Annotated in this window: 42 protein-coding genes and 1 tRNA gene (2 of these 43 cut by a window edge); 34 read left to right on the plus strand and 9 right to left on the minus strand. The window is 44.9% G+C overall.

The genetic code is table 11. The features are described 5' to 3' along the window. Positions 1-253 carry the final stretch of an acetolactate decarboxylase gene (gene budA / locus IDJ77_RS11725; RefSeq protein WP_191189140.1) on the plus strand. It extends 527 nt beyond the left edge of the window, so 253 of the gene's 780 nt are visible here — the last part of the coding sequence; the start codon falls outside the window, past its left edge; it ends in the stop codon at positions 251-253. Between the two features lie 50 nt (positions 254-303). On the opposite strand, the gene IDJ77_RS11730 is transcribed toward budA, so the two are convergent. The 4 genes from IDJ77_RS11730 to IDJ77_RS11745 form a co-directional block, all read right to left on the minus strand. Next, complete coding sequence (locus tag IDJ77_RS11730) at positions 304-1,227, minus strand: bestrophin family protein (RefSeq protein WP_191189141.1); 924 nt, start codon at positions 1,225-1,227, stop codon at positions 304-306. Positions 1,228-1,265: 38 nt separating this feature from the next. Beyond that, positions 1,266-1,766, minus strand: coding sequence for a hypothetical protein (locus IDJ77_RS11735; RefSeq protein WP_191189142.1), 501 nt, complete (start codon positions 1,764-1,766; stop codon positions 1,266-1,268). A 257-nt stretch (positions 1,767-2,023) separates the two neighbouring features. Beyond that, on the minus strand, positions 2,024-3,385 hold the full coding sequence (locus tag IDJ77_RS11740) for a HAMP domain-containing sensor histidine kinase (RefSeq protein ID WP_191189143.1): 1,362 nt from the start codon (positions 3,383-3,385) through the stop codon (positions 2,024-2,026). A 6-nt stretch (positions 3,386-3,391) separates the two neighbouring features. Next, positions 3,392-4,063 (minus strand): response regulator transcription factor, encoded by a 672-nt coding sequence (locus IDJ77_RS11745; RefSeq protein WP_191189144.1) that lies wholly within the window; start codon positions 4,061-4,063, stop codon positions 3,392-3,394. Positions 4,064-4,572: 509 nt separating this feature from the next. Here IDJ77_RS11745 and IDJ77_RS11750 point away from each other — a divergent pair. The 7 genes from IDJ77_RS11750 (at position 4,573) to IDJ77_RS11780 (ending at position 16,433) form a co-directional block, all read left to right on the plus strand. After that, the gene (locus IDJ77_RS11750) at positions 4,573-5,961 is read left to right on the plus strand and encodes a serine/threonine protein kinase (RefSeq protein WP_191189145.1); all 1,389 of its coding nucleotides are present in this window, start codon (positions 4,573-4,575) and stop codon (positions 5,959-5,961) included. A gap of 170 nt (positions 5,962-6,131) precedes the next feature. Next, entirely contained in the window at positions 6,132-7,538 is a 1,407-nt protein-coding gene (locus IDJ77_RS11755; RefSeq protein WP_191189146.1) for a serine/threonine protein kinase, read from the plus strand. An 85-nt stretch (positions 7,539-7,623) separates the two neighbouring features. Further along, positions 7,624-8,586: a hypothetical protein gene (locus tag IDJ77_RS11760; protein ID WP_191189147.1), complete on the plus strand. Its 963-nt coding sequence runs from the start codon at positions 7,624-7,626 to the stop codon at positions 8,584-8,586. Between the two features lie 95 nt (positions 8,587-8,681). Then, positions 8,682-10,148 (plus strand): PP2C family protein-serine/threonine phosphatase, encoded by a 1,467-nt coding sequence (locus IDJ77_RS11765; RefSeq protein ID WP_191189148.1) that lies wholly within the window; start codon positions 8,682-8,684, stop codon positions 10,146-10,148. Further along, positions 10,135-14,211, plus strand: a complete 4,077-nt coding sequence (locus IDJ77_RS11770; RefSeq protein ID WP_191189149.1) for an FtsW/RodA/SpoVE family cell cycle protein — start codon at positions 10,135-10,137, stop codon at positions 14,209-14,211. The genes IDJ77_RS11765 and IDJ77_RS11770 overlap by 14 nt, the downstream gene beginning before the upstream one ends. A gap of 59 nt (positions 14,212-14,270) precedes the next feature. After that, on the plus strand, positions 14,271-15,059 hold the full coding sequence (locus IDJ77_RS11775; RefSeq protein ID WP_191189150.1) for an FHA domain-containing protein: 789 nt from the start codon (positions 14,271-14,273) through the stop codon (positions 15,057-15,059). Continuing rightward, a complete protein-coding gene (locus IDJ77_RS11780; RefSeq protein ID WP_191189151.1) occupies positions 15,060-16,433 on the plus strand; it encodes a serine/threonine protein kinase in 1,374 nt (457 codons plus the stop codon). Positions 16,434-16,473: 40 nt separating this feature from the next. Here the strand turns inward: IDJ77_RS11780 and IDJ77_RS11785 are convergent, their stop codons facing one another. Further along, complete coding sequence (locus IDJ77_RS11785; protein ID WP_191189152.1) at positions 16,474-16,896, minus strand: hypothetical protein; 423 nt, start codon at positions 16,894-16,896, stop codon at positions 16,474-16,476. A gap of 115 nt (positions 16,897-17,011) precedes the next feature. Here IDJ77_RS11785 and IDJ77_RS11790 point away from each other — a divergent pair, with 115 nt between their 5' ends. Genes IDJ77_RS11790 through IDJ77_RS11805 form a run of 4 tightly spaced genes read left to right on the plus strand, consistent with a single transcriptional unit; the run spans position 17,012 to position 20,234 of the window. Beyond that, positions 17,012-17,701, plus strand: coding sequence for an aspartate/glutamate racemase family protein (locus IDJ77_RS11790; RefSeq protein ID WP_191189153.1), 690 nt, complete (start codon positions 17,012-17,014; stop codon positions 17,699-17,701). Between the two features lie 52 nt (positions 17,702-17,753). Then, positions 17,754-19,073, plus strand: coding sequence for an MFS transporter (locus tag IDJ77_RS11795; RefSeq protein ID WP_191189154.1), 1,320 nt, complete (start codon positions 17,754-17,756; stop codon positions 19,071-19,073). Between the two features lie 10 nt (positions 19,074-19,083). Continuing rightward, positions 19,084-19,812, plus strand: a complete 729-nt coding sequence (locus IDJ77_RS11800; RefSeq protein WP_191189155.1) for a (Fe-S)-binding protein — start codon at positions 19,084-19,086, stop codon at positions 19,810-19,812. Then, a complete protein-coding gene (locus tag IDJ77_RS11805) occupies positions 19,812-20,234 on the plus strand; it encodes a hypothetical protein (protein WP_191189156.1) in 423 nt (140 codons plus the stop codon). Before IDJ77_RS11800 ends, IDJ77_RS11805 begins: the two co-directional genes overlap by 1 nt. 90 nt (positions 20,235-20,324) lie before the next feature. Here the strand turns inward: IDJ77_RS11805 and IDJ77_RS11810 are convergent, their stop codons facing one another. Beyond that, positions 20,325-21,674 (minus strand): Gfo/Idh/MocA family protein, encoded by a 1,350-nt coding sequence (locus tag IDJ77_RS11810; RefSeq protein ID WP_191189157.1) that lies wholly within the window; start codon positions 21,672-21,674, stop codon positions 20,325-20,327. A gap of 323 nt (positions 21,675-21,997) precedes the next feature. Here IDJ77_RS11810 and IDJ77_RS11815 point away from each other — a divergent pair, with 323 nt between their 5' ends. The 15 genes from IDJ77_RS11815 (at position 21,998) to IDJ77_RS11885 (ending at position 44,940) form a co-directional block, all read left to right on the plus strand. Continuing rightward, complete coding sequence (locus IDJ77_RS11815) at positions 21,998-23,092, plus strand: substrate-binding domain-containing protein (RefSeq protein ID WP_191189158.1); 1,095 nt, start codon at positions 21,998-22,000, stop codon at positions 23,090-23,092. Between the two features lie 77 nt (positions 23,093-23,169). Beyond that, entirely contained in the window at positions 23,170-23,814 is a 645-nt protein-coding gene (locus IDJ77_RS11820; protein WP_191189159.1) for a carbohydrate-binding family 9-like protein, read from the plus strand. A gap of 185 nt (positions 23,815-23,999) precedes the next feature. Then, complete coding sequence (galE, locus tag IDJ77_RS11825) at positions 24,000-25,040, plus strand: UDP-glucose 4-epimerase GalE (protein WP_191189160.1); 1,041 nt, start codon at positions 24,000-24,002, stop codon at positions 25,038-25,040. A gap of 2 nt (positions 25,041-25,042) precedes the next feature. Next, complete coding sequence (locus IDJ77_RS11830) at positions 25,043-27,040, plus strand: enterotoxin (protein ID WP_191189161.1); 1,998 nt, start codon at positions 25,043-25,045, stop codon at positions 27,038-27,040. Between the two features lie 69 nt (positions 27,041-27,109). Then, a complete protein-coding gene (locus IDJ77_RS11835; RefSeq protein WP_191189162.1) occupies positions 27,110-28,270 on the plus strand; it encodes a phosphotransferase enzyme family protein in 1,161 nt (386 codons plus the stop codon). 23 nt (positions 28,271-28,293) lie between these two features. Beyond that, entirely contained in the window at positions 28,294-30,213 is a 1,920-nt protein-coding gene (gene nagB / locus IDJ77_RS11840) for a glucosamine-6-phosphate deaminase (protein WP_191189163.1), read from the plus strand. 362 nt (positions 30,214-30,575) lie between these two features. Beyond that, positions 30,576-31,961, plus strand: a complete 1,386-nt coding sequence (gene glmM / locus IDJ77_RS11845; protein WP_191189164.1) for a phosphoglucosamine mutase — start codon at positions 30,576-30,578, stop codon at positions 31,959-31,961. Between the two features lie 337 nt (positions 31,962-32,298). Continuing rightward, on the plus strand, positions 32,299-33,447 hold the full coding sequence (locus IDJ77_RS11850; protein ID WP_191189165.1) for a phosphotransferase enzyme family protein: 1,149 nt from the start codon (positions 32,299-32,301) through the stop codon (positions 33,445-33,447). 68 nt (positions 33,448-33,515) lie between these two features. Further along, a complete protein-coding gene (locus IDJ77_RS11855; protein ID WP_224751063.1) occupies positions 33,516-36,716 on the plus strand; it encodes a SusC/RagA family TonB-linked outer membrane protein in 3,201 nt (1,066 codons plus the stop codon). A 22-nt stretch (positions 36,717-36,738) separates the two neighbouring features. After that, complete coding sequence (locus IDJ77_RS11860) at positions 36,739-38,202, plus strand: RagB/SusD family nutrient uptake outer membrane protein (RefSeq protein WP_191189166.1); 1,464 nt, start codon at positions 36,739-36,741, stop codon at positions 38,200-38,202. A 40-nt stretch (positions 38,203-38,242) separates the two neighbouring features. Next, on the plus strand, positions 38,243-39,646 hold the full coding sequence (locus IDJ77_RS11865; protein ID WP_191189167.1) for a DUF4832 domain-containing protein: 1,404 nt from the start codon (positions 38,243-38,245) through the stop codon (positions 39,644-39,646). A gap of 20 nt (positions 39,647-39,666) precedes the next feature. Further along, positions 39,667-40,524, plus strand: coding sequence for a PKD domain-containing protein (locus IDJ77_RS11870; RefSeq protein ID WP_191189168.1), 858 nt, complete (start codon positions 39,667-39,669; stop codon positions 40,522-40,524). A 126-nt stretch (positions 40,525-40,650) separates the two neighbouring features. Next, positions 40,651-41,937 (plus strand): sugar MFS transporter, encoded by a 1,287-nt coding sequence (locus IDJ77_RS11875; RefSeq protein ID WP_191189169.1) that lies wholly within the window; start codon positions 40,651-40,653, stop codon positions 41,935-41,937. 249 nt (positions 41,938-42,186) lie between these two features. Next, positions 42,187-44,382, plus strand: coding sequence for an outer membrane protein assembly factor BamB family protein (locus tag IDJ77_RS11880; RefSeq protein WP_191189170.1), 2,196 nt, complete (start codon positions 42,187-42,189; stop codon positions 44,380-44,382). Between the two features lie 15 nt (positions 44,383-44,397). Next, positions 44,398-44,940, plus strand: coding sequence for an RDD family protein (locus IDJ77_RS11885; RefSeq protein WP_191189171.1), 543 nt, complete (start codon positions 44,398-44,400; stop codon positions 44,938-44,940). Between the two features lie 28 nt (positions 44,941-44,968). On the opposite strand, the gene IDJ77_RS11890 is transcribed toward IDJ77_RS11885, so the two are convergent. Continuing rightward, positions 44,969-49,183 carry a hybrid sensor histidine kinase/response regulator gene (locus IDJ77_RS11890; protein WP_191189172.1) on the minus strand — a complete coding sequence of 1,405 codons (4,215 nt, stop codon included), beginning with the start codon at positions 49,181-49,183 and terminating at the stop codon, positions 44,969-44,971. Between the two features lie 561 nt (positions 49,184-49,744). On the opposite strand from IDJ77_RS11890, the gene IDJ77_RS11895 reads away from it, so the two are divergent. The 5 genes from IDJ77_RS11895 to IDJ77_RS11915 all read left to right on the plus strand — a co-directional run bounded on the left by IDJ77_RS11895 (position 49,745) and on the right by IDJ77_RS11915 (position 52,749). Beyond that, positions 49,745-49,818: transfer RNA gene (locus IDJ77_RS11895), tRNA-Pro, on the plus strand. A 287-nt stretch (positions 49,819-50,105) separates the two neighbouring features. Next, positions 50,106-51,335 carry a site-specific integrase gene (locus tag IDJ77_RS11900; RefSeq protein ID WP_191189173.1) on the plus strand — a complete coding sequence of 410 codons (1,230 nt, stop codon included), beginning with the start codon at positions 50,106-50,108 and terminating at the stop codon, positions 51,333-51,335. A 72-nt stretch (positions 51,336-51,407) separates the two neighbouring features. Beyond that, positions 51,408-51,758, plus strand: a complete 351-nt coding sequence (locus IDJ77_RS11905; RefSeq protein WP_191189174.1) for a type II toxin-antitoxin system RelE/ParE family toxin — start codon at positions 51,408-51,410, stop codon at positions 51,756-51,758. Then, positions 51,742-52,044, plus strand: a complete 303-nt coding sequence (locus IDJ77_RS11910) for a helix-turn-helix domain-containing protein (protein ID WP_191189175.1) — start codon at positions 51,742-51,744, stop codon at positions 52,042-52,044. Before IDJ77_RS11905 ends, IDJ77_RS11910 begins: the two co-directional genes overlap by 17 nt. Before the next feature lie 465 nt (positions 52,045-52,509). Continuing rightward, entirely contained in the window at positions 52,510-52,749 is a 240-nt protein-coding gene (locus IDJ77_RS11915; RefSeq protein ID WP_191189176.1) for a hypothetical protein, read from the plus strand. 175 nt (positions 52,750-52,924) lie between these two features. On the opposite strand, the gene IDJ77_RS11920 is transcribed toward IDJ77_RS11915, so the two are convergent. Further along, a complete protein-coding gene (locus tag IDJ77_RS11920; RefSeq protein ID WP_191189177.1) occupies positions 52,925-55,306 on the minus strand; it encodes a TonB-dependent receptor in 2,382 nt (793 codons plus the stop codon). Positions 55,307-55,649: 343 nt separating this feature from the next. Next, on the minus strand, positions 55,650-56,045 hold the full coding sequence (locus IDJ77_RS11925; RefSeq protein WP_191189178.1) for a response regulator: 396 nt from the start codon (positions 56,043-56,045) through the stop codon (positions 55,650-55,652). A 550-nt stretch (positions 56,046-56,595) separates the two neighbouring features. Here IDJ77_RS11925 and IDJ77_RS11930 point away from each other — a divergent pair. After that, a complete protein-coding gene (locus IDJ77_RS11930) occupies positions 56,596-57,360 on the plus strand; it encodes a hypothetical protein (RefSeq protein ID WP_191189179.1) in 765 nt (254 codons plus the stop codon). A gap of 160 nt (positions 57,361-57,520) precedes the next feature. Continuing rightward, a protein-coding gene (locus IDJ77_RS11935) for a helix-turn-helix transcriptional regulator (RefSeq protein WP_191189180.1) crosses the window boundary here: on the plus strand, positions 57,521-57,671 show its 5' portion. Its footprint extends 122 nt past the window's final position; the window shows 151 of its 273 coding nt (coding positions 1-151); its start codon is at positions 57,521-57,523; its stop codon lies off the right edge, out of view.

Consider the following 57,671-nt stretch of genomic DNA (forward strand, 5'->3'; position numbering starts at 1 on the left):
TACGCTGATGGGTTTTAAACTCCCCGCATATTTAAGCAGCGTTACCATTGCCGATTACCATTTCCACTTCCTGAGTGCCGATAAAAGAAAAGGAGGGCATATTACCGACATGAAGGTTACCAAAGTAAAGGTGGAGATAGCCGTGCTGCAGGGCATGGATATCCAAATACCGCAAGACAGTAATTTTATGAACTTCGACTTTAAAACCGTTAAAAAAGGCGACGCGCTGAAAGCCGAAACCGGCATAAAATAAACAAAGCCCCCCCGGTTACAGGAAGGCTTTGCCATAGGATAAATATAGGGTTAAAGGATGTAAAAAACTTTCTCCTGTTCGCGGGCGGTTTTTGCTTGCGGGATAGCTTCCATATGGCTATCGTTCAGCATCTGTTTCAAATCGCGCTCAATGGTTTGCGATATGGCCGTTGTTGGCGTATCACTTGGTTTATTCTCAAACGGGTCCTGCAGGTGGATGGCCATTTTTTCTACCAGCAAAAAGGCAGCTGCTATGGCGATGATCAGCGGCACTTCAAAGATCCCGAAATACTCAATCAGCCCAAAAGGCAGCAGCGAAATAAACAGGTACAGGCAAAAGTGGATATACAGGCTGTAAGTAGCCGGGAATATGGTGTTTTTAATACGCTCGCATTTGCCCATAGCATCACATAAGCGGGTTAGCGTGCGATCTATCTCCACCTGCTGGTAGTCGTTTAGCCAGCCATTTTTGTAGGCCAGTTGTGTATCCAGGCCATGCAGTTTTAGCAAGGCATTCGGCATATTGCTAAAACGGCGGGTAAACTTCACTTCCTCTTCTACCAAAAAATCAACACTGCGGATATAGCTATTTTGGCCTCTTAACGATTGGCTGAGGCTGTAGCACCAGGCTATTTGCCTTTTTACAAAACGGTTTTTAAAATGATCGGCGTCTTCGTTGCCGTTATCCAAAAAAGTAATCAGCTGGCGGGTAAGTGAGCGCGACTCGTTAACGATGGCGCCCCAGATGCCGCGGGCTTCCCACCAGCGATCATAAGCCTGGTTAGAGCGGAAAGCCAGCAGCAACGATATGATAGTGGCCAGGATGGACGGCACGGCTATAGGTATGGAGATGCGCAAAAGGGGGAAAAAATGGTGGAAGGCCGCTATCAAAATGGCGTATGCCGCTACCAGGAATAATTCGTTCTTAATCTTCCCGACAACATATTTTACGGGGATATTATCTTTTAGTAACATAGGTAATTTCTTTTAAAAGGTAAAAAATGGGGGTTAATTTAAACCTGCTGCAATTCCAGCTCATCTTCTGTATGTAATGCCTTTACTTTTACCGGTTGCGGTTTTACATAAGGGTTCAGGTTTATCACCTGGCATTTGCTGCGCTCCAGCAAGGTGCCGGGCTCGTAGCTTAGCGGCGTTAGTTTGGCGTAAGCATGGTCCTTTAAACGGGCTACCTGGTTTATCTCCCGGGCTTCTAAATAATTTTTGAATACCGCCACCGTATTGCCGTAGAAAAACTCTGTTGTTAAGTGCTCTATCTGTGCGCTGTATTCGCGCGACAAGCGGGTACACTCGTTTAAAAATTCCTGGGTAACGTATTCGTATTCCCGGCTGCGGCGCGAAAGCATCAGCAATTCGGAGATGGAATCTGACAAGCCAAGGAAATTTACCAACGTGATGTTGAATTTTTGGCCCGGCTGCTGTTGTAGCAATGCAGGGATGGCTTTTAATGAATCTAAGCTAAAATCGGTTGGGATTAAGATGTTTTTAGTTTTCATGGTAGTGCTTGTTTATTGATTTGATACAATAGTCGGCACCGGGCATTAGAACGATATAAGAGGAAGATTAGAATCTGATTAGAGTTTAAAAAAGCTTAGAGATTTGAGGAATAATGGATTATATCCGGTCCAAAACGTCATGCAGAACTTGTTTCGGCACCCCATCAAGTAAGCCACAATGCATAACCGCTTAGCATGGCAGTTACCTGCAGTGTGGGTTGCCGAAAAGAATTCGGCATAACGTTTTGATTAAGTAATTACCCCACATGAACAGGCAGCATCACCCTGATGGTGGTACCCTCGTTTACCTTTGATGCGATGGCAATACTGCCTTTGTGCAGGCGCACAATATTCAAGGCAAGGGGCAGCCCAACGCCGTGTCCTTCGAACTTACCGGTGTTGGAGGCACGGAAAAAGGGTTCGAAGATATGTTGTACATCACTCTCCGGAATGCCGATACCTTCATCTTTTATACTGAAGATAACGCTTCTGTTCTCTGCGGATACCTTGATAGTTACCGGTTTATTGTCGGAGTATTTACAGGCATTCAACGCAATGTTGCTCAGCGCCAGTTTAAGCAGGTTTATATTGCCCATAATAATGAGCCTTTCATCTTCCTCGGGCAAGCCGGAGAGATCGATGCCCAGGTTATTTTCGGGTACGATGTGATCAACCGCTTCTTTTATCAGCCAAACCAGTTCGTCGGCCCGGATCTGCTCCCAGTTCTGTTTTTTACCGTCGAAACCCGTTTGGGCCAGCCCAAGCAGGCTGGTTAAAATATCCTGCAGGCTTTGCGCACCCACCAGTATCTGGCTCAATGTTTTTTGAGGATCTGCACCGGGCTTATCCATACTTTTTAAAGCCAGTTCGGCCTCGCCTTTAATCACGGCAAGTGGGGTTCGCAGTTCGTGCGAGGCATTGCTGATAAAATTGTTCTGGGTTTCAAAGGCGGTCTCCAGCCTGTCGAGCATATCATTAAAGGTCTGCGTCATTTCGGCTATCTCGTCGTTGCCATCGTAGTTTTCCAGCCGCAGGTGCAGGTTGCTGGCCGTAATGGTGTTTACCTTTTTGATGATCTTCCGCACGGGCTGAAACGTGAGGTACGAGAACCGTTTACCAATAAGGTAAGCGATAAGCACCGAGGCAAAAAAGCCGATGAAAAGCACCTGCTCCAGATTGTTTAGCTCATTTAAACCATAAGGATCGGTAGCCGATACAATGATCATTACATCACCATCGGCAAACCTGAATATTTTGCCCGCATAAAAAACGTTATCCTTTTTATAACGGGTTTGCCCGTCAGTTAAGATACTATTTAATAGCTCCTGCGGTAGGCCGTGCGCCTGTCCGTTCTGATAATCGGCAGGTTTAATGATATATTCTTTTTCGGCCGTGAGTTTCTCCAGGTAACGCTGCCTTATTTCCTTAACCATACCAACACTGTCCTTATCGTTTGAGTGTTGTATCTGCGACGCAATATTCACCCGGGCTTCCAGTCGTTTATAAAAATCCTCAAAGGTAAACTGGTGCACGAAGTAAAATATAGCGCCACTAAGTATCAGGATAATAGATAGCGTAAGGGCCAGGAATAAAAGGGCTACTTTTCGTTGAATGCTCATTGGGCCTTATTTTAAAATATAGCCCATGCCAACAACCGTATGGATCAGCTTCGGCTCAAAATCTTTATCAACTTTTTTGCGCAGGTAATTGATATATACATCTACCACGTTGGTACCCATGTTAAAATCGATGTTCCAAACGTTTTCCAGTATCTCTATTCGCGAAAGCATGTGGTTGCGGTTCTTTACCAAAAACTCCAGCAGGCGGTATTCTGTAGCCGTTAATTCTATGGTCTTTCCGCCCCGCGTTACCGATCGTTCATTCATATTGATGACCAGGTCGGCCACTTGCAGGAGGTTAGGGGCGGGAGCATTGCTGCCATTGCGCCGGGCGAGGGTACGGATGCGGGCGTTAAGTTCGGCCAGGCTAAAGGGCTTCACCATGTAATCGTCGGCCCCGCTATCCAATCCAACCACGACGTTCTCAGTAGTACCCAATGCGGTCAGCATTAAAATGGCCGACTGGGTATTGGCCTGCCTCAACTGGCGGCATACCTCCACACCGTTGATGCCTGGCAGCATAATATCCAGGATGATCAGCTGAAAATCGCCCTTCAACGCCATTTGCAAGCCCGTTGTACCATCCAAAGCAACGCTTACCTGGTGCCCCTCGGCAACCAGGTCGCGCTGGATGATTGATACCAGCTTCGCTTCATCTTCTACCAGGAGTATCTTCATTCGGGCAAATATAATTCAACCGTGGCAACAAAAAACGGGGCAAAGGGTTTTAAAATCGTGTTTTATACAACCAGAATCTCTGATACGCGGTGGAGAGTTTACTAAACCCGACGAGGCCTCACCTAAGTCCTCTGCAAAGGACAGGTCTTAAAATGGTTAAAGAACCCTCTCCATTGGAGAGTAATAGCCCATCATAAGACAGATTCCATAAAACGTTCCGCTGGAACGTAAAAATTGTTGCTTTTTTTCTACCCATAAGACGTTCCTCCGGAACGACTTTGTTTTTCTTCATCCCTTCGGGATGTTTTATGGGTAGAAAATACCAAAGAACCCTTTAACGTTCCATCGGAACGTCTTATGAATTACCCGCCTGTCTTATGATGGGCTATTACTCTTTGGAGGGGGCAGGATGACGCTTTCAATCTTCAATGGATATTTTGAACCGCGTTTTACAATCTCCCTCTACCATAGTCTATATACACATCAGTTGAGTATATTAGCACCCATAAATGAGCAAAGTATTTACCATTGCAGAAGGCCTGGAGAACCTCGGCGCGTTGCGCAGCGGCGGTCAGGGCTCGGTATATAAGGGGAAACGCACCGGTGCTATCTACTCCGCCATTAAGCTCATTCCTACGCCCATTTATGCCGAGAACGAAGATGATAAGAACTACCGCAACTTCCAAAACGAAGTAGCCAAGCTGCAGAAGGTAAATGAGATACCCAATCCCAATATCATAAAGATCCTGAGTTCGGGCCTTACAGAAAGCGGTTCGTTCCCGTTCATCGAAATGGAATTTATTGATGGGCCAGACCTGAGCGAACTCCTGCTGCCGCCCCACCAAAAGATCTTCACCTTAAAAGAAACCCTGAAAGTTGCCGACCAACTGGCAAGCGCCCTTGCGCATTGTCACCGCCTTGGGGTAAAACACGGCGACCTGAAGAGCAACAACGTAAAATATAATATCCACAGCGGCAATTATGTACTGCTTGATTTCGGCCTGGCCATCATGACCGAGGAGCAGCGCCGCAGCAGTATGCGCAACGCCGGCGCGGTAGAATTTATGGCTCCCGAGCAATATGACGGTAAAATGCTGCTGCAAACCGATATTTACAGCTATGGCGTTATCCTGTACGAATTGCTGGCAGGGGAGGTGCCCTTTATGTTAACCGGTGATGGCGAAAGCGGCCGCAACGCCGTAATGCTGAAACACATGGAATCGGCGGTGCCCGATCTGCTGGAGAAGCGCCGCGCCAACTTGCCAGACAACTGGACGGAGCAAAAGAAAGCCAGCGAAATGCAGGTACCCGATTGGATGCTGAAAGTTGTGGCCAAATGCCTGGAGAAGAAACCAGAAGCCCGTTTTATGGATGCTTTGGAACTTTATGAGGCCCTCTCGATACATCAAACGCGAATGGAGCCGATAGCTCCGGTTACCGAAACGGATAAGCAATATGCTGATATTGAGTGGTCGTTAAAATTGCAGCTCATTAAAAACCAATTGCAGGACAGGCTGATCTCGGAGATGATACTGCTCTACAACACAAACCCATCCGCCACCCTGGCCGACGAGAACAAAGCCTACTACCTGCACGACCAGGTAAAACTCCACCATAACCGTTTGAACGATTTGCTGCGCGAAAACGGTAAGGCTGATAAGCTTCGCGAAGATGACATCCAGGCGGCGATGGATAAAATACAGGAGACCGAGCTTGTGGCGCATCCATCCAAATTATATGTCTCCAAAGTAGCGCTCTATAGTTTGTTGGTAGCACTTGGCGCGTTATTGTTCACCACCATTTTGTTGTGGCAGGTTTACAAGCACAACCCACTTGCCATCAAAATTGTCGGTCATATTTCAACCATCCTAAAAAGCCTTTTTTCTGGCAAAAAATGATTCTAAAAAGGCAGGAAAATCGACCAAAAAATCGCGAAAAAACGTAAAAACGCGGAAGTTTATGCGAGTAATTTTTCATTATTTTAAGTTCGCCACAACAAAGCGGCAACTTTATTGTAATTTCATGGCAGGTTCGCCGTTATACGGCAAGTGGTAATTTAACACGATAAATGAGTAAAGTATTTACAATAGCAGAGGGCCTGGAAAACCTTGGCGCGTTGCGCACAGGCGGCCAGGGCTCGGTATATAAAGGCAAGCGAACGGGTACCATATATTCGGCTGTAAAGCTGATACCCACACCCATCCACACCGAAAGCGGCGACGATAAAAACTACCGCAACTTTCAAAATGAAGTAGCTAAACTTCAGAAAGTCAACGAGATACCAAACCCCAACATTGTAAAGATCTTAAGTTTCGGAGTCACTGAAAGCGGCGCATTTCCGTTCATCGAGATGGAATACATCGAAGGGCCGGACCTGAACGAGCTTTTGGCCCCGCCGCACGAAAAGATCTTTACCATTAAAGAACTACTTAAAGTAGCCGACCAATTGTCCTGTGCCTTAGCACATTGCCATAAAGTAGGTGTAAAGCATGGCGATATCAAAAGCAATAACGTAAAGTACAATATCCACACAGGTAACTATGTGCTGCTGGATTTCGGCCTGGCCATCATGAGCGAGGAACAACGCCGCAGCAGTATCCGCCATGCAGGTGCCGCCGAGTTTATGGCGCCGGAGCAGCATGAAGGTAAAATGCTGTTACAGACCGACATATACAGCTACGGCGTTATCCTTTACGAGCTTTTAACAGGCGATGTTCCCTTCCCGTTAACCGGCGAAGGCGATACCGGCCGCAATGCCGTAATGCTGGGCCACATGGAATCGGAGGTACCCGATGCTCTGCGTGCCCGCAAGCTAAACCTGCCCGAGGAATGGCCCGAACAAAAAATGCGCCAGGAAATGCAGGTGCCTGCGTGGCTTATCAACCTGATAAGTAAGTGTTTACAAAAGAAACCAGAAGACCGCTACGCCGATGGACAAGAGCTGCACGATGCCATTATAACAGGTAGCCTTGCCGCGCCCACAGGCGGCAGCGCGAATATTGGCGGGGTATCAAAAGCCAATATTGAAACGTTAAAGGCTGAAAATAAGAAACTGCAGCAGCAGGTATTGGAACTGCAATCGGCAAACCAGGAGGCCGACGGGAATACACCCGCCGTACCGGATGATGAATCTAAAATGGTGATCTCCAAGCTGGGTTTCAATGCTTTGGTGGCGCTGCTGGTGCTGTTCGTGGGTTTTTCGGTATATGCGGCATTCTACAAAAAAGATGCGCGCCTGCCCAAAACTAACATTGCGCAGGATTCCCTGCAAAACGCACAGGATACCGCCCAAATGGCTAATCCACAGCAAGATATGCCAGCGAATGATTTTTACAAAGAACGCCAGCAACGGGCTGATTCATTGAAACACAAAAGAGACAGCATCATAAAAGCGACGATTGACAGTGTAAACGCAGCAAAAGCCGTAAAGACAACTAAGGATAGTGCGACGATAGATACATCGTCAAATCAGTAAACAAACTTTAAAATTATAGCTGAACAGGGCAAAACATCTTTTACCGTTTTATGTTCAGTAATCATATTTGAATCTTACATCACAAATGGAATCAAAACCAAATTTTTGGCAGCGTATAGGTATACAGGATTGGTTTTTAACCAAAGAAAGCACCGGCGTAAACGGCAAGATCCCCGCGCTTACACCAGATAGCGTTTATACCTACATCGTCGAAAAATTTCAGGACTCAATAAAAGACCTCTCCTTTGCCGACCGTGTGGTTTTCTACCACGAGTTCATCATAAGCTTCAACTCCGATGATTACAAGGAGTTTATCGAAAACAAGCAGGGTTTATTCGGCCTTATTGTACAGGAAACGGTAAAGAAATTCTACGAGATACTAAAAGAATATCGTATTGCAGGTAAAAAAGTGGAGCCCTCCGGCTCTAAATGGGTGTTTCGCCTGGTATCGCACCCCGATTATCAGCGTGGAGATAAGGGTTTTATGGGCAAACTACTGCCCGATAATAACAACCAACCCGCCAAAAAGGAAGAGAACCTGCGGGTAACCTTTATTCCGCGCCAAACGGGGATAGCCCAAACCTTTGATGTAAACCAGGATATCCTCAAGGGCTTTATTTATTATAGCGAAGGTTATTTTGAGATCCCTTACCAGGAAGATTTGGAATACAGCGAAAAAGAAGCCATTAAGCAGGATAAAAAGAGCATTGCCAGGTTCGAAACTATCATCCCTGATAAACAGTTCGCCGGTAAAAAGGTGGAATACATGATGAAGGATGATGATATCATTGTATCGGGCAGTGATGAAGAACGCGAGGAGCAGAGCGTGTTTAAGATCCCGAGTGAATGGGTGAACACACCACACTTACAGGTACGCTTTAACAAGGCCGATGCTAAATTTTACCTGGCATCCTTCGGCGAAATGACCACACTGAACGAAATGGCGGTGCCCACCAGCGATATCAACTCGCCAAAATGGGTGGAGTTGCCGGTAAACTCGCGCATATTACTCAATGGCATTATTGGCTTAAACCTGTTTAAATCGTAAAGGCATGTCGCAAATATTATCTATAGGCTTATTGGTAATGGTGGTTTGCCTGCTGGCAACGCACTTTATTGATATTAAAAACTCCGGTAAAACTAATGGCTGAAAACTTTTTTGGATTAACGGATACCGGTAAGGTACGCAGCAATAACGAGGACACCTTTATTGCCCAACGCTTAAGCAGTCAATTGATACTGGCCAGCGTAATTGATGGTGTAGGCGGCTACAACGGCGGCGAGGTTGCTGCTGCCATAGCCCGCGAGCAAATGTTGGATTATTTGGGCGACAGGCAAGGCGATCCCATCCCCGCCATGATAGAGTCCTTTAAGCTGGCTAATAATGCCATCTCCGCCAAAAAACAAGAAGTGAAAGAGCTGGACAGCATGGCCTGTGTGGCTACGATGGCCCTGGTAGATATCCCAAACAACCTGTTTTACTACGCGCATGTGGGTGATACCCGCCTGTATTTGCTGCGCGATACCACGCTGGTGAAGATCTCCAAAGACCATTCCTTCGTAGGTTTCCTGGAAGACTCGGGCAGGCTGACGGAGAAGGAAGCCATGGATCACCCAAAACGGAACGAGATCAACAAGGCCCTTGGTTTTACCAGTCAGATAGATTCTGACGAGAGCTTTATCGAAACCGGGCAATCGCCATTTTTACCGGGCGATATGCTATTGCTTTGCAGCGATGGCCTCACCGATATGGTAAATAAGGGTGATATTACCGATATCATCACTCAAAAGATCTCCCTGCAGGAAAAAGCCACCAGGCTTATCCACGCGGCTAATAAAAACGGCGGGCACGATAACGTTACCGTAGTCCTTGTCCAAAACGACAAAACCCCGCAGAATCAGCCTGTAACCGCGCCAACTGTCGATATAAAAAAAAACAATGAACCGGCCGTTGAAGTAAAAAAAGAATACCAGGCGGTTAAAGCCACCATCAACCCCGATAAACAAAAAGCCATGCCAGCTAAAAAAAGCAACTTACTTAGTGTAATACTGGGCATACTTTGTATCGCCTTTTTAGGTGCCGCACTCTATTATTACCTGCAATGGCAAAAGGAAATTAATAAGCCGGTAGCTGAGCAAACAGCCGCCGTTGCTGCCGAGAAAGCGCCCCGCAACCCGCAGGAGATCCAGTTGCAAAACGCTATTAATATGGCAAAAGGCGATACGCTTACCTTGGTTGATACTGCTTTTAAACAACCCATCATCATTAGCGACACGTTGGATATCAGTAAACCACGCCTGTTTATTAAAGTAAAGGGCAATCTAACCTTACAATGCGATAGCACTTACAAAGGCCCCGCGTTTTCGGTATTTAAAGGAGCTAAAGCTATTGGCTTAGAGAATATTAAACTGCAAGGGTTTACTACTGGGGTAAGCACTTATAATACCGACCTTCACTTAAAAAACGTACAGTTTGTAAATTGCAATACGCCTGTGTTGCGTTCATTTAACCTGCCAGCCGGCAAACCTGTTACCGAGGGCTTCCCGGTGACTGTGCTATATGCCGATTCTGTAAGTAAATCACCTAAACCCGCCAATGGAACAAGGTAAGCCGCAAGAAATCCCCACCAGCCGCAGTAAAGAACGGATCTTCCTGTTCGTCGTGGCCATTCTATTCTCTGTGCTATTTTATAGACTATACACCGTGCTGCAATTGCGCTTCGCGGATGTAGATAAGCGCCTTACCGAGGGCACCATGGTGAACCTGAACGATAAAGACCCCGCAGGGAAGATCCATGACCTGCTGACCAAGGGCTATTACTTTGAGGACAAGAAGGATATCGACCTCATTACCAAAACAGTAGGCGATAATATTGGCACCGGCGTTAAAATTGATAATGTTGGTGAGCTGAACAAAAAGAAATATTACGTAGTGGCCGATGATGCCTTCCAAAACGGTGGCGAATCGTTTAAAAGCAGGGTTACCGCCTCGCGTTCGTTATTGGGTTATACCGGCGATGATTCGCTGCTTTTTGTAAGCGAACGTACCGCGCAGATGAAATTACCGGCCCAAACCGACCTGGCAATGGGTAGCTATAGCATCAGCGGCAGCATACTAAACAAAACCGAACCGGTACCCGGTGTGCTGGTGAGGCTGGATATGATCATTCCGCAGGATAGCCTCTACAGCGATGAGGAAACCGACGAAGTAAAAACGAAGGTGGAAAACGGTTATGGTTTCAAAAAAACCTTTTATGCAGATAGCGGTGGCAAGCCAAAATTACAGGAACTTACCGCCTATGCCCGTACGGATGCATCCGGTGCGTATCATTTTAAAAACCTGCCTAATAATAAAGCATTTAAGGTTTTACCACTGCAACCCGGTTACCAATTTGGCACATCGCAGGGCACAGTGGATTTGGATGAGGACGCCGAATTTAATTTTACCCAGGCACCGCATACCATCAGGCTGTTCTCTACACGCGATTTTAACATTCTGAAAAAGGAACGTTCGCTTATTATCCGCACACCAGCGGAGTTTAACAGCTGGTTTTGGATCATCGCGGGCAGCTTTATCGGCGCGTTCCTGTTCGTGCACCTAATACTTTCATGGCGATTCAAAGCCGCAGATCAGCTGATATTACCGGTGGTGATGATCTTAGCCGGCTTATCATTTATAACGCTGCTGAGCCTGCAGGACCCACTGCGAGATCGTTTCCTGGCCAAAGACTCGTTAGTGTACTTAGGAATTGGATTGGTTGCTATGCTGGTAATGCTGTTCTTCAACATGCGCCGCTTTACGGCAGATTCATGGCTGTACCGCCTTGTGTTCTTTAAAAACAATCAAAAAGCAGCGAACGGCTGGCCATGGGTGGTGATAGCTGCCGGTTTATTGGCCATGACCATTAAATTTGGTACCGGTCCTGAAGGCAGTGGGGTAAAGGTTAACCTCTTCGGTTTTCAGCCGAGCGAAATTGTAAAATACCTTGTTATCCTTTTCCTGGCGGGATTTTTTGCTGCCAATGAAAAACTCATCAGCGAATACACCAGCTGGACAAAACGCTGGTCGTTCTTTGCCTTTGCGCTCGTATCAATTTTGGTGACATTAATGCTCTTCTTATTACTGGGTGATCTTGGCCCGGCTATGGTAGTTTGCTTCACCTTCATCGCCTTATTCTCCTTCTCCAGGGGCGATTTCATGTTCATGGCCATAGCGGTGGTCATCTACGTACTTTGTTCCTGGGTATTGAAGAACGTTTGGCTCTCGGCATTAGCAACTGCAGTGATTGTAGGTTTACTGATGTTGTTCCAACGGAGAAAACTAAGCGAATCGGCCATAATGGTGCTGGTGATCATGGCGGCGTTTTTAACTATCGACCAGATCCCGTATTTAGGTAAACTGTTCCCCGGCCCTGTACAGCGTTTGGTGGACAGGAAAGCCATTTGGCAGGATCCATGGAACAACGAGGTTTACGGCGGCGACCAGGTAGCCAACGGGCTTTGGGCTATGAGCAGCGGCGGCGTATCCGGCCAGGGCGTAGGGGAGGGCTTTGCCAAAACTATCCCCGAGGCACATACGGATATGATACTGCCCTCCATGGGCGAAGAATTTGGCTGGACGGGGATCGTCTGCATCTTTCTGCTATTCTTGCTTTACCTGCACCGCTCCATCATCATCGGGCGGCGTACGGGGACACCGTTTCTGTTCTATCTATGTGCAGGGGTGGGGGTTTCCACATTTGTGCAGTTCTTGCTGATAGCGGGTGGCTCTACGGGGGCGTTGCCATTGTCGGGTGTATCACTGCCATTTCAAAGCTATGGGGGTTCGTCGTTAGTGGCTAATTTACTGGCATCCGGCTTTTTACTCTCCGCATCATTGGTACGCGGCTCGCCGGTACAGATGAAATATATCTCCAATCAACAGGATAGAAACCTGGTACCGGCGCTTATTGCTGCCGTAATGGGCGTTACCCTATTGACCGTCAGCGTATCAAGGTATTTGTTCGATAACAAAAAATGGGTAGTACAACCCGCTTTGGTTGCCGATAAAAGCGGCGCGCGTATGTTTAGTTATAACCCACGTATTGCTATCCTGATGAACAGACTGCAGGCGGGATCGATATACGACCGCGACGGTGTATTACTGGCCACCAGTAAGCCCGATATGGTAAAGAAACAATTAGGCAAACTCGCTAACGCTGGCGTTGGTAATTATAATATCGATTCGGCGATGCACAAAAGGTTGGACAGGTATTACCCTTTCGAAGAGCAGATGTTCTTTTGGACGGGCGATGATAACTCCGGCGTGTTCAACGGAAGCAGCAACGGCTACTTTGCCGAATATGAGCACGCTGCAGAACTGCGGGGCTTTCAACTACCCACCACCAACTATAATGTAACCGCTAACCGTTACCGGGAGGACAGGTTCCTGGCACGTGGTGTAAAAGAAATGACGGTTGTAAAGCGCGATTACAGTGCACTATCGCCATTATTGTTAGCAGGGCTGAACAGTACCGCCGTGGATTCTTTCAAAAACCGTAACCGCGATGTACAACTAACCATGGATGCCGGCTTGCAAACCAGCATCCAAAAATCGATGGAAACGGATACCTCGCTGTTAGATAACCGGGTATCGGTAGTGGTGATGGAATCTAACACAGGCGATGTACTTGCATCATCCTTGTATCCATTGCCGCCCGTTCGCAACTGGGAGAAACTCACCATGAGCTACGCCGAGCAAAACCAGCTCAGCAACTGGATGACAACTACCGACCTGGGCTTTACTTACGCCACGCAGCCGGGTTCAACGGCCAAGCTGGTTACTTCATTAGCATCGTTTAATAAACTGGGCATCGCGGCCGCAAACCGGAAATTCCAGGTAAGCGAGTGGGAGCGTATCCGTACCAAAGGGCTTGAGCCTGATGAAACCGGCTTGATCACTTTGGAACGCGCTGTAGCAAAATCAAATAACGTTTACTTTATCAAGCTGGCCAACGAGGAGCATCTGCAGGAAGATATGGCTACACTTTACCTTAAAACTGGGATGTTTTTGCACGGTGTAGGTGGCTATTTTTACGGTCGGCAACAGGAGAACGCGGCCCAGGAAGAAAAATGGCGTACCTTGTGGCGTAAAACCGAGTTCAACACCAAGCCGCGATACGATCCTAATAACATCCGCCGTACGCGTGCTAAAGGCATCTCGGGTATGTCGTGGGGCCAGGGCGAGTTGATTGCAACACCGGCTTCGGTAGCAAGGGTAGCAGCCGGAATTGCCAATGGCGGCACCATGCCTAATAACCGCTATGTATTAAAATTCAGCGATTCGGCAACATCGGTAAAACCGGGAATTAAGCTGGCTAATGATCCAAAATATGCCCAGCTAATGCGCCGGTACATGATAGAGCAAAGCGCGCCAAAAGCTTACACTTTAGGCTTGGCTGTCGCGGGTAAAACCGGTACACCGGAACGGATCTGGAAAAAACAGCAAATAAACGATGGCTGGTACGTATTCTTCGCGCCAAAACAAAAGGGCAGCGGTAATATAGTGGTTTGCGTGCGTATAGAATCGACCAAAGGTTCTTCCGACGCGGTAAAACTTGCCGGGAAGCACGTGATACCATTTTTGTTAAAAAAGGGTTATATCAAAAGCATTGTTCAGCAAACAAATGAATAATGGCAGGGTTAAAAAGAGTGTCGGCAAGGCACAAATACATATAAATTACAGGTATTAGCATGATATTTAATTTGTTCAGCAATGAGGGGAAAAACCGCCCGGATGACGTAAAAAGCTTACGCCATGCTTTACTCCAGTTCATCAAACAGGAGCTACAAAAGGCCGAAGGCGGCGAGGGCTCCAATATTAAGGGCCTGAGCTTGTACATCAATTGCAATGCTACCGACAGGCACATGTACGAAGCCGCGGTTTACGCCGAGCAACCGGATGTGTTTAAAGACGAAATTCAAAAAATAGCCGACGATTTTGACCTTGGCTTGCCTGACCGCTGGACGTTGGATGTGGTATTCGATCAGGAAATACCAGAGGAAGCAACTAAGGCAAAAGACGTTGATGCCGCGTTTTTTATTAAAACCAGCAAGCATTTTATTAAACAAACGGCAACGGCTTATATCCGGGTTTTAAACGGCGAAACAGAATTGAAGGAGTATACGCTTACTTCCGGGCCGGATAAAATAAACATTGGCCGCGATAAAAAGGCGCAAGCCGATGATGGCTTCTTCCGCACCAACCAAATTGCTTTTCCATCAGAAAGTGCCGATGGTGCCAATAAATATGTAAGCCGCCAGCACGCTCACGTTGAGTGGAACGTAGAGGCGCAGCGTTTTATGCTTTTTGCCGATGAAGGCGGTATCCCGCCGAGGAATAAGATCAAGATAAAAGAAGATAAAAGCGATAAGGTATTCAAACTGCATTCAACGGCTATAGGCCATCCGTTAAAAGAAGGCGACCAGATTATCTTAGGCGAATCGGCAGTATTGGAATTTAGCTATCAACCCCTTACATAAATGAGTAAAGTTTTTACGATAGCAGAAGGATTAGAGAATTTGGGTGCGCTGCGCACAGGCGGCCAGGGTTCGGTATACAAAGGCCGGCGAACGGGGGTGATCTACTCCGCCGTAAAGCTGATACCAACACCCGTTTACTCGGAAAGCGGCGACGATAAAAACTACCGCAACTTTCAAAACGAAGTTGCCAAACTGCAAAAGGTAAATGAGATCCCTAACCCCAACGTTGTAAAAATACTAAGCTTCGGTATTACTGAGAGCGGCTCTTTTCCGTTCATCGAGATGGAATATATTGAAGGGCCTGACCTAAGTGAACTACTACAACCCCCGCATGAGAAAATTTTCATACTGAAGGAATTGCTGAAAGTTGCCGACCAACTGGCCTGCGCGCTTGCCCATTGCCACACCGTAGGCGTAAAGCACGGCGACGTAAAAAGCAATAACGTAAAATACAACATCCATACCGGTAATTATGTACTGCTTGATTTTGGCCTGGCCATCATGAGCGAAGAGCAGCGCCGCAGCAGCATCCGCAATGCCGGCGCTGTTGAATTTATGGCGCCAGAGCAGCACGATGGCAAAATGCTGATGCAAACCGACGTGTACAGCTATGGTGTGATATTGTACGAATTACTTACCGGGCAGGTACCTTTCCCACTGGATGGGGATGGAGATACCGGGCGCAATACCGTAATGGTACGGCACCAGGAAGCTCCCGTGCCCGATGCCATGAAAACCCGTAAGGCTAACCTTCCGGTCAGCTGGGATGCCGATAAACAAGCGTTGGAGATGCAGGTACCCGCCTGGTTGCTAAACCTGGTAGATAAATGCCTGCAAAAGGACCCTTACAAACGTTTTGCCGATGGAAACGAGCTCCACAATGCCATTATAAGTGGCAGCCTGGCATCGGCAGATAATGGGATAACGGGCGTTGGCCCGGCTACTTTGTTAAGCGAAAATGAAAAATTACAAACCCAACTGCAGGAGCGCAGCGACCCGGAAAAGGTTGGCATCCTGAAAATGGATGGGGGCGTGGTACACATGCATAAAACCGTATTTGGCGGCCTGTTATTTTTAACGGTACTTTTTATGGGCCTGTTTGCCTATTCATCGCTTACCAAAAACTCGGCCAATGACGCTTACAATCCTATCGCCGCAGAAACTACACTGAAGCCTTATAAATCTGTGCTTTTTATTAACTCTTATAACTTTGACAGCATAAAAAGGGCGCGGCAACTGGCCCGATTAAAGGCTGATTCCATAGCCAGAGCCGAAGCAGAGATCATCAGGCAGCAAACGGGCGGCACAACGGAAAACCCCACAAAAGGCCAAAAATCTAAAAAGAAACGGAAAAAGTTTTTGGGATTATTTTAGTAGGGAAGAAGGAGGTCTGAGTCCCATCTTCCCCACCTAATTATAGCTTTTCAGATTCAACCTCAGCGATATACCCACATCCCACAGGCACATACTTATCTTTTACCTTTAGCAAATAAATAAATTTTGATGTGCTGCCGCTATCGAAAAATACGTGCACTATGGTGCCGGTATCACCCTTGGCAGGTTTGTATTTTTTCCAGCCGCTTCTGCCGCCAAGCTTTCTCATTTCGGCGGAGGGCCACTTAAGGCTTTCGCTATCATTAAGGGTGGAATAAACGCCTCCATCATGTGCTATTTGAGCGGTTTTGCCTATCAGAGCAAAGGCAGCGGCGCTATCTATCTTGCAATAATCGGTTTTTGTGCGTGCCGAATCCGGCAGTGTAGTTTGCGCGCTGCCACTGGCAGCATAAAAAACAAAAAAGAGGCAAAGGGTACTTGTCAGCTTGATGATCTTAGTCATGGTAAATAGTATTATTGGTTTCAGTGGCAACACAAGTTACCCGGCTAATAACGAAGGAACAAAAAATGCGCCACAAGCACATGCTGCGCCCATGTTTATTTATATTTTTACCCCTATGAAAACTTTAGGCCTTATCGGCGGTACCAGTTGGGTATCAACTATAGATTATTACCGCTTTATCAACCAGGGTGTTAACAACCGTCTCGGCGGGGTAAACGCTGCCCGGCTACTTGTTCACTCCTTCAACTATGCCGACATTGTTAAAAACCTGGATACCAACAATTGGGATGCTATTTTAAAAATGATAGTAGATGCAGGCATTAACTTAAAAAACAGCGGGGCCGAGGGTATTATACTTTGCGGCAATACCACCCACCTGGTAGCAACCGAGGCGCAAGCGCAAATTGGTTTACCCATCATCCATATTGCCGAAGCGACAGCAGTTGCTATTAAAAAAGAGGGCTTTAAGACTGTGGCTTTGTTGGGAACGCGTTTTACCATGGAACACAACTTCTTTGCGGATAAACTTAAAGCCGCCGGTATCCAACCGCTAACGCCCGATAAAACCGACCGCGACTTTATACACGAAACTCTGCTGCGCGAAATGGGAAAGGGCATTTTTAAACCCGAAACCAAGGCTGCTTACCTGCAAATAATGGATAAGCTAAAGCTGCAGGGTGCTGAGGGTGTGATACTCGGCTGTACCGAAATTCCTTTGCTGGTACAACCTGCCGATACCGATTTGATGCTTTTTGATACCGCCGCCATCCATTCGGCTGCCGCTGTAGATTTTATTTTAAATTAGGACGGTTACCCGCTATTATTTAACACTAAAAATTGCATACTTTTAAAACGTTATGCAAGTAAAAAACGACGAAAAGATCATACGCGCCTGGGCCATGTTCGATTGGGCAAACTCGGCCTATAACCTGGTGATCACAACCACTATTTTCCCTGCTTACTATGTGGCTATCACCACTAACGAAGATAATGGCAACCAGGTACATTTCTTCGGCCATAACTTCATCAACACCGCCCTGCAGGATTATTCGCTTGCATTCGCATATCTTATCATGGTGCTGCTGCTGCCTATCCTCAGCTCCATTGCCGATTACCGCGGTAACAAAAAGGTGTTTATGCAATTCTTTACTATACTGGGTTCGCTGGCCTGTTGCGGGCTTTTCTTTTTTGATGCCGAGCATATCGAGCGGGGCATCATTTGCTTCGCCTTAGCGGCCATCGGTTATAGCGGGGGCTTTGTTTTCTACAACTCGTACCTGCCCGAAATTGCTACTGTAAACATGCAGGACAGGGTAAGTGCTAAAGGTTTTAATTACGGCTACGTGGGCAGCGTTTTGCTACAGCTGATATGCTTTGTGTTTGTAATGATGCCCGATACTTTTGGCTTAACAAAGGGGAGCGCCGCGCAATTATCCTTCCTGCTGGTAGGTATCTGGTGGATAGGTTTCGCCACCATACCTTTCAGGCTGCTGCCCAAGGGCAGCCCCAATGCACGTACGCACCAACACAACATCATTAAAGGCGGCTTTATAGAATTAGGCAAAGTTTGGGGAAAAATAAAACATATGCCCATGTTACGAGGCTATCTGCCCGCCTTCTTCTTTTATTCGATGGGGGTACAAACTATTATGCTGGTGGCTACTGCTTTTGGCGCCAAAGAGCTTAAAATGGATACATCGCAGCTTATTGTTATTATATTAATTATACAGATCATCGCTATAGCCGGTGCCACCATCATGTCGCGCTTATCGGGCAAATATGGCAACGTAAGGGTGTTAATATTAGTGGTGTGTATTTGGATAGGGGTTTGTATCGCCGCTTATTTTACTACAACTGTTACCGAGTTTTATATCATAGCCGTAGTAGTTGGTGTAGTGATGGGAGGGATCCAATCGCTTTCGCGCTCTACTTACTCTAAATATTTACCTCAGAATATTACCGACACAGCTTCGTTTTTCAGCTTTTATGATGTTACCGAGAAGCTATCCATCGTAGGTGGTTTATTCAGCTTTGGGTTTATCGAAGAATTTACCGGTAGCATGCGCAATTCCACGCTGGTGCTTTGCGGCTTTTTTATCATAGGGTTGCTATTCCTGTTTTTGTTGCTCCAAACCGAGAAGAAAGTTCTAAAAAATTCGGAATTTAGCGCGGTATAATTTTGTGCAGATGATTGTAGAGCTGTTTATTCCGTGTTTTGTAGACCAGTTATATCCCGATACCGCTTTTAATACCGTAAAGGTGCTGGAGAAGGCCGGATGCGTGGTGAACTACAACCCGGCGCAAACCTGTTGCGGTCAGCCTGCTTTTAATGCCGGTTTTTGGGACGATGCCAAGGCCATAGGCAGCAAATTTCTTAATGATTTTCCCGAAGACAGCGTTATCGTATCGCCGTCGGCCTCCTGCACGGGTATGGTACGCAACTACTATAACGATCTGTTTACAAATACTACATCGCACAACAAGTGCCGCAACATCCAAAGCAATATTTACGAGCTGAGCGACTTTTTGGTAAACATACTACAGGTAGATTATTTTGGTGCCGAGCTGGAAGGCCGCGCCGTTTACCACGACAGCTGTGCCGGCCTGCGCGAATGCAAAATAAAAGAGGAGCCCCGCAAACTGCTCTCCAAAGTATTAGGCCTGGAATTGGTTGATCTTAAAGACGGCGAAACCTGCTGTGGTTTTGGCGGCACGTTCGCGGTTAAATTCGATGCCATTTCTACCGCTATGGCCCAGCAAAAGGTTTACAACGCCATTGATGCTAGGGCCGATTACATCATCTCTACCGATGCCTCTTGCTTACTGCACATGCAGGGCTATATCGATAAAAACAACCTCCCTATCAAAACCATCCACATTGCTGATGTACTGGCACATGGTTGGGGTAATGTATAATGATAACGCTTAAGCCTAAATATAAAATTGAGCAAATTACACTCCTTGATATTGATATGGTAAAATTAAATCTTCTTACCGTATTAAAAGATAAGGAATACAGGTTACTTACTTCAAAGCCTGACGAAATTAATTTTGATTCAGGCCCTCCTTTACAACTAAGAGGAAATTGGGAACCAACTCAGTTAAGCGATGGGGTTTTTCATATGGTGCAAAATGGTGATCAGGTTGTAGTTACACTTGATTACGCAATTTCTTTTTGGTGGTTTGTTTTTATGAGTTCATTCGTTGTGATGATAGCCATTTTTGAAGACCCGTTTGTGTTGTTTATGCTGGGATTTCTCACTATTGCGGCCTTTGTGCATTATTATGTAAATCACCGTAAAGCGCGGGAGTTACTTGCCGCTTCCCGGCTTAGTTAGCTAAATGTGACTTGTAAACACCTTCAGCAGTCGCCCGGCTCCAGCCGGACGACATGATATTATAAGGCCTTGGGCCGCAGTAATATGCCTTTAAAAACCGCTATCATCTAAGGCGAATTTACTTTTACGTTCTTTCCATTTCCCTTTTGTAAAATCGGGGAATTCGATAGAGGAGTTGCCTTCTTTCAATGATTTGGTAGATAGCGGCATGATCACACTCATCGTAACAGAATCATAAACATCTATGGGCGTTTGTTTTTTCTGTTTTACGGCTTCAATAAAAGCATTAAACACAAACCAGTCCATACCGCCATGGCCTGCGCCTTCAGCTTCTTTAGCGTATTTTTTCCAAAGCGGATGGTCATATTTGTCAAACCATACCTGTGCCGGGTCCCAAACATCATCTTGTTTTGATTGGTGGTCGATGTATACGCTCTTATTAACATCCATCCAAATACCCTTTGTTCCCTGCACCCTAAAACCTAAGGAGTATGGGCGTGGCAAGTGTGTATCGTGGCTTAATAAAACGGTTTCGCCGTTGGCGCAATTGATCATGGTAGTGGTAACGTCACCGTTTTTGTAATTGATCTTAGCGTTTTTATGTCCCGGCGACTGCTCCTCTACGTAAGCTGCCAAGCCGCGTGCCTTTGAACTAAATGAAACCAGGCTTGTAAAACGATTGCCGGCGTTAATATTGGCATAATGCATACACGGCCCTGCGCCATGAGTAGGGTAGATGTCGCCATCCTGGTCTATATTATATTGGGTTCGCCATTGTGCTTCGCTTAAGGCATTTGGGCCAAATTCAACGCCACCGCCATAATACTGCTTTCCGTTATTGAACAATACGCCCCTCAAATTATGCTGATAACCACCTTCGAGGTGAATGATCTCGCCAAACAGATCCTGCCTTACCATATTTAAGGCGGCCATCACATCACGGCGGTAGCATACGTTCTCCAGTGTCATGTAGGGGATGCCCGTTTTTTCGGATGTATGCACAATATCCCAGTGCTCATCTAGGGTTAAACCAGCTATCACTTCGCAGCCAACATACTTGCCGGCTTTCATCGCATCTATAGATTGCTGATAATGAAATGCCCATGGTGTAGCAATAATAACGGCATCAATATCTTTATGGTCCAGTAAGCGTTTATAAGCATCAAGGCCACCGGTGTATTCTTTAACAGGAGCATGGCCTTTTTTCGCGATGTATTCGCGGCATATTTTTAACGAGCTTTCCTGAATATCGCAAATGGCAACAACTTCAACATCATCGCGCAGCAAACCTTCAGAAATATGGCTCATTCCGCGGGCACCAACGCCAATGTATCCAAGCCTTACTTTTGCCGGTGCCGAAGCAAATAAACTGCCCGAGGGTAAAATAGTGATGCCCGCCGCTGCGATCGCGCTGTTTCTAATAAACTCTCTTCTTTCCATAATGAATTTATTTATGCTATTTATTTTGAGTTACAATGTAGGTTACCACAGATGTCGCATCTGATACAAATGTTGGTTATGATTTTTCAAATGTATAAAATTCGTTGTGTGTTCGCACACATTTAATAAAATTTCTAATATTTTATTTTTTAACACTAATTAATAGCAAAGTTTTAAGGGGAATGAGACATCGTTGGTTCGGAAGATTTAGGGGATATACCACTCCAAAAATTTTAGCCGCGTGCTTGTAAATAGCGTAAAATATCCGCTCGTACAGCTAATTAATATATATTTGCAAAGTTTTTAACATACACCAATTAAGAATGTCATCCGGAAAGAACGCAGTTGTAAGAATTAAAGATATTGCCTTAAAAGCCAAAGTATCAACAGGTACCGTTGATAGGGTTATCCACAACCGTGGCCGGGTGGCCGAAGATGTAAAAGAACGCGTACTGAAGATTCTGAAAGAGCTTAATTACGAGCCTAATATCATGGCCCGCATGCTGGGCTCAAAAAAGCAATATGTTTTTGCCGCTTTATTGCCCGATCACACCTATGATGCTTTCTGGATGGCCCCTAAGCTGGGTATTGAAAAGGCCGAGCAGGATCTGAGACAATATGGTGTAAGCGTTGAGCAATACGTTTTTAACCCGCACGATCCGCAGGATTATGTAAAAATGGCTAACAAGCTGACAAAGAAGAACCCGGATGGTATTCTGCTATCGCCTATATATTATAACGAAACGCTCCCGTTTTTTGAGAAATGGAACGAGGCAAAAATACCTTTCGTGTTGTTTAACACGCAGATAGCCGAGTACGACCCCTTGAGCTATATAGGCCAGGATTCGTACCAGAGCGGCTTATTGGCTGCCAAACTGGTGCATTACGGCCAGCCAAACCCATGCTCAATACTGATAGCGCATATTGATGAGGAAATGAGCAATGCGCAGCACCTGGTAAAAAAAGAGCAGGGTTTCCGCAATTATTTTATTCAGCAAAACCTGGCGCATCACTATAATATTATAAGTACAGAACTAAACCGATCCAGCCAATCAGGTTTTATAAAAAAGCTGGATGAGATCTTAGAGAGCACCTTAGACTTGAAACAGATCTTTGTTACTACATCGCAGGCTTACGATATTGCTAAGTACCTGAACCAAAGGCATGTTAAAAACATTAAGCTGATAGGGTACGATTTAATAGCTCCAAATCTTTACTACCTCGAAAATGGCGACATCAGCTTCCTCATCAACCAAAACCCGAAAGGGCAGGGGTATTGGGGGATATACCAATTGGCAGAGCACCTTGTATTTAAAAAGGAAGTCCCTATCCTTAAATATCTCCCGCTGGATGTGGTAACCAACGAAAACCTCAACTACTTCCGCGACGAGAAAAGCGATACCTTTGTAGAAATTTAATTTCAACAAATAAATTTTAGCGGCGCTGTTTTATATATATTTGTGTTCGAGCACGCATATTATATCGCTCGATAAAAATGAAGCAGTTTAAAAGCCGTCACCTACCCAAACATACTGCCGATAAAGGCATGAAAAGTATTTCTGCTTTTTTAGACGGGGAGGAGCGGCAGCAAATTGATAATGCTCCCTGGGACGACACGGGCGATCTGCCGCTGGTTTCTTTTTCGCTCGCGCACAATCAACAAGGGATCTATTTAAAATACAGCGTAAAGGAGAAGCACATGCTTGCCCATTATAAAAATATTAACGACCCCGTTTACAAAGATAGCTGTGTAGAGTTTTTTATTGCCTTTGCTGGCGATCGCGCTTACTATAATTTTGAATTTAATAGCATAGGAACCGCCCTCTGCGGCTTTGGCGACGGTAAAAACGATAGGGAAGACTTACCTGTTGATATCATTGCAACTATAAATACCTTAAGTACCGTAGAGCACCAAGACACCGAAACCGGTTTGTATAATTGGGAGCTTACGCTGTTTTTTCCTTTTGAGGTGTTTACGCATCATCATATAAATAATGTTACAGGGGAGGCTTGCCGTGTAAATTTTTATAAATGCGGCGACGAGTTACCCGAGCCTCATTTCTTGAGTTGGACACCTATAAACCATCCATATCCCGAGTTTCATCTACCTGGGATGTTTGGTTCTGTGGTGTTTGTATAAGCGATTCTCAATTATTCCTCTTTCATTAATTCTCTATTAATCAATTAAATAAAAAATATTTTTAAAAATGTGCGCGCACACGCAAATTAAATCACATATTTGTGAACTGATGTTGGGGAATATGTAATTGCCTAATTGGCGTAAAATATTCATCAAAATATAACCTATCAACAACACATAACATTATGAGCGCTTTAAAAAAAGGGAAGATCTTAGTTACCGGCGGAACGGGTTACATTGGTTCGCACACAGTTGTTGAATTGCAAAACAGCGGTTACGAGGTTATTATATTAGATAATCTGTCCAATTCAAACATTAAGGTGCTGGTGCAAATAACTGCCATAACCGGTAAAAGGCCTCAATTTATCCAGCTCGACTTGCGCGATAAAGTGGCGCTTACTGAATTTATCAGCGGGCAGGGGGATATTACCGGGCTTATCCATTTTGCCGCATCAAAATCGGTTGGCGAATCGGTTAAAGAACCATTACTTTATTACGAGAATAACATCTGCACGCTGGTGAATTTGCTTGGTGCATTTGTCGGGCGTAAGATCAATTTTGTGTTTTCATCATCATGTACGGTTTACGGTCAGCCGGATGTATTGCCTGTTGCCGAAACCGCACCCGTAAAAACTGCCGAATCGCCGTATGGCAATACCAAGCAGATAGGCGAGGAGATCCTTCGCGAAACTGCCGATGCCGGCAGCGATCTTAAAGTTATCGCCCTGCGTTATTTTAACCCGGTGGGTGCACACGCCTCGGCATTAATAGGCGAACTGCCAAACGGCGTTCCGCAAAACCTGGTACCCTTTGTAACGCAAACCGCCATTGGTAAACGCGATTTTTTAACCGTTTACGGCGATGATTACGATACCCCCGATGGCAGCTGTATTCGCGACTATATCCATGTCGTAGACCTCGCCAGGGCGCACGTGGCAGCCATTGCTCGTATGGAAGCCGAAAAGATGGACTCGGTTTACGAAACCTTCAACATCGGTACAGGCAACGGCAATTCGGTATTGGAGGTGATTCACGCCTTTCAGCGGGTAAACAGTGTGGCGCTTAATTTCCGCATCGGCGCCCCGCGCGAAGGCGACATCATGAAGATCTGGGGAGATGTGGACAAAGCCGCCACCGTGCTCAACTGGAAAGCTGAGCTAACGCTTGATGATATGCTTAGCTCAGCCTGGGCATGGGAAAAATATATCAACAGTAATCCTTATTAATAATGGCAAGGTTCAACAGAACTGTATTTGTATTGGCGATTGCTTTAGCTTGCTGCTGCGGGCAAAGCTTTGCGCAAATAACCTACAGCGGCGTGCAGCCCGGTAAAGCGGCTGTGACGCTGGCAAAGGGGGGCATAACGCTGCAAAACAAAGTGTTGCGCCTATCACTATTGGTTAACGATGGAAAAATAGGTATCGCCTCTTTTGATGATAAGCAAACGCAATCGCATCTCCGTTTGTCCAACGCCCCGCTTTTTGAAATAACACAAGGCGACGGTGCAATCATCAGCTCCAATGATTTCCTGTTAACCGGTAACCCGAAGATCATCATTACCGACTATAAAAAGCCCGGCAAAGAAGTACAAGCAATACTGAGAAACGCAAAAGCGGGCATAACCGTAAATTGGCAGGCTATCCTAACCGATGGTGCCAATTTTGTAACCCAAATTTTTACTTTCCAAAGCGCCGCTTCGGTTAAGATCAGCAAGATAACCCTGGTTAAACTGCCCTCATCGGCAGGCTTAAAGCAGGTAGGCACGGTTGACGGTTCGCCATTGGTTAAGGGCACTATGTTTTTCGCTTTGGAGCATCCGATGAGTCAGGCGAGCGCCATAAAGGCTTTCACCACCGTGTATTTGCCAAGGCAGGAAGCGCTTAAAGTAGGGCAGCCGCTAACCATATCCGCGGTATTTGGCGTTACGCCTAAAGGGCAATTACGCAGAGGGTTTCTTTACTATACCGAACTGGCACGCGCGCAATCCTACAAGCAGGTATTGCACTATAACTCCTGGTTCGATCTTTCATGGGTAGACAGGAAGCTCAGCGAAACTGACTGCCTCGACAGGATAACCGTATTTACCGATAGCCTCGTAAAAAAACGGCATGTAAAAATGGATGCCTTTTTGTTTGATGATGGCTGGGACGATAATCAATCGCTTTGGCAATTTAACAGCGGTTTCCCCAATGGCTTTAGCAAACTATCCGCAGCTACCAAAGCAAGCGGTGCAGCTTTAGGCGTTTGGGTGTCGCCATGGGGCGGGTACGATGAGCCAAAATTACAGCGACTGGCGTTTGGCATAAAACAATCCCCTCCGTTCGAAACTAACGATAACGGTTTCTCGTTAACCGGTCCGGTTTACAATAAGCGCTTCCGCGCTGTTACCACCCGGTTCATTAAGGATTACAATGTGGCCATGTTTAAGTTTGATGGCGTGGGTGCGGGCAACGGTGCAAATGGCGCCAGCATTACCTACCAAAAAGATATTGAAGCATTTTTAAGCTTGATAAACGGCTTGCGGGAAGAGAAGCCCAATCTGTACCTCAGCCTAACGGTGGGTACCTGGCCATCGGCTTACTGGCTTAAATACGGCGATGCCATCTGGCGTGCAGGCGACGATACCGGCCTTGCCGGCGACGGCCCCAAACGCCAGCAATGGATCACCTATAAAGACGGGCAGGCCTATCAAAATATCGTAAAGCGTGCGCCGCTGTTCCCGCTTAACTCGCTCATGTATCATGGTGTTTGTATAGCGGCAAACGGCTTGCCGGGCAAACTGGAGATGGACGATAAAAACATTGCCGATGAGATCTGGGCATTCTTCGGCACCGGCACAGGGTTGCAGGAGTTGTACGCAGATCCGCATAAACTTAGTACCAACAATTGGGATTGTATTAAAACCGCGGCCAACTGGGCAAGGGCAAATAAAAAAGCGCTGGCAGATACCCACTGGTTTGGCGGCGACCCGCTAAAGAGCCAGGTATACGGCTACGCGGGCTGGGCTGCAGGCAAGGGCGTGCTTACCATCCGCAATCCAACCGCACAAACGCAAACCTTTACGGTTAAAGTGAGAGATGTGTTAGATTTGCCGTCCACCTCAACAGATAATTACCGGTTTTTTGATGCCCGGGATGCTAAACACCCGCAGGTTTATGCCGGTCGCGCCATCAAAATAACACTTGCACCTTACGAAGTGAAGGTAATGGATGCCAAACCATTTTAAATACCTGGCAATTAATAGTATATAACAAAAAGGTTTAGATAAATTGCAGTATAAATGCATACGAATGAAATGAAATATAATTTTTCGGGTATCATAACACAGTTCAGCATCGGGGAAGGTTCGTTCGAGATAAAACCCTTTGGTTCGGGGCATATCAACGATACCTACCGGGTAAAAAGCCCCGTAAATGGCCGCGACTACCTGTTGCAAAAGATAAACGATTATGTATTTAAGGATGTGAACGGGCTGATGAACAATATGCTGTACGTTACCAACCATCTGAAACAAAAAATTTATAAAGCAGGCGGCGACCCGGATAAGGAAGTTTTAACCCTTATTCCCTGCAATAACGGGTTGTATTATTGCCGGGATGAGCATGGCGGCTACTGGCGCATGACCACCTTTTTGCATAACACCAAAAGCTACGACCTGGTTACCGCGGGCAACCAGGCCTATCAGGGCGGGGTGGCATTCGGTAGGTTTCAATATCTACTATGCGATATGGGGGCCGAAATGCTGGTAGATACTATCCCCAATTTTTTAAATATCGAATTCAGGCTGTGGGAATTGAGTCAGGCCATAGAGAACAACGCTGCCGACCGGTTAAGCACAGTATCTGCCGAGCTTGATTTTTTACTGAGCCGTGCCGATAGCATGAAGGACATACTACAATGGGGCCGCGCAGGTATTTTGCCCTTACGCATCACCCATAACGATACCAAATTCAATAACATCCTGCTTGATGAACAGGATAACATCCAATGCGTTATCGACCTGGATACCGTAATGCCCGGATATGTAGCTTATGACTTTGGCGACGCTATCCGCAGCATCATCAGCACCGCCGCCGAGGATGAGGTAAATTTGGAGGCCATACAACTGAACATCCACTTGTTTGAGGAGTTCACCAAAGGTTACCTCAGCCAAACCATTTCCTTTTTAAGCGAGCAGGAACTCAAATCGCTCATCAAAGGCGTGTTGCTGTTGCCCTACATGCAGGCCGTTAGGTTTTTAACCGATTACCTGAATGGTGATACCTACTATAAAACCCAGTTTGCCGGGCATAACCTGCAGCGCACCCTTGCCCAAATGCAATTGTTGAAAATGCTGGAGCTGAATAAGGAAAAATTGACCACAATCATCGAGCGCGAATGGTTTGGCTCATATAACAGTCGCGCCGCATCAAAACAACCAGTTGCCTTTCACGGTGTACAAACCCAACGCCTTTAATTATCACACCTAACCATAATATAATGCCACGTTTAAATCTTTTAGAAGAAACAAGGTTTGAAAAACTACCTGTAACGGTTTATGCCGATATGCTCACCGCATCAAAAGTGGTGGCTGGGCGTATTGCCGGTATCATTAAGCAAAAAGCCCAAAAAGGGGAGCAGGCCGTACTTGGCCTGGCCACCGGCGCAACGCCTGTAGCTGTTTATAAAGAACTGGTGCGCCTGCATCGAGAAGAAGGGCTCAGTTTTAAAAATGTTACCACCTTTAATCTCGATGAGTATTTTCCTATGAATGCGACTGCTGTACAAAGCTATAAGGTGTTCATGAACAAGCATTTGTTTGATCATGTGGATATTGCCCCCGAGAATATCAACATCCCCGATGGCGAGCTGGCACAAGAAGATGTGGCCTCGTTTTGCCTCGAATATGAAAAGAAGATCAGCGCTTACGGCGGGCTCGACCTGCAGATCCTGGGTATTGGCCGTACAGGGCACATCGGGTTTAACGAGCCGGGTTCGGCGCCAAACTCGGGTACGCGCCTGGTATCTTTAGACGAACTTACCCGCAGCGATGCCGCGCACGATTTTGGCGGAAAGGCTAATGTGCCCGCCAAAGCCATCACCATGGGTATCGGAACCATTTTTAAGGCCCGCGAAATTATCCTGATGGCCTGGAACGCCAAGAAGGCTGACATTATTAAAAAAGCGGTGGAAGGCGATGTTTCTGCGGAGATCCCGGCTACCTACCTGCAACACTCGGATAACGTGGAGTTTATTTTAGATGAAGATGCCGCATCATCATTAACCCGCTTTAATACGCCATGGTTGGTGAAGGATTGTACCTGGGACGAGCAGCTGATTAAAAAAGCGGTGATCTGGCTTGCCAAAACGCTGAATAAACCAATCCTTAAACTTACCGAAGACGATTACAATACCAATGGTATGGCGCAACTGGCCACGCAAAACGGGCCGGTTTACAATATCAACATTCATATCTTTAATAAACTGCAGCATACCATTACCGGCTGGCCGGGTGGTAAACCAAATGCCGATGACAGTCAGCGCCCCGAACGCGCAATACCTGCTGTCAAACGTGCTATCGTATTTTCTCCGCATCCGGATGACGACGTGATCTCGATGGGCGGTACCTTCATTCGCCTGGCCGACCAGTGGCATGATGTGCACGTAGCTTACCAAACATCGGGCAATACGGCGGTTTGGGATGATGATGCGCTGCGCTTTGTGGAATTCAGTCTCGATCTTTCCAAATCGCAGGGTGTCAATGATGAGAAACTTCGCGCTACCTATAATGATATGCGCGGGTTCATCAAAACCAAAAAGCCGAATGAACGCGACCCACAGGAGATGGAGACCATCAAAGGGCTTATCCGCAAAGGCGAAGCCATAGCAGGTGCCCGTTTTGTTGGTTTGGATGATGACCATATCCATTTCCAGGACCTGCCATTTTACGATAAGCGCAAGGTGAGCAAAGAGGTATCGTACGAGGAGGATATCCGGCAAACCATGGCTTTGCTTCAGCAAGTAAAACCGCACCAGATCTACGCCGCCGGTGATTTTGCCGACCCACATGGTACACATAAGACCTGTTTTGATATTATCCACGAAGCCATTATTCGCCTTACTAAAACCGAAGAATGGATGAAAGATTGCTGGCTGTGGCTTTACCGTGGTGCCTGGTTCGAGTTTGAAACGCATGAAATAGAAATGTGTGTGCCTTTGTCGCCCGAAGAAGTGGAGCGCAAGCGCCTGGCCATATTCAAACACCAATCGCAAAAAGACCGCCCTGTTTTCCCGGGCGATGATGCCCGCGAATTTTGGGTAAGAGCAGAGGACCGCACAAGTGAAACCGCTCGCACTTATAACCAGCTTGGCCTGGCGGAGTACGAAGCGATGGAAGCGTTTGTGAGGTTTAAGTTTTAGCTCAAGCCCCCCGGCCCCCTGAAGGGGGAGCTTTTTAAAAGCAATGTCATTAGTTAAGTTTTATTTCCTTTAACGTTATAAAATGCACTTGTTGGGTTAGCAAAAAAGTTTACAAAAGTTTACACAATTCAAAAAATAAAAATATAACTATTTAATAATAAGATAGATATACTTTTGATGGGTTTACACTTTTTGAGGCGTTTATTTTCTTTTGATTAATATCTCATCAACTCTAAACTTGACAACATCGCTCCCGAGGCGGGAACTTTTGAAAAGCAGCGGAGCGTGACCAAAAGACTCAAATACTATTATTTAAATCAATGGAATCATCTTCAATCGGCGCAATCACAAAATAAAAAAACATGACACTTATAAAATCAATATCAGGCATACGGGGTACTATTGGCGGCACGCCGGGTGACGGACTTACACCCGCAGATGTGGTGAAATTCACTGCAGCTTACGGTCGTTGGGTTATCGAAACTACGGGCAAACGCAAAGTGGTGATTGGCCGCGATGCGCGTATCTCCGGCCGGATGGTGAACCATTTGGTAACCGGCACGCTGATGGGGCTGGGGATAGATGTGGTAGACCTTGGTCTTTCTACCACCCCAACCGTAGAAATTGCCGTGCCCGATGAACAGGCCGGTGGCGGCATTATTATTACGGCCAGCCACAACCCAAAACAATGGAACGCCCTGAAATTATTAAACTTTAAGGGTGAGTTTATTAATGATAACGAAGGTAAAAAAGTACTGGAGCTTGCCGAAGACACCTCATGGGCCTTTGCCGAAGTGGATGAATTGGGCAAAGTGACTTATGACGATACCTATCTGCAAAAACATATTGATAAGATCCTGGCCTTGCCGCTGGTTGATGTTGCTGCCATAAAAGCTGCCAATTTTAGCGTGGTGATAGACTGCGTGAATTCTACCGGCGGGTTGTTTTTACCACCTTTATTGAAAGCATTGGGTGTTAACCAGGTAGACGAATTGTACTGTGAGCCAACGGGCCAATTTCCTCACAACCCCGAGCCGCTGCCGGAAAACCTTACCGCCATTGCTGGCAGGGTGGTAGAAATTGGTGCCGATCTGGGTATCGTGGTCGATCCGGATGTGGACCGCCTGTGCTTTGTAAACCAGGATGGCAGCATGTTTGGCGAAGAATATACGCTGGTTGCTGTTGCCGATCATATATTAAGGAATACACCCGGCAACACGGTTTCCAATTTATCATCAACCCGCGCCCTGCGCGATGTTACCGAAAACCTGGGTGGCGTTTACGAAGCATCGGCAGTAGGGGAGGTGAACGTGGTTACAAAAATGAAAGCCGTTAACGCGGTTATTGGTGGCGAGGGTAACGGCGGTATTATTTACCCCGAATTGCATTATGGCCGCGACGCCTTAGTGGGTATTGCTTTGTTCCTGACAATGCTGGCAAAATCGGGTAAAAGTATTTTGGAATTGAGGAAGACTTACCCGGCGTATTATATCTCTAAAAACAAAATTACCCTTACCGATGATATGGATATCGATGCCTTATTAAAGGAAGTTGAAAGCAAATACAGCCATCAGCCATATAGCACCATTGATGGTTTAAAAATTGAGTTCGGCAAGCAGTGGGTGCACTTGCGCCGGTCCAATACCGAACCGGTGATCAGGATCTATTCCGAGGCAAATTCGATGGAAAACGCTGATAAATTAGCACACCAGATCATAGAAGATATTACCGGGTTGCTCGCTGTTTAATGCCTGCCGTTATTTTTCAAAATCAGGTTTATTAAATGTTGCATATTTAGGTTTAATGCTAAATTTAATTCCCTTAAGCATGAGGTAAGCAGGTGTAAGTTTTACAAATGTGCTCGAATACATATTTAAAGCCTACTTTATTTATAATAAAGTAGGCTTTTTTTTGCCAAAAATTTAATTATGACATTTTCTGTTAAGTTTTTGTAAAATTTATTTGCATTTGTGTGTGCGAACACGCTATATTTAGATATTAATAACAACAAGGCTTATACAAGCTATAGTGTGCGAACACACAGTGTTGATGTTGCCGGGATAAACCAAGTACACCTGATATAAAATGAGTTTAACAGATCCGATCACTTTTAACATTTCTTCGATAGTGAAAAACTTTAATATAACCGGCGAAATTGCCGAAGCTGAGGCTTTCGGTAACGGGCATATTAATGATACTTTTTTACTGAAAAATAAAGATCTGGATAGTCCCGATTATTTGCTGCAACGCATCAATCACCATGTTTTTAAAGATGTGCCCAAGCTGATAGATAATATCCACCTGGTAACCTCATACCTCAAAAATAAAATGCTGCCCGGCCTTGAACCCGGCAAAAATCAAAAGGTATTAAAGCTGATAAGCACTACCGATGAAAAGCTTTTTTATAAGGATGAACAGGGCAACTACTGGCGGGTATATTTGTTTCTCGCCGGCTCGCGTAGTTACGATGTGGTATCAACCGAGCAGCAGGCCTACGAAGGAGGCAAAGCCTTCGGTTATTTCCAAACCCTGCTCTCGGATATGGATCCGCTGCAGCTCTCAGAAACCATTGTCGATTTTCATAACATCCAAAAACGACTTAAGGACCTGCATATTGCCATTAATGAAGATGTGATGGACCGTGTTGCAGGGGTGGGAGCAGAGATCGATTTTATCCGCGAACGCGAACAAGGCATGTCTGTGATTTATAATTGGGGGCGTTCGGGGCTTTTGCCAAAACGGATCACACACAACGATACCAAGTTTAACAATATATTATTTGATGCCGATGATAAGGCCGAATGTGTAATAGACCTGGATACGGTAATGTCGGGCCACGTGGCTTACGACTTTGGCGACGCTATCCGCACTATCATTAATACCACAGCAGAGGATGAGCCGGATCTTAAGAAGATCCAGATCAATATCCCGCTTTTTAAAGCTTATGCGAAAGGTTACATCAACGAAGCCCACGCCTTCCTTACAGATACGGAAGTAGAATCCTTGTTTTTAGGGACGATGCTGCTGCCCTACATGCAGGGCGTAAGGTTTTTAACAGATTACCTGCAGGGCGATACTTATTTTAAAACTGCCTATCCCGGCCACAACCTGGTGAGGGCAAAGGCGCAGTTTCAGTTACTCATAAAATTAGAGGAACAGGATCAGCTGCTCAGGCAGATCATTGCCGATACAGTGGCCGATCATAAAAGAAAATATAAGGAGGAAAAAATTTAGGATAAAATTTACCCCCAACCATTAGTCAAGCAACATCAAAATTTATAAACGTACCTAATACTTTAAATATGAACAAAAATTATTTACTTAACATGAAGCTCTTTTGCGCCCTGGTACTGCTGCTGAACCTGCAGTATCTAAGCGCGGATGCCAACAGCGTTGCAAAGGGCATAGCTGATACCCGCCGGTTCGGCACCATTACCGGCACGGTTACAGACGTAAAAGGCGCACCCGTACCTGGGGTTGTTGTGTCTGTAAAAGGCAGCACCAATGCTACACCCACTAATATAAAGGGTAGTTATTCTATCAATGCCAACGCGGGCGACGTTTTGGTATTTAAAATGGTGGGCTTTACAACTAAAGAAGTTGTGGTTAGCGGGCAAACGGTTGTTAATGTTACACTGGAAGAATCAAACACCGGCCTTAACGAGGTGGTGGTAATTGGTTACGGTACAGCAACCAAGCGCGACCTTACCGGTGCTGTGTCTTCGGTGAAAACGGCCGACCTGGTAACCAGTTCGGGCCCCGAGATCGGGAGCATGTTAAAAGGTAAAGTTGCCGGTTTAACTATTCGCCAAAACAGTGCCCAGCCGGGTGGTGGTTTAGATATATTGATCCGTGGTGCAGGCTCTGTAAACGCCAGTAACGCGCCGCTGATCGTGGTAGATGGTTTCCCGATAACTGATCTGCAGCAACCTGCAACCTTGGGCGGCCGCTACCAGGCAGGTACCCAAAGTATATTAAACTCGTTTAACCCCAACGATATCGAATCGGTAGATGTGTTAAAAGATGCGAGTGCAACTTCCATTTACGGTTCGCGTGCTGCCAATGGTGTTATTTTAATCACCACCAAACGTGGCAAAGAAGGTAAAGCTAAAGTTGACTATTCTTACAATTATACCTATCAAAAATACAACAACTCTTTTGATGTATTGCCTTTGAACGAATGGATGCAGATACGTAACGAAGCAGGCCAGGAGCAATGGGATTTTGACAACCACGTTGCGCCTTATGGTACAACAACGGTTGCCGAAGCTATCGCTAACAGCGGCCCCTACCGTAAATTATATACCCAAAATGCCATTAACAACGTAGGCCGCGGAACCGACTGGTTGGCCCTGGTTACCCGCGATGGGATGACCATGCAGCACAACATATCGGTAGCCGGCGGTACAAAAGCTACCAAGTATTTGATATCCGGTAACTTTTACGATCAGGATGGTGTTATCAAAAACTCCGGACTGAAGAGATATACTATCCGCACCAATATCGACCAAGAGCTGAGCAAGATCTTTAAACTAAGCTTAAACTTAACCGCCAGCCGTATCAATAACTTAAACAGCCAGTTGGGCGGCGATCAGTACGAAAACTCGGGTGTTATCCGCGCGGCCATTCAACAGGGTCCGCACATCCAGGCTATCGACGAAAACGGTAATTACCCGCTTAACCCTCAACTGGCTTTACAGCCAAACCCATACTCGTTGTTAACCATAACAGATCAGGGCCGCATTGAAAGGCTGTTGGCGAATACTTTCCTGGATATCACACCTGTAGAAGGGCTTTTAATTCGCTTAAAGGCAGGGTTAGACAGGGGCTACACCAAAAGAGAAAGCTACGTTCCTAAAACAGTTTTATCGGGCTTTTTAGAAGGCGGCCGCGCATTTATCGGCAGCTCTGATAACAGCAATTACCTGTTAGAGGGAACCATCAACTACAAGAAAACTATTGCCGATGCGCATAATTTTGAAGTGTTAGTGGGTGTGTCCGAGCAGAAATTTGTGGATAAATATCAAACAGCGGGCGCAACCGGTTTTATTACCGATGCCTTCCTTTGGAACAACCTGGGTGCAGGTACTAACCAGCAGCCATCTACATCATCGGGCCCGCAAAACGTTATTGCATCTTACTTCGGCCGCTTTAACTACAATTTCAAAAGCAAATACCTGTTAACAGTTACTGTACGTACAGATGGTGCCAGCGTATTCGCCAAGAACAATAAATGGGGTACTTTCCCGTCAGCAGCCATTGGCTGGAACGTAGCAGAAGAGCCTTTCTTCGCCGGTATAAAAAATGTGGTATCGCAATTTAAATTGAGGTTTAGCTATGGCCAAACCGGTAACGCCAGTATCAACAGCAACGCGTTTGCTGCTTACGGTGCATACCCGGCATGGTTATCTGCTAATGATGCCAGGCTGATCGGTGTATCCCTAACCAGGCTGGAAAACCCCGACCTGAAATGGGAAACCACAACCGGTGCCAACTTAGGTTTAGATTACTCCTTGTTTAATGGCAGGGTTGAAGGCTCGGTAGAGGTGTTCAGGAACGTAATTTCCGACCTGCTGGACTTTAAACCGCTCAACTCTTACCAGGAAGTGAACACCATTATTGCTAACGTTGGTAAAACGCTCAGCAGGGGTATAGAGGTGAGCATCCGCACACGTAATATTACTAATGCCAACTTCTCATGGAGAACCCAGTTAAACTTCTCTAAATATAAAGACAACTGGAAAGAACGCGCACCGGATTGGAAACCAAACGTTTATCAAAACGAAACCGACCCGATCAGATCTGTTTACAGCAGGGTATCTGATGGTATCTTACAGGTAGGCGAAGCGCCGCCGGTATCTCAGCCCGAATTAAAACCGGGTATGATCAAAATTAAAGACATCAACGGTTACCAGCGCGATGCTAATAACAACCCGGTAGTAGATGCTAACGGCAGGTTTTTACGCACCGGCAGCCCCGATGGTATCATTGATGATGCCGATACCAAACTGCTGGGCACTTCAGATCCGGGCTTTATGGCTGGTATCACCAATATCTTTACTTACAAAAGCTTCAGCCTGAACTTCGATTTCAATGGTTTGTTTGGCCGCGAAATGGCCGATCCTAACTATACTACTTACGGCGTGAGCGCTTACGGTGTTTACTCAAATGGCTATAATGCCTTGCGTACCGTAAAAAACAGGTGGACGCCAACCAACCCAACCAATACACAGCCAAGCTCGTTCTATGGGTTCTCTCCTTACAGCGTAGGCGATTTCTTCCTGCAAAAAGCATGGTTCATCAGGCTGCAAAACGTATCGTTAGGTTATACACTGCCTAATAAATGGATAAAAGGCGTGTTCTCGTCAGTAAAGGTGCATGTGGATGGTTCAAACCTGTTTGTGATAACGCCTTATAAGGGTGTAGATCCGGAGACAGACTCTTACACAGCCGCTTACCCGTACATCAGATCGTTTGTTGCCGGTATCAACCTGACATTTTAATTAGAAGATAAAAGATATAACAATGAAAAAATATAAATTATTGATCATGTCTCTCGCGGTACTGCTCGGTAGCTGTACCAAAGACCTTGTGTCTCTTGATTACTCGGAGATTAACCCCAATATTTTCCCAAAATCTGCAGAAGACCTGGAAGCAATGGTGAATGCAGCTTACTACCCGCTGCGCGGATCGTATGGTAACGGGATCTTCTCCACTTCTGAAAAAGGGGTGATGTATATCAGCGATGCCACCACAGAGATACTTTACGGTGTATATGGGGATCAGAACATCGCGACGCTGCAAAACTACCGCCCATCGGATCTTGCGTTTACACACTATTACGACGATTACTACAATAAGATCAGTATGATGACCAATACCATCGATCTGATCCAAAAATCTACCGTAAGCGATGAGCTGAAAAAAAAGGCGATCGCGCAGGTACGCTGCGCGAGGGGCCTTTTAGCCTACACGCTGTTTGACCTTTACGGGCCAATTGTAATTGCACCGCTGGAAATATTGCAAAGTCCGCTGAAAGAGGAGCCGCTTGCGCGCTTAACAAACGACGAGACTGTAGCTTTTATCAAAGCCGATCTGGTGGCAGCAGCAGCAGACCTGCCTGCACCAGCAGAAGCCGAATACGGCAGGTTTAACAAAGCTTTGGCCAAAATGATCCAGATTCGTTTGGATCTTCACGAAAAGAACTGGGCGGAAGTATTAACCCTTTCTAACGAGATAATTGCTTACGGCTATTATTCGCTCGACCCAAATTACGTAGGTATGTTTGGCCTGGAAGGCGCAAAAAACAGCAGGGAAACCATTTGGGCTATACCATGCGATTATGCAGGTACCAGCGAAAACCAATGGCAATTGATGGTATTACCGGCAGTGTTTGCGCCAAAGGGCGGTTTCGGTACTATACAAAGCACCTGGTATTTTTATGATAGCTTTGAAAGCGCCGACAAACGCAAAACCATGCTGTTAGCCGAATTTACCGGTACCGATGGTATTACGTATAACCGCGCAAACCCGGGTGTGCTGATCAATTATGGCCCCATCCCGCTAAAAATAGACCAGGATGCTGCCCGTACCACCGGTTTAACTACGGTTGATATTATGATGTACCGCTATGCCGATGTGTTATTATCTAAAGCGGAAGCAATAGCAAACATATCCGGCCCTAACCAGGAAGCGATGGACCTGGTTACCAAGGTACGTAATCGTGCAGGTTTAGCCGCAAAGCCAATTGGAAGCTACAGCTCCTTAGCGCAGTTTAACGATTTGATACTAACCGAACGCAGTCACGAATTTTGGTGCGAGAACGGCCAGTACCGCGCAGACCTTATCCGCATGGGTAAATTTATATCGCGCTGCCAGGAGGTTAAACACTCTATATATACCGGCCCTAACAAAGTGGTTTATCCTTTCTCGCAGGCACGTGTAGCCGAAGGTAAGGGCAAGTTTATACAAAACCCGGGCTATAATTGATCAGCGCTGTTAACAGCTATTTTTAAAATTAAAGATGATAATGATGAAGATGAATAAGAAGGCAATAATAGCTACAGGTACCACCTTAATGCTGATTGTGTGCTGCGGAATTTTAGTGGCCTGCAAAAAGGGAGGCACCAAACCCGATCCGACCCCTCCGGTTGAGGCAGGTGTAAAGTTTGAATCATCTGCAGAGATATTTCCAAACCCCGAACGGGGGTTCACCAAAACGATATCTGTGCGTACTGCTTTAGATGCAACTGCTTTAAACACCTACCGGGTAAACCAAAACACTACATTAATAGTGCGTGTTTTTTACCTGGACAGCTATAAAGATAAAGCGCTCGACCAGGCCAAACTTGATTTTATCCAGGCCGACCTGGACAAGATCCGTAATGCGGGGCTGAAAGGGGTGATTCGTTTTGCCTATACCGATGAGATGACAGGTACCGATGCACCGCTTGCCATAGTGTTGCAACATATCGACCAGCTAAAGCCGTTATTTGTGGCTAACAAGGATGTAATAGCTTTTGTACAGGCCGGTTTTGTAGGTGCCTGGGGCGAATGGCACGACTCATCTAACGGCCTGGCTACAGCAGCAAATGAAAAAACAGTACTGCTTAAGCTTTTGAGCGCCGTTCCTGCCGATATTATGGTGCAGGTAAGAACGCCGTTACAAAAACAGGGCGTGTTTGGCACCAATGCAGCTATCACCCAGGCGCAGGGTTTTTCCGGTACTGATATTGCCCGCGTGGGCCATCATAACGATTGTTTTTTATCGAGCGACGATGATTATGGCACTTACTCCAGCAACATTGCTACAGAGAAGCAATACGTTACCAACGAAGCCCTTTACGTGCCGGTTGGCGGCGAAACCTGCCCGCCGCTGGGTGGTTACTCTACCGATTGCGCCCAGGGCCGTACCCAAATGAAGTTGTTAAGGTGGACCTATCTTAACCTCGACTATTATCAGCCAACATTAAGCGGCTGGAGAACCTCGGGATGCTTTGATGAATTTGTAAGGAACCTGGGTTATCGGATAGCCTTGGTTAACGCTGTATTGCCTGCAACCGCTACTGTAAATGGAAGCCTGAAAGTAGATATCAACATCACCAACACAGGCTATGCGCCGCTTTACAACAAGAAGAACAGCAGTATCATCTTAAAAAACAAAACTACAGGTACTTATTACGAAGCGCCGCTTACCTATGATATCCGCAGCTGTAAACCTGCTACAACCGTTGCACCAAATGCTAACATCGGCGAATCGGTAAGTTTAAATGGTATCCCTGCGGGCGACTATGCACTTTACATCCGCATTGCCGACCAGGCACCTACGCTGAAAAACAGGGTAGAGTATGCTGTAAGGTTGGCTAATACCGGTACCTGGGTTACGGATAATGGTGGGATGAATGATCTTAAATCGAGTTTAAAAATTCAATAATCTGTTTAAAAATTAAAACGATGAAAAAAAATATTACCTACTTGTGCGGCCTCATCATAGCCGTACTGGCCATAAATTCCTGCAAAAAGGGCGAGAACGCAGGCAGTGGCACCAAAGCGGTATTTAGTTACGTGGCCGATGGTTACAACGTTAACTTTACCAACTTCTCTACCAATGCTACCGAGTATAGCTGGGATTTTGGCGATGGCAGCGGCGAAACATCTACCAAAAAAGCGCCGCAGCATATTTTTAAGAAGAAAGGCGATTTCCTGGTGTCATTAACCGCAAAAAGTGGTTCGGCTACAAGTACATTTATTGATACCGTGAGCATCATTGGCCCCAACATAAAAATTGACGGCGACTTTACCGACTGGCAATATGTTGATTATTCTTACACCAATACGCTGCCATCCGGCGGCTCGCTTACTGCGGTAAAAACATTTGCGTCTTCAACCGAAATATTTTTCTACCTGGAAGGAACTGCCGACATGAAAATGGAAATTATTGATATGTACCTTGATGCCGATAACAATAACGCCACTGGCTACACAGTAGGGGCATACCCGGTTAGCTCGGGTGCCGATTTCCTGATAGAGGGCAGTTTAGTTGGCGGCTGGGGGAGCTTGTATGCTCATACAGGCGCTCAAAATGCGTTCTCGTTTAACCCTCTTTTTGATATTGCGGATGTAATGCACTACTCTGTTATAAAAACAGCAGGCGGTAAAAACATCATCGAATTCTCTATCCGGAAGGATAAGCTGGGCACAACCAAAGGCTTTGTAAATTACTGCTTAATGGAAAGTACATCAGGCTGGGCTCAGGTAGGAGCCATGCCGGAGAGCTCGCCTACAGCGGCTTTCGGCAAGATCGCTTTGTAAACAAATCTAAGATTCCCGCACTTCAATATTTCCTGAGGTGCGGGTTATTACATCGTTTCATTTCCTGCTATTAATTCAAGCTTGCTTTTTCCGGCAAGGCGGGATCTTATTATCAAAACATTGCATATGTCAACCGTATCATCAATTGAGCTGAAAGCGAAAAAAACCGCCTTAAACCCAATTATCATCATTGGGGCCCTTTTTTTTGTTTTTGGGTTTGTTACGTGGTTAAACGGTACGCTTATCCCGTTCCTGCAGTTGGCTTGCCAGTTAAGCACGTCCGAAGCCTTGCTGGTAACGTTCGCATTTTATATGGCTTATTTCTTTTTGTCCATACCCTCATCATACATCCTTAAAAAAACAGGCTTTAAAAATGGCATGTCACTTGGCCTTTTTGTGATGGGTATTGGGGCGCTGATATTTGTGCCCGCCGCTAACGCGCGTGCCTTCCCGTTGTTTTTGATCGGGTTGTTTGTGCAGGGGATGGGCTTGTCTTTATTGCAAACGGCATCAAACCCCTATATAGCCATTGTTGGCCCTATAGAAAGCGCAGCCCAGCGTATCAGCATTATGGGGATCTGTAACAAGATTGCCGGGGTGCTTAGTCCGCTTATATTAAGCGCACTGGTGCTTAAGGGCGCGCAGGGCATCGAAACCCAGTTGAAAAGCACCACAGATGCCCTTCAAAAAGAAACACTGCTAAACGAGCTTGCAGCACGCGTAATTGCTCCTTATGTTGTTATTGCAATTGTGCTGGTTGTACTGGCCTTGCTGATCAGGTACTCATCCCTGCCCGAAATTAATACCGAAGAAGATGCTGTGGCAGCCGATGGCAGCATAGTAGCTTCAAAATCAAGCGTGTTTCAATACCGAAATCTTAGCCTGGGTATAATCTGCCTGTTTGTGTACGTAGGGGTAGAAGTAATGGCGGGCGATGTAATTGGCAGCTACGGCAAATCAATGGGCATGAGCCTCGACCAGACAAAAATATTCACCTCGTACACCCTGGCGTCGATGGTAATAGGTTATATCATCGGCATAGCAACCATCCCTAAATACATTAAGCAGGAAAAGGCTTTGTTGCTTTCAGCCTTAACCGGCATCCTGTTTTCGGTTGCAGCATACCTTACCAGCGGTTATTTAAGCATTATGTTTATTGCCTTATTGGGCCTGGCCAACTCGTTAATGTGGCCAACCATATTCCCGCTGGCCATTAAAGGTTTAGGCAAATACACCAAAATTGGTTCGGCCTTGCTGGTAATGGGTATTGCGGGTGGTGCCATACTGCCCCAGGTGTATGCCTTGTTGGCAAAGAGCATCGGAGCGCAATCCGCCTTTTTATACAGCATGGTACCCTGCTATGTTTATATATTTTACTATGCCGTTTCCGGCCATAAAACAGTTTCAGCGTAGTTCAGATATACCTGCATCAAAGATTTAAAGAGTTTTTAATTTGGTTAGTTGATTTTTGGTTGAAAAGTAGAAAGGAGATGGCCCGGCATAGGGCTGTCTCCAAACTGCTGAGCGGACCTCGACTCACCATGCCCTGATCTAAAATCCTTGTAAAATGTGTATTACATTCGGCGGAGCCCACGTTCAGCCTGCGTTTATTTCTCCGTTTTCCTTATTTATTTCATAGCTTGCCTAACCAATTATCACAGCATGAGATCAGCTTATTTATTTCTATCCTTTATTTTTTTATCTGTCGCCTTTCAATCGTGTAAGCATCCGGCCGCCGGGTCTGCAGACGATTACAAGGGCTGGAGCGCTTACGCGGGCAGTAAAGACGGGGCAAGATATTCTGCAAGCGAGGTTATAACGCTTCAAAATGTGGCAAACCTTAAACAGGCCTGGGTTTATACTTCTAATGACCGGGATACCGGGAATCGTACCCAAAACCAGTGTAATCCCATCATGGTTGATGGAATACTTTATGGCTCTACGCCAAAGCTTAAACTGTTCTCGTTAAATGCCATAACCGGGCAGCAAAACTGGCTGTTCGATCCTGCGTCGGTTGATACCGCTACCAAATTCAACCCTATGTTTTATTACAAGGTAAACCGCGGCGTGGTTTACTGGCAGGATGCCGATGGCAATAACAAACGGCTTTTTTATAACGTAGGCAACAAAGTGTATTGCATTGACGCGGAAAAGGGTGCCCCTGTTGCCAATTTTGGGAATGGCGGCTATTTAGATATGACCGAAAACGTTGGCCGCGAGATCCATTCTTTTGTAGCGTCAACCACCCCCGGTATCATTTATAAAGATGTGTTGATAATGGGTGTCCGCGTTGCCGAAAGTGAGGACGCCGCGCCGGCGCCAATAAGGGCTTATGACGTGCTTACCGGCAAACTACGCTGGAGTTTCAATACCATACCGCACCCCGGCGAGAGAGGATATGAGACTTGGGAGAATAAAAACGCCTGGAAAAGCCTTGGTGGCGCAAACAACTGGTCGGGTATGTCGCTGGATGAAAAACGGGGCATAGTTTATATCCCAACAGGCTCCATAGGGGGAGATTTTTACGGAGGTAACCGCAAAGGGCAAAACCTGTATGCGAATTCGCTGATAGCGCTGGACGCGGCAACTGGCAGGTATATTTGGCATTACCAGTTTGTACACCACGATCTTTGGGACCGCGACCTGCCAGCCAACCCCAATTTAGTAACCATAAAACACGATGGTAAGAATATTGATGCCGTAGCGCAGATAACCAAAAATGGCTATATTTTCATGTTCGACCGTACAAACGGCGAGCCCATTTTCCCGATAAAGGAAACGCCGGTGCCTACCAATGGCCTGCCTGGCGAAAAACCATGGCCCACACAGCCCTTACCAAGCCTGCCCGAACCCTTTGCCCGCCAAAAATTCGGCCCGGAGGATGTAACCGACATTTCGCCGGAGACGCATAAAGATATGATGGAGAAATACCTTAAAGTGAAGAATAGGGTGATGTTTAGTCCGCCAAGTAAAGATGGTGGCTGGATATTCCCGGGTTTTGATGGCGGCGGAGAATGGGGTGGTGCAGCAGTAGACCAGCAAACCAAAATAATGTACATCAACAGCACCGAGCTTCCGTGGGCACAAGTGATGATAGATGTGCCGAAATCAGATAACAACGATCATACACTTGCGGGAGCAGGACATGCACTTTACAACCAGCGCTGCATTGCCTGCCATGGAGCCGATTTAAAAGGCAACGGCAGTACCATCCCCTCGCTGCTTAATCTGGAGAAGAAGTATAATGAGCTCCAGGCCAAAAATATTATTGATAACGGGCGTAACATGATGCCCTCCTTTAAAGCCATCCCAGAAGGGGAGAAGAAGGCTATATTGGCCTTTCTGCTAAAACTGCCGGAGAAAGAAGCTACCGGCCCAACAGGCAGGGGCGGGGCGCAACCTTTAGTAGCCGATACCAAAAGCACGTTGCCTCCTGTGCCGTATACTATGGCGGGCTACAATAGGTTTGTTGACAAGGATGGGTACCCCGGCATTAAACCACCATGGGGTACACTTAACGCTGTAGACCTTACCAGTGGTAAATTGCTATGGAAAGTGCCATTAGGCGAATATGCCGAGCTAACTAAACGCGGCATCCCGGTTACCGGTACCGAAACCTATGGTGGCCCGCTGGTTACCAAAGGGGGGCTGGTATTTATCGCCGCCACTAAGGACGAGAAGATCCGCGCCTTTGATAAGAAAACCGGCAAAGTAGTTTGGGAAGCAAAACTGCCGGCTGCCGGATACGCTACACCCGCTGCTTACGAGATAGATGGCAAACAGTTTATTGTGATAGCTTGCGGTGGCGGTAAAATAGGGAGCAGATCGGGCGATAGTTATGTGGCGTTTTCCTTGTAGTTTTAGTTTAAAGTAATGGTAAAAAAGATATCCGAAATACGGATAGAGAAAACGGTACGCCGCCCTGCTATGGATGAGTACGGCAACCGCTATTACGAGGAGTTGACTTTTCAAATGAAGTACAACCCAAGGATAGAAAGCCATTTTCCGAGGGCCTGGGCAAAATGCATCGACCTACTGATCTTCTTTCTCCCCACGCTTCAGTTTATTCATAATTTTTGGCTCAGCATGGCCATCGCTATTGCTTTGGTAGATATATATGGCACTATATCCGAACACAAAAGAGGTGATACTTTAGGTAAACGCCTGCTCGGACTAAAAGTAATTGACGATACCGGCAATTACCCGGGCTTTTGGTTGTCGCTAAAGAGAAATGCGCTGGCTATTTTCGATCTCACACCTTTGCATGGCACCCGCATAAGGTTTCCTGTTGCGGGCGAAAGCACTTTCCGTTACAATATGAACCTCAATAACAGATTATGCCAAACCTATATAGTCGAGGCCTTCCGATTAAGCGAGATCCAGGCTTTACAGCGCAAGGAAGATATACCACTATAAAATTAACGCCCTGAGCATTGCTTACAGGCTACGCCTTAATATGATGGATCTTATTGTAGAGATCTTTTAAAGATTGTATAAGCAACTCGAGGTTAATGGGTTTGGATAGGTACCCATTCATACCTGCCTTGTAGCAATTATTCTCGTCTTCCGTGAGAGCATTAGCTGTCATAGCCAGTATCATGGTTTTAAGGCCGTATGTTTTTCGGATAAGGCGCGTAGCTTCCAGCCCGTCTATGTTCGGCATCTGAATGTCCATTAATACAATGTCGTAGTATTTTTTGCTCATCATATCCATTACCTCCTGCCCGTCGTTGGCGAGGTCGGGCTGGTACCCCAATTTATTTAATATCCTGATGATCAGTTTCTGGTTCATTAAATTGTCTTCGGCTATTAACATCCTGAAAGGGTAATCCACGGCGAATTGTTCTGATAGCAACGACTTTTTGCTTTCCACTTTCTCTGTAGTGTCTTTCCTCAATTCGGCTTCTACCACATCATATAAAGCTTGTTGTTTTACGGGTTTGGTAAGCACGTTATTAAAAAGATGCGGATGCATTTTTTTATTTTCATTACCGATAGAACTCAGCAGTATAATAGGTTGCAGGTTAGGTATGGCCCTTATTTGGGTGCTCAGGGTAATGCCGTCCATATCGGGCATTTGCATATCGGTGATAATAAGATCAATAGCATTATCGGCCTTAAGTATTTGCAATGCATCGTAGGCCGATGAAACAGCTATCACAATCATCTTTATCTTCTCCAGCTGCACCTTTAAAATGCGCAGGTTGGTGCCGTTATCGTCAATAATTAGCACCCGTTTGCCAATGCAAATTTGATTGCCATCGTTTCCTGGTGCAACAGGCAGCGCTGCTCCTTCTTTACAAATAATATCAAACGAAAATGTGCTGCCTGCTCCCTGTTTACTTGTTGCTTTAATATGGCCACCCATGAGCTTTACCAGTCGTTCGCTGATAACCAGGCCCAGTCCGCTACCCCCGTATTTACGCGTTACAGACGAATCTATCTGGTTAAAGGCCCTAAACAAGTGCTCAAAATCTTTATCGGCGATGCCTATTCCGGTGTCGCGTACGGCAAAGGATAAACGTATGCGTTCTTCATCTATTTTTGTACCCGTAACGCCCACGTATACTTCTCCTTTGTGGGTGAATTTAGTGGCATTACCTACAAGGTTTATCAGTATCTGGCGCAAACGCGAGCCATCGCAATGAATTTGGCTTGGGATATTATCTGCTATGTGATAAACCAGCTCGATGCCCGCCTGCGACATCTTTTTGGCAAAAAGCTCAAACACATCTTCAATACACTTTCTCAACTCAAAATCGCGCTCATCAAGCCCCATATTGCCCGATTCTATCTTAGAAAAATCCAGGATATCATTGATAACGGTAAGCAGCGACTCGCCACTGTTCAATATCGCATCGTTATATTCGCGTTGTTCGGCGTTTAATTCGGTTTCCGAAAGGAGGGAGGCCATCCCCAAAACACCGTTCATTGGCGTGCGGATCTCATGACTCATGGTGGCCAGGAAGGTGCTTTTGGCCATATTTGCTTTATCGGCCTCCTTTCGCGCTTTTTCTTCCTGCTCTTTTTGTTTTAGCAATTCTTCTGATTTTGCCTGTAATTCGCTTGCCTGCACCTGTAGCTCGAGGTTGAGGGTTTTAAGATCAAGGGCCTGCCGGCTTATTTGGTCTGTACGGTCTTCCACCTGCTTTTGCAGGCTCAATTTTTGCTTCCTGAAAAAGTTAAACCGCAGAATATATAAAATGTAAGCGATGGCAGTAAACAGTATTACGGAGAGCGTTCTGAACCACCAGGTCATCCAAAATGGAGGCAGGATAATTACCTTAAGCCAGGTTGGCGTATTGTTCCATACGCCGTCGTTATTGGCCGCTTTAACTAAAAAGGTATAGGTGCCGGGGTCGAGGTTGGTATAGGTTGCGCTGCGTTGGTTGCCCACATATCGCCACTCAGGATCGAAGCCCTCCAGTTTATACGCATAAGTGTTTTTTTGAGGGACTGTATAATCTAATGCCGAAAATGCGATGGTAAATACCGATTGATCATGCTGTAAAGTAACCTCCTTTGCCGTGAGTATGCTTTGTTTCAGCGGAGAGTTTTTTGAATACGTTTGTACGGGTTTGTTAAATAATTCAAAGCCGCTGAGCACTACTTTGGGTTTATTTAAATTGAAGGTTATTTTATCGGGACTTATGATATTGAATCCATTTATACTACCCATAGCAATTTGGCCATTTGGAAGTTTCGCCCCGCTGCCTAAATTAAACTCCTGGCTTTTTAAGCCATTGTGCATATCAAAGTTTTTATTCGGAGTTTTTGAAACAGGATCAAAACGCATGATGCCTTTTAACGAGCTGAGCCATAAATATCCCTGTTCATCACCTGTGATGTAATTAATTGTATTATTAATCAACCCATTCTCTTCGGTATAACTTGTTGTTTTTTTTGTTTTGTAATCATAGCAGTTAAGTCCCCCTTCCATAGTGCCTATCCACATATGGCCTTTGCCATCCTCATAAAAGCAACTGATCACATCACTGGCAAGGCCGCTGTTTTTACTGTTGATATGGGTGAATTTGTGCGATTGCGCATTATAAACCGAAATACCATTGGAGTATCCTCCCATCCAGATATCGCCATTTTTGGCACAATACAGGGCTTCGATGGCGTTATCGGCTATCGAATTAGGGTTCTTATCATCGTGGATGAATTTTTTAAAGGTCTCGGTTTTGGGGTCAAAAACGTTTACCCCGCCGTCATTGGTGCCTATCCATATCTGGCCTAAATTGTCTTCAGCCAGGGCGTAAACAGAGGCGTTATTTAAATTGCCGGCACCCGGGCCGATAGTGTAATTTTTAAATCGCCCGGTTTTAATATCATAGCGGTCTACTCCCGTGCTGTAAAACCCTACCCAAACGGCGGTATTGGCTCTATTTACGAGTATACACGACGTGTAATTTGTTGTGATAGTGTTTTTTTTACCTGTGCTGTGACTGTAAGGGGTATATTTTGCAGCCGAGCGGTCATAGTAGGCCATACCAGCATCGGTAGCCAGGTATAGATTGTTGGTGTTATCTGCCGATATTCCCCTTATGATATTAGCGATGGACGGATTGGCATTAGTCGACGATTTGTAGGCAGGGAACAGGTTTAGGTTGTGGTCGTGTTTTAAAACGCCCTCGCTGGATGTGCCTATCCACAAAGCTTTTTGTTTGTCAATGCATAAGGCGTAAATGCCATCATCTGGCATATTATCGTGCTCTGCGGGTTGGTTGTTTATATCTAAAAAAACTTTTTTATTGATATCAAACAGCTGCAATGTAGTGTTAGTACCAACCCATAGCTTGCCCGCACCATTTGGCATTAAGGTGTAAATTGGGTTGTCGCCATTTAAGGTGTATTTATCGCGCTCGTTGGCGTACGCCGTAAAAGTTGAATCAGCATTCCATAAGTTTAACCCGTTGTACGTGGCAAACCACAAATTATGGCACTCGTCTTCGGCTATCGCCGTAATTATATTGTCGCTAATGCCTTTTTTATCAGCTTTGTTGTGTATAAAGCGGGTAAAGCTACCGGTATTTTTATTCAACAGGTTCAGCCCCTTATCGGTGCCTACCCAAAGCCTGCCTTTGCTGTCTTCAAAAATAGTATAGATGGCCGAGCTGCTTAAACTGTTAGGCAGCTTGTTGTGGTAGTATCGTTTAAAGCTGTTTGTTTTTTTATCATATAAGTTCAGCCCATTATCGGTACCTACCCATAAATTATTTTTATGGTCGGTATAAACGTAGCTGACATTGTTATTACTTATCGATGCGTTGTTTTTTTCGTCGTGTTTGTAGTTAATAAACCAGTCGTACGTGCGGTTATACTTGCTTAGCCCGCCAATACGGGTTGCCGCCCATATATTCCCTTCGGCATCTTCGCAAATGGAGAGCACATTATTTGCCGGTAAACTTTTGCTGTTGTTACGTGTGTGCTTGTAAGTGGTATAGTTATAGCCGTCGTATTTATTTAGCCCATCCTGTGTGCCAAACCACATAAAACCATACTTATCCTGGTAAATACATTGTATAGAATTTTGCGAAATGGCATTGGCGCTGTAAATATTGGTGATTTTTTGTGCAATACCCTGTGCAGAAACGTATGCTTTCTGAGTAAGAAGAATAATCAGTATTAAAAAAGAAAGGCGTTTAATGTGCATTCAGATAGCCGGGGTCAGTACGTTTTATACGCAAACCTTTGTTTAAAGGTTTAAATATGGGTATTTTAAAAGAGATTAAACAAAGCTTTTTATATAAGCTAAAGCAATAACCAACCGCTTTGCAGGGGCAATAAACCAAATCATGCCCGGTATACGGAGGCCGGCTTTTATTAAATGGTTCAAAATTAACAGCGTTTGATGTTGCTACAGCTAAGGCTGGCAACCACACTATGCCGCTGTTTTTAAATAAAAAGCCCGGGCCATCGCTGGACACCGAGCTTTCACTAACACCCCCCGGTATAAGATCTTCTTTGCTTTTTTGAGTATTGCTGTATTAATCTGTTAGCATAAAATAACGACAAATTATGATACCCATCAATAGTACATATGTAGTATTTTAAGCGGAATTAAAGCCTAACCTCACGAAACCGTACTGGCCCCAAAAAATATTATTGCCTCTAAACTTTTGCTAATGAATTTGTTAAGTCGCCAGCTATAAAATGTTTCAAAAAAAGTTTTGTAACTTAATTTAAAATCCTACTTTTGCACACCCAACAAAGACGGGATGTAGCGTAGCCCGGTATCGCGCCACATTTGGGATGTGGAGGCCGCAGGTTCGAATCCTGCCATCCCGACTGATACCAAGTCAAAATGGAGTAAAAACCCGCAAATCACACTGATTTGCGGGTTTTTTGTTTTTTATCATACCAAGAAACCCCAATCAATATCAAAGAAGATGTGAGCAATTGCGTGAGTGATTTTAGTTATTTAAATTCGCTCACACAATTCGATATAAGTAATTGATTATCAAATATTTATATCGTCTATTTTGATGCTTTTTGGTGCGTTTTAATCGCTGTTTATGTGAGCGAAATTCATCATCTGCATCAATGATTATCAAATTAACATAAAATAGATTGATATGAGAAGCAGCAACACATTTGGTATTCAGTTTGTAATCAGGCTACCCAAACAACAAAAAAACGATCAGGCCACCGTATTCGCCCGTATTTCCGTAAACGGCAGACGGTGTGAAATTTCCCTAAAAAAGAAAGTCAACCCGCAAAATTGGGATGAGGCAAAAGGAAAAGCACGAGGTACTAAAGAAGAAATCCGTAAGCTTAACGAGCATATAGAACGGGTGCGTACCTTAATTGCCGATGGTTATCATGAATTAGTACAACAGAAAAAAGTTGTTACCGTTGATGCCGTTAAGTCCTTATTCGTCGGTGCAGATGATAATGAGATCACTTTGATTAAGCTTGGCGAATACCACAATACGGAAATGAAAGACAAACTGGCTGATGGTACAATGAAAAACTATTATACCACTCAAAAGTATATCGCGAAGTTTTTAAAGGAAAAATATCACAGAAACGACATTAGCCTTGCAGAGCTGAATTACAAATTTATCCTAGACTTTGAAACATTCCTAAGCAAGCATCAACCGAAAGACCACCAAAAACCACTACATAACAATGGTATTATGAAGCACATCGAACGGCTTTGCAAAATGGTGAATATGGCTGTGACAATGGATTGGCTTGCAAAAGACCCGTTTGCCAAATACAAACAGCATTTTGATAAGGTGGAGCGTTTTTATTTGACCAAAGAGGAATTATCAACCATTGAAAAGAAAAAGTTCAGTATTGAGCGTTTACAAGTGGTTAAAGACCTTTTTCTTTTTAGCTGTTACACTGGCTTGGCTTACATTGATACGATGAACCTGACCGCAGGAAACCTTGTTAAAGGTATAGATGGCAACGACTGGTTAATCACCAGTAGGCAAAAGACCGATACCGATGTGCGTATCCCGTTGTTGCCACAAGCAGAAGAACTGATAAAGAAGTATCAAGACCATCCGAAAGCCGTTAATTACGGTACTTTATTCCCGGTAATCTCCAATCAAAAGATGAACGCTTATCTCAAAGAGATAGCCGACCTATGTAATATTAACAAAGCGATTACCTTTCATATCGCCCGGCATACGTTCGCTACTACGGTAACTTTAAGCAATGGTGTGCCGATTGAATCGGTAAGTAAGATGCTTGGGCATACGACTATTCGTTCCACACAGGTATATGCTAAGGTTGTAGAACAAAAATTGAGCGAGGATATGCAGAACCTGAAAAGGCGAATGGCTAACCAGTAAGTAATCAGGATGAATTAAATTATCAATCAAAAGTTGCCTTAAATGGCAACTTTATTTATATTTGTATAAGTTATGAGCGCAAGCATTAAATTTAGAACCATAACGATCTATAAGCAGTATTTCCCGGAGTTCTTAGCTAAACAACGGCAGAAAGTTAAAGATAAGATCATCTGGACATTTAAACTGATCGAAGAAGTACAGCATGTGCCTGAAAGCTATTTAAAGCATTTGGAAGGTACAGCAGGATTGTTTGAAATAAGGGTGCAATCTGGCAACGATATTTTTAGGATATTTTGCTTTTTTGACGAGGGGAAATTAATTGTACTGGCTAACGGATTTAAAAAAAAGACACAAAAGACACCCAAACAGGAAATAGAAAAGGCATTGAAAATAATAGAGTTATACCATGAAGAAAAACGATAATCTGATTACGCTGGATGACTTTATAGATAAAGAGTACGGCCATAAAGGAATACCTAAGAGGGAGAAATTTGAACAAGGTTTTGAAGAGTTTAAATTAGGTGCATTAATTCACGAAGCCCGTAAGGCCAAAGGATTGACACAAACCGAACTGGCTGATAAATGCGGGACAACCAAAGCTTATATATCCAAAGTAGAAAATGATGTACAGGACGTAAGGGTAGCCACTTTAAGGAAGATTATTGAAGTTGGGTTAGGCGGACAGCTTAAGCTTTCGATTAAACTGTAATGCCCTCATTATTACCAAGACGTGTATAATCAGTGTCAGGGATTCTTTTTAAGAAAACGAATTATACTTTAAAAAAGGCGTAGCAAAGTACTTGGTAGCGGTTGACTATCGCTGTTGCTTTGTACAGAATGCTGTGTTTTTTTTTAAAGGTATAGAATATGTTTGTTATCAAGATGTATTTCGTATACATTTTTTAGATGGAGTGGTTTATCTCGACCCCTCTTTCGCTTAAGCTCGGAATGTATTTATTTTCTTGACAATTTATTTAGTTCGACCGAATCGGTTACTGCGGACAGTATTAAAGAATGGCGCAACTTCGAGATCGACGGTAAACTGCTTTTTAATGATAAATCCGCACTGTCGCTTCTTTTCCGAAAGTGATTTTATGCATTGTTGCGGCATGGCTAATTATCTGAAAAGATACACCCAACATTCGGCTAATTGCGTTATCTTTATATGATCAATATGGAAAGCAAAACGCACACAGTCGATGAACTCCGCACACTATATATCCAGTCCCCGGTGGCTATAACCCAAAAAGTCAATATAGGCGATAAAATTTATACAGATAATGACTGGCTTGAAAACCTTGTTTTGATACTAAAAAAATGCGGCCTTGCTTATAAAGTAGAAACGCATGATCTGGCTGGGAAAAGCGTTCATGAAGTCACCATTGAAGAAATGGCACCGAAAGCCAGAGGTTAGGTGAATTCTTGTCACACAATCATCATGCAGCGGTCGTAGATCATACTTTTAATATGAAGTGTCATTCACTATTTGGCTAATTACTTTTTACGGCGGTTCTTGTTCTCTCCATTTATATTTTAAATGTTACGTTATTAGTTACGCTTATGATGAAACCCTGTATTGTAAATAATCATTAAAATTTGGCTCCAAAACCAACATAAAAACTCCGGCCTATGGCTGGTATAATACCCGGTCCCGGATATTCATTGGTGCGAACAGTAAAATAGCGTGCATCTGCAAGGTTATTTATACCAAATTTAAAGTTATATGTCCCTAAACGAAGCGACGACGACCAATCCAATACCTGATAAGCTGGGATCAGCCCCAAAGCCGGGTCATCACTGCGTACCGTATTTGTGGCATCCCCATAAGATTTTGCGGTATTGCTGATCAAGAAAGTCGTTGAAAATACCTTATAGGTGTAAGTAGCCCCAAAGCGGTTAATGGTTTGCGGAGCGTACTCTACTGATTTGCCTTTGAAATCACCTGAAACATATTTTGCATCAATAAAGGAGAAGGAATTGTAAAAACTAAATTCCCCAATAGTGCTGCCTGGAAATAAGGCTTTGGTAATATTGAACTCAATGTACGTTTCGACACCTTTATGTATGCTGTTCGCTATATTGGTACGGTATAGATATGGTGTACCGCTGCCGTCAAATTGTTCCGTTACCCCGATCCGGTTATTGTAGCGTAAGTAAAAAGCGCTGACATCAAAGTTTAAATAATTCTTAACTGATCCCCTCCAGCCCAAATCTACGTTATAGCCATCGGCATCTTTAAGGTTCGGGGCAATTTTAGTTGCCGATCCGAACGGTGTGAGCTGGTCATACGTTACCGGGCGGTAAGCCTGGGAAATATTTGCATAAATATTGGTTTTGGAGGTCGTAATAAATTGTGTACCCACGCCAAATAAAGCAAAAGAACGATCTTTTGAACTGTGACTGGTTTGCGTTATGTCATTGTCAATATAACCGTTGACTGTAGATCTTAGGTATTCATAGCGAAAGCCGGGCGTAACGGATAAACGCTTGCCGATATGAAAAATATTCTCCACAAATGGCGCGATGTTCGTTGTGGTAAAATCCAGGTTATAGCCATAATGTGGGTCCAATATGGTCAGGTCAAAATCAGAACCTGTTGTTCCTAATCCTCCGCCTTCTCTTTTCATTTTGCCATAAAATAACCGGACACCAGCAGCCAGCGTATTTTTTATTTCGCCATTTCCGTAATCAGCTGTAAGACGTGCTTCAGTGGTATTGGCGTGAAATATTTCCCGTTGCACCTCCCGGTTAACGGGTTGCAGGGTAACCGTGCTAATGCTGTCCGGTGTTCCTGGGCCACCATCTTCATTTTTCCATACCAGGTTTCTTGAACTGAACTGATAGGCCGATTTTACAGAAAGCTTGGCAGTTGGTGAAAATTGGTAATCTATCTTTCCGGTCAGAATATTCCATGGACTATTGAGCCAATTCCTGGCGCGATAAGAGGCCTGGCTGTTTAAATTAAATCGCTCATCATCAAAGCCACCCGGCATATGGATACGATTTCGTAAAATAGAATATTCCAAACCGAATTTAAGATGTGCATTGGCCTGGTAATTTACACCTGCAAAACCTGATAGTTGCTGAACATCTGAATTTGGCCTCCAGCCTAATATGCTTTTATATTGCATAAAACTGTAATAGTTCCATTTTCCAACTTGTCCGCCCGCCGATATAAATGAATTAAAAAGGCTAAAACTTCCGCCTGTTTGTTGAATATTGATTTCCAGCGCCTTATCCGTTGATCCTTTTTTGATAATGTAATTAATGACACCTCCAAATTGGGGGCCAAATTGCAGGGATGCAGCTCCTCTTGTAACTTCTATCCTTTCCACGGCCTCCAAGGGCGGCAGGTAATAGGTTTCCGGGTAACCGAAAATATCGGCGGCAACGTTATAACCGTTCTGACGGATATTTGTTTCTACCGATTGCGTGGGGTTTAAACCTCTGAAACCGATCCCGTTGGATGGAAAGCCGCTGCCTTCGGTTTCAGAATAATTAGCCCCCGGGATACGGCCCAATACCTGCCTTGGATTATTTTGTGCAGTATTAGCATTCAGGCTGTCTAATAAAATCACCTCTGTTTTCTTACCGGAATAAATAACACCATCATGTACATCATTCAAATAGCCCATGCCTTTTACGGCTTTGTACCCTTTGATCACCACCTCATTTAATCGGTTGGATGAAGTATTCATAATAAAACTGATCTGCGCTTTTTTTCCAGTTGTGATATTTACCGCCTTTTCCTGTACTTCAAATCCCTGCATGATTACTTTAACTATATAGCTTCCAGGTGGAACTTGATGGAAGGCATAGAGCCCTTTATCATCCGTTATGGTTTTTTGTAAATGGTAACTTAATTGAACGGTTGCACCTGCAATAGTAATTCCGTGTTCATCGGTTACCTGGCCTTTTATTTCCTGCGTAGTAACCTGGGCAATGCTTTGAGATATTGAAAAAAAAGACATGCAAACACATGAAATTTGAAGAAAAAAACGTTTATAAGAACGTACAGTTAAGACCATTTTATTTAGACTAATTATAAATTGTGCAATAATAACACCTATTTAGAATCAATCCAAATAATTTTTGGATTATTTATATTCAGAATGCTTCCTTAATTCAAGCAATCTGATAAACGATAGATAATTGATCAAGTACTAATCACTCCTGATAATTCACTACTTCGCAAAAGCAATGGTCTTACAATTGATAAGATAATATACATTTACGCCGCCTTTAACACATGGGGGGCGTCTCAACTCATGATCATTTGCCGAATAGAGAAGTAATGGTTGATGTCGAAATTGTTTAATTAGATACAGATTGCAATGTTATCCGGCTTGTTTCCATCGAAAGCAAGCGTTTTACAACTTCAAGCAAATCCTCCAAATCGAATGGCTTGCTGATGACAGCATCGCAACCATAAACCTTTAAATCGAGTCCCGGCTGTGTATATGCGCTGAAAATAACGACGGGAATATGCAAGAATTGCGGATGTGCCTTGATAGTTTGGCAAATTTCACCGCCGTTACCATCGGATAAACGGTAATCTAAAATGATAAGATCTGGTTGAAACTGTTCAGCGAGTGGAAGGAATCCAGCGCTTGTCACGACGCTTTTAACATCGTAGTTATCGTAAGCCAATACTTCTTCGACGATCTGGACAATATCCAGGTTGTCGTCCAGCAACAAGATTTTCTTCATCGGAAGGCTTTCAGTATGGCGATTAGCTCAAAAAGCTGAAAGCGATGAAGTCACGCGGAAGAACGATGCAAAAGCCCATCTTCGCAAGTTGACCGGGATCAGGTCCTCAATCCATACCTTTTAAAGATAGGTTTTTGTTGGCATAACCTATTATTGATGAACTTAATTGATTATTAATGAATCACATAATAAACCATCAACTCCATCTGACATATGAACTCGGTTTTAGAACCAACTCTTTATCTATGACCTAGTAGTAATTAAGTTTTGAATCTGAGAAATTTGTGCGTACACGGTGCTGCTGTATAGGAATGCTATCAGGCAGAGAAATGGTCTAATAAGTTTTCGGACAGAGTAGATCATTGAGGTTGATTAGGTTAGTTAGTGATCATTTAATAACTATTTTCAGCCAAACTACGACGAATAGTTAAGCCATTGACCGATGCATAGCTATTTAACAAAATTTAACTAATCAGTTATAAGCGGTTATATAGCCTTACTTGGCTTCCCCCATGGATTTCCTTAGATTTGTAATCTATCTACAATAACTATGAGACCGCAATACTTCAAACATAGGGCGGTGTTCGATTTTAGTAAGGACACCAATGATGTCGGCTTTCCTTTGCCATGGAATAAGGGTAATGAAGACAATCATTTCCTTTATCGCCTGTACAGAAAGAATAAAGATCATTACGAATCTTTATATCAGCATCATCTTGACTTTTTTTTAACGCTGTACACTGACGCAACCGAGCAGGAGTTCTTTGTCCATGTTAAGCAAATCGTAACCGATGCCATCAGCGAACTTATTAATAAAAACCGCTATACCTCAAAACATGCAAGGGAGCGACAAAACCGCATGCAATTGCAGGAGTTTTTAGAGTATCTGAATACGCTTGATCAATGGTTTATCCAGTCAACCGACCAGGAGACGATTAAACGCCAATTAGAAGAGATAGCCAAACTTATCAATGAAAACAAAAAACTCAAGGAAGAAAATAAAAAATTGCGCGAATTAGAGACCAAAGATTATATCGACATTCGCGAAGGGAGGCACAAAACGCTATATCACCTTATGTTACAGATCAGAGAGCTTAAACTGGAAGACAATAAGGAGCTCACCAATGCCACTACGCTCAATATTTGGTGTAAGATGATTGCCAAGTACTTCAGAGTGGGCGGAAAAGAAATCAGCTTTGAGAGCGTAAAGCCTTATTTTCCACCGGAGAACAGTGCAGACCTTACCAAATATAAAGACATACCTAAGAAAGATCAGCTTTTTACCATCATTCCTGCGAGGAAAAGAAGCTTGTAAAAATATCAGCTTAATCATACCTGCCTTAATCCACGCTTTTTAACAACTATCTGTATTAGAGTTCATTAGTTGTTGCTCTATCTTTTCAATAACCCCTCAAATATGACCTTCTAATTTTTGGAGGTCAGCCATGCGCTGCTTTTCTGCTTTCATTTGCGGCATGGAAATAATCAATTACGAAGCCCTAAGCCGCTGCATCAGGGATGCAGTCAGGGCAGAATTACAGGAACATTTTAAGAAAGGCAGTAGCCCGCCCCAACAGATCAATGAACGGCTATTGTCCAAAAAAGAACTATCGGACGAGTTAGGGG

Origin of the sequence: Mucilaginibacter pankratovii (genome assembly GCF_014773265.1) — a bacterium.
GTDB classification, from domain to species: Bacteria; Bacteroidota; Bacteroidia; order Sphingobacteriales; family Sphingobacteriaceae; genus Mucilaginibacter; species Mucilaginibacter pankratovii.

Excerpts from the sequence above, each read along its gene's own strand:
- IDJ77_RS11735 (WP_191189142.1), bottom strand. The coding sequence starts at position 1,766 with ATGAAAACTAAAAACATCTTAATCCCAACCGATTTTAGCTTAGATTCA.
- IDJ77_RS11775 (WP_191189150.1), top strand. The coding sequence starts at position 14,271 with ATGATATTTAATTTGTTCAGCAATGAGGGGAAAAACCGCCCGGATGAC.
- nagB (WP_191189163.1), top strand. The coding sequence starts at position 28,294 with ATGCCACGTTTAAATCTTTTAGAAGAAACAAGGTTTGAAAAACTACCT.
- IDJ77_RS11900 (WP_191189173.1), top strand. The coding sequence starts at position 50,106 with ATGAGAAGCAGCAACACATTTGGTATTCAGTTTGTAATCAGGCTACCC.
- IDJ77_RS11880 (WP_191189170.1), top strand. The coding sequence starts at position 42,187 with ATGAGATCAGCTTATTTATTTCTATCCTTTATTTTTTTATCTGTCGCC.
- IDJ77_RS11770 (WP_191189149.1), top strand. The coding sequence starts at position 10,135 with ATGGAACAAGGTAAGCCGCAAGAAATCCCCACCAGCCGCAGTAAAGAA.
- IDJ77_RS11815 (WP_191189158.1), top strand. The coding sequence starts at position 21,998 with ATGTCATCCGGAAAGAACGCAGTTGTAAGAATTAAAGATATTGCCTTA.
- IDJ77_RS11925 (WP_191189178.1), bottom strand. The coding sequence starts at position 56,045 with ATGAAGAAAATCTTGTTGCTGGACGACAACCTGGATATTGTCCAGATC.
- IDJ77_RS11890 (WP_191189172.1), bottom strand. The coding sequence starts at position 49,183 with ATGCACATTAAACGCCTTTCTTTTTTAATACTGATTATTCTTCTTACT.
- IDJ77_RS11745 (WP_191189144.1), bottom strand. The coding sequence starts at position 4,063 with ATGAAGATACTCCTGGTAGAAGATGAAGCGAAGCTGGTATCAATCATC.
- IDJ77_RS11865 (WP_191189167.1), top strand. The coding sequence starts at position 38,243 with ATGATGAAGATGAATAAGAAGGCAATAATAGCTACAGGTACCACCTTA.
- IDJ77_RS11920 (WP_191189177.1), bottom strand. The coding sequence starts at position 55,306 with ATGTCTTTTTTTTCAATATCTCAAAGCATTGCCCAGGTTACTACGCAG.
- IDJ77_RS11885 (WP_191189171.1), top strand. The coding sequence starts at position 44,398 with ATGGTAAAAAAGATATCCGAAATACGGATAGAGAAAACGGTACGCCGC.
- IDJ77_RS11805 (WP_191189156.1), top strand. The coding sequence starts at position 19,812 with ATGATAACGCTTAAGCCTAAATATAAAATTGAGCAAATTACACTCCTT.
- IDJ77_RS11850 (WP_191189165.1), top strand. The coding sequence starts at position 32,299 with ATGAGTTTAACAGATCCGATCACTTTTAACATTTCTTCGATAGTGAAA.
- IDJ77_RS11785 (WP_191189152.1), bottom strand. The coding sequence starts at position 16,896 with ATGACTAAGATCATCAAGCTGACAAGTACCCTTTGCCTCTTTTTTGTT.
- glmM (WP_191189164.1), top strand. The coding sequence starts at position 30,576 with ATGACACTTATAAAATCAATATCAGGCATACGGGGTACTATTGGCGGC.
- IDJ77_RS11835 (WP_191189162.1), top strand. The coding sequence starts at position 27,110 with ATGAAATATAATTTTTCGGGTATCATAACACAGTTCAGCATCGGGGAA.
- IDJ77_RS11875 (WP_191189169.1), top strand. The coding sequence starts at position 40,651 with ATGTCAACCGTATCATCAATTGAGCTGAAAGCGAAAAAAACCGCCTTA.
- IDJ77_RS11830 (WP_191189161.1), top strand. The coding sequence starts at position 25,043 with ATGGCAAGGTTCAACAGAACTGTATTTGTATTGGCGATTGCTTTAGCT.
- IDJ77_RS11740 (WP_191189143.1), bottom strand. The coding sequence starts at position 3,385 with ATGAGCATTCAACGAAAAGTAGCCCTTTTATTCCTGGCCCTTACGCTA.
- IDJ77_RS11930 (WP_191189179.1), top strand. The coding sequence starts at position 56,596 with ATGAGACCGCAATACTTCAAACATAGGGCGGTGTTCGATTTTAGTAAG.
- IDJ77_RS11855 (WP_224751063.1), top strand. The coding sequence starts at position 33,516 with ATGAACAAAAATTATTTACTTAACATGAAGCTCTTTTGCGCCCTGGTA.
- IDJ77_RS11730 (WP_191189141.1), bottom strand. The coding sequence starts at position 1,227 with ATGTTACTAAAAGATAATATCCCCGTAAAATATGTTGTCGGGAAGATT.
- IDJ77_RS11750 (WP_191189145.1), top strand. The coding sequence starts at position 4,573 with ATGAGCAAAGTATTTACCATTGCAGAAGGCCTGGAGAACCTCGGCGCG.
- IDJ77_RS11780 (WP_191189151.1), top strand. The coding sequence starts at position 15,060 with ATGAGTAAAGTTTTTACGATAGCAGAAGGATTAGAGAATTTGGGTGCG.
- IDJ77_RS11810 (WP_191189157.1), bottom strand. The coding sequence starts at position 21,674 with ATGGAAAGAAGAGAGTTTATTAGAAACAGCGCGATCGCAGCGGCGGGC.
- IDJ77_RS11765 (WP_191189148.1), top strand. The coding sequence starts at position 8,682 with ATGGCTGAAAACTTTTTTGGATTAACGGATACCGGTAAGGTACGCAGC.
- IDJ77_RS11915 (WP_191189176.1), top strand. The coding sequence starts at position 52,510 with ATGGAAAGCAAAACGCACACAGTCGATGAACTCCGCACACTATATATC.
- IDJ77_RS11800 (WP_191189155.1), top strand. The coding sequence starts at position 19,084 with ATGATTGTAGAGCTGTTTATTCCGTGTTTTGTAGACCAGTTATATCCC.
- IDJ77_RS11910 (WP_191189175.1), top strand. The coding sequence starts at position 51,742 with ATGAAGAAAAACGATAATCTGATTACGCTGGATGACTTTATAGATAAA.
- IDJ77_RS11870 (WP_191189168.1), top strand. The coding sequence starts at position 39,667 with ATGAAAAAAAATATTACCTACTTGTGCGGCCTCATCATAGCCGTACTG.
- IDJ77_RS11790 (WP_191189153.1), top strand. The coding sequence starts at position 17,012 with ATGAAAACTTTAGGCCTTATCGGCGGTACCAGTTGGGTATCAACTATA.
- IDJ77_RS11755 (WP_191189146.1), top strand. The coding sequence starts at position 6,132 with ATGAGTAAAGTATTTACAATAGCAGAGGGCCTGGAAAACCTTGGCGCG.
- IDJ77_RS11860 (WP_191189166.1), top strand. The coding sequence starts at position 36,739 with ATGAAAAAATATAAATTATTGATCATGTCTCTCGCGGTACTGCTCGGT.
- IDJ77_RS11760 (WP_191189147.1), top strand. The coding sequence starts at position 7,624 with ATGGAATCAAAACCAAATTTTTGGCAGCGTATAGGTATACAGGATTGG.
- IDJ77_RS11795 (WP_191189154.1), top strand. The coding sequence starts at position 17,754 with ATGCAAGTAAAAAACGACGAAAAGATCATACGCGCCTGGGCCATGTTC.
- IDJ77_RS11820 (WP_191189159.1), top strand. The coding sequence starts at position 23,170 with ATGAAGCAGTTTAAAAGCCGTCACCTACCCAAACATACTGCCGATAAA.
- IDJ77_RS11905 (WP_191189174.1), top strand. The coding sequence starts at position 51,408 with ATGAGCGCAAGCATTAAATTTAGAACCATAACGATCTATAAGCAGTAT.
- galE (WP_191189160.1), top strand. The coding sequence starts at position 24,000 with ATGAGCGCTTTAAAAAAAGGGAAGATCTTAGTTACCGGCGGAACGGGT.